The sequence below is a fragment of the Chryseobacterium sp. ON_d1 genome, assembly GCF_006829085.1.
Lineage (GTDB): Bacteria > Bacteroidota > Bacteroidia > Flavobacteriales > Weeksellaceae > Chryseobacterium.
Genome location: NZ_BJTC01000013.1, coordinates 115,343 through 173,013 on the forward strand (window position 1 = coordinate 115,343; position 57,671 = coordinate 173,013).

A 57,671-nucleotide genomic window follows, 5' to 3' on the forward strand; every position below is an offset into this window, starting at 1 on the left:
AGTTCAATCGCTGTATTCGGAAAAGGAATTCCAAAGCATGATGTGGGGCAGGATGTAGTGTTGAATCCGACAACTGTTTACGGGATTTCTAAGATGGCGGGGGAGAAATGGTGCGAATACTATTTCGATAAATATGGAGTAGATGTAAGAAGTATCAGGTATCCGGGATTGATTTCATGGAAGACTCCTGCAGGAGGTGGAACTACCGACTATGCCGTTGAGATTTTCTACAAAGCAATCGAAGAGGGAAAATATACAAGTTTTATTTCTGAGAATACAGGAATGCCGATGTTATATATGGATGATGCCATCAATGCCACCTTGAAATTGATGGAAGCACCAAAAGAAAGTTTAACGGTTCGTTCTTCTTACAATCTGGGTGGAATGTCATTTACCCCAAAAGAACTGGCTGAAGAAATCAAGAAAGAAATTACGGATTTTACGATCGATTATAACCCGGATTTCAGACAGGCTATTGCAGATTCCTGGCCGGCTTCTATTGATGATTCAGTAGCTAAAAAAGACTGGGGGCTGACGTATGACTTCGGGATTTCTGAAATGACAAAAGATATGATCAAGAATCTGAAAGTAAAATTAGCTAAGAATTAATAATGTGAAGTAATACTTTAAATAAAAATGTTTTTAACATCTGATTTTTAAGGTATTAAAATATTTATATAAAATTTAATTTAAATGGTATTGTTGACGTTTAACATCACTTGTATTGAAGCTGAAGTAAAAAAAGGCTTCCGGATTGCCGATGAAGAGCGATTGAAAATCATAGAAAATAATACCAAAGCAATTCTTAGAATTTTAGATATTCATGATATCAAATCAAGTTTTTTTGTAGAGATTTCTCTTACTGAAAAACTTCAGAATTTAATAAAAGCAATTTCATCCAAAGGGCATGAAATTGCTTTTTATAATAAAGGTTCAAATCCTGAAGAAATTGAAAATGCCAAAAAGAATATTCAGGATCTGCTGGAAAAACAGATCAGGGGAATCCGCCAGAAAGATATGAAAGTTCCACAGGATATTTTGAAGCTGATGGAGTTTAATTATGTTTCTAATATTGATAATGCCAATATTCTTTTTCCATTCAAAAGACTCAAAAGAGATACGGAAATTACAGAAGAAGACGGGCTGAGTATTGTGCCAGAGAGTATCTCTCCTTACAGTCAGCTTCCCTATAATGATTTTGTGTTCCAGATCCTGCCGATGAAATATTATCAGAATATGGTGCTGGAAACTTTGCAGAATGAAGAGTTTGTATTGATCTACCTGAATGCATGGCAGTTTACGGACTTCAAGCAATACCGTTTTGATATTCCTTTTTACCGGAGCTTATTTTCGGGCAAAAAAATGGAGGACAAATTAGATGCCCTCCTTACTTTTCTCAATGAAAGGGAAATGGCTACTTCCCGTATGAAAGATTATATATTTTAGGTGATAGGTTGCAAATATCAGGTGCCAGGTTGTAGGGATTAGGTAAAGGGTTTAAGGTTTGATGTTTGATGTTTGATGTTTGATGTTGTGTGTAGCACGTAACCCGGAATAAACTAACTCGCAACCAAACAACCAGCAACCAATAACCTGTATCCGAGCCCTGCATCTCTAGCTCAATTCAAAAAGCGTAATCTCAGGCAATACACCCACTCTTCCCGGATATCCCAATACTCCGAATCCTCTGTTGACATACAGGAGTTTTCCTTCGCTTTCATATAGGTCGGCCCATTTTGGGTATTTGTATTGGACTGGCGACCATTTCACGTTTTTAAGATCCAGACCAAACTGCATTCCATGGGTATGCCCTGAAAGGGTTAAATGAATGTTTGCAGGGTGTTTTTTTACCACATAATCAAAGTGAGTGGGGTCATGGCTCATCAGGATCTTCGTGGCAGATTCCGGTACATCCTTTAAAGCGTCATCGATTTTTCCGAATTGTGGAAATGGTTTCAATCCCCAGTTCTCAACACCTAGAATATAGAGTTTTTCACCGTTTTTTTCAATAACTCTGTGCTCGTTTCTCAGCATGTCAAATCCAGCCTGTTTTTCATAGCCAATCAGTGTGTCGAGGTTTTCCTTTTTGGCAGCAGGTGATTCCCAGGTTACATAATCCCCATAATCGTGATTGCCTAAGACCGCAAACTTGCCATCTTTAGCCTTGATTTTAGAAAACAGAGGAATAAACGGTTTGAATTCATCGGCAACATTATTCACCATATCTCCGGTAAACAGGACCAGATCAGGTTTCTGTTCATTGATCAGCTCAATAGCATGCTCTAATTTGCCGGGATCAGAGAAACTTCCGCTATGAACATCGGAAATCTGGATGATTTTATAGCCTTTGAAGCTTTTCGGAAGATTGGCAAAGTTTACTCTTACCCTTCTGACTTTATGTCTGTACTTTCCAAACGTGATTCCGTCTATGAAAAGAGCAGAAAGAACCCCGCTCATTCCTAATCCGACAAGACTCAGGAATTTTCGTCTTTCCGGGAAGAAGTTTTCTGAAGGTTGGGAAAAACCTATCAGATAGCCTCCGATTCTGATGATGTCATCAATCAATAAAAACAGGACCACGAAAATTTTCGGAAGGATAAAAATCAAAAATAATGAAATCATGATCTGGGCCCTTACCATGCTTCTGTCTGATCTTTGGTAATGGGTGACTTCATAAGCAAAGATTCCATACACGGCTAATGATATAATCCAATATCCGATTTTGATCCACGGGTTGTCAGTAAGTGTTCTGACGGCCTGATAAATATATACTTCCAAAAACAGGAAGATTCCGGCGATAATTAAAAAATTCTTTTGCATGTCTGATCAAAAAAAGCACAAAGAATAACTTCCCTGTGCTTTATATTTTTGTTTATTAAATATTATTAAGGAAATCTGTAAACGATAGCATTGATATTCATTCCGGCACCTACCGAAGTCATCACAATGTTACCTTTTTCTTTAAACGATTGACCCTCCATTTTTCCTTTAATTATTAAGTCATACATGGTAGGAATCGTTGCTACAGAAGTGTTTCCGAAATCCTGGATCGTCATAGGAGAGATGGCATGATCGTATTCTTTCACATCATAAAGCTTGTGAAGTCTTTCAATCATTGCATAATCCATTTTAGCATTTGCCTGGTGAATTAAGATTTTGTCTATATCTTCAATAGAAAGACCGGCATCGGTAATGGTATCCTTGATGGCAACCGGTACATTTTTCAGAGCGTATTCATAGATTTTTCTTCCTAACATTCTTACATACAGACGTCTCTGGTCAACTTCTTTATTGATGGAAGGAGCGTTTTCAAGATAGTTCAGTTCCGGACCATTGTCACAGATGGTATTGTGAGCGATAATTCCCACATTTTCTTCATCTGTTGCTTTTACGACTACAGCTCCTGCGCCGTCAGCAAAGATCATTCTGTTTCTGTCATGCGGATCTGTTACACGGCTTAAGGTTTCACCTCCTATGACCAGAATCGTTTTGGCTACCTTGGCTTTGATCAGGTTATCTGCCAGAATCATGGCTTCTACCCATCCAGGGCATCCGAAAAGCATATCGTAGGTTACGCACTTTCTGTTTTTGATTCCCAGTTTGTTCTTCACTCTCGCTGCCATGGTAGGCATAAAATCAGCATATCCGTGTTCAGTAACCTCCCCGAAATTGCTTGCGTAAATAATATAATCCAGATCCTCACCGTCTACTTTTGCATCTTCAAGAGCAATTTTTGCAGCTTCATAACCGATTTGTGAGTTGGAAAGATGATCCTCAATGAATCTCCTGTTTTCGATTTCTGTAATCTCTACAAATTTCGCAATGGTTTCTTCCACAGGCTTTTCAATCTTTACTCCGTCTTCAGTGTAGAACTCAGAATTCATGAAGTAATCTCTACCAATAACTCTGTTCGGAATATAACATCCAGAGCCAATAATGATCGTATTCGGCATTCGTTTATATGATTTTTTTAAAGTTGCAAAGTTAATAATTAATATTAATAACGGAGAATTAAAAATATTATTAAATTTGCAAAAATTGTACTTTACAATCTATGAAAAACAACTCATCCTTAAAAGGCTTACTTATTGCAGCTGTGGCGTTTATCGTTGCCTTTGGGATCTACTTCCTTTTTTTAGCCAAGAAGAATTATTATGTTGTAGATAATCCTACCCCGAACACTTATTATTTCAAGATCAATAACGGATCTGAAGGAATTATATCTGCGGGGCAGTATGTGCATGTGGATCTGAATAAAGGGAAAAACTCTATTCAGGTTTTTGATCAGAATAAAAAAATGCTTTATGATTCAGCATTTGAAGTGAATAAACTTCGTGGTCTGATCAATATTACACACCAGGATTACTATATCAATGATCAGTATTACGGGTACAACCTTAAAAAAGATTCATTACTGGCAGCCCTTGATAAAACGGTTATTGACGGAAAAGATTATTACGGAGGAGCGAAACGCTTCAATAAGCTTTATACAGAAGATTTTTATTACAATGTAGATGAGGACTATGATCAATTGATCAAAAATATCCAGAAAGTGGAATCAAGATCCAAAATCTTCAGAAAGCAGGATTACCTAAATTATTACAAAGAATATTACAAGTTTTAAGTTTTGACAAAAGATATCACCAAAGTTACTCCCTACAATTCAGAGGCTACAAAAAAAAGCCAGGTAGAGGATATGTTCGACAACATCGCACCGAAGTATGACCTTCTGAACCATGTTCTATCCATGAAAATTGACGTTTTATGGAGAAATAAACTGGTAAAATGGATGAAAAATGATAATCCGCAGGAAGTACTGGATGTGGCTACAGGAACGGGAGATCTTGCAATTACCATTGAAAAAGGAACCGGTTCCAAAGTAGTTGGATTAGATTTATCACAACAAATGCTGAATGTTGGCGTTATTAAAATAAAAAAACTTAAATTAGACGGCAAAATTTCCATGCAAAAAGGAGATGCTGAAAATTTACCCTTCGAGGACAATAGATTTGATGCTGTTTCCGTTGCATTTGGAGTTAGGAATTTTGAAAACCTTACCAAAGGTTTGGCAGAGTTAAGAAGAGTAGTTAAAGATAACAAGAGTGTTTATATACTGGAGTTTTCAAAGGTTGAGGGTTTCATGGGACCATTTTATATGTTTTATTTCAAAAATATATTACCTGCAATAGGCAGACTGGTTTCCAAGGATAATAGGGCATATACATACCTTCCGGATTCTGTAAATGCTTTTCCTTTCGGGGAGAAGATGAAGCAAATTCTTTTAGATACGGGATTTAAGAAAGTTGAATATAAAAAATTAAGTTTAGGTATAGCCACAATTTATAAAGCAACAAAGTAACCTATGAATAAATTTCTATTAAAAGCACTGGTTTTAACCTCAGTAAATGTTGCCGTTTTTGCAAACGCGCAATTCAGAACCCGAAACAGAATGGATAAGTTGGAGGATTTCGACGAACAGAAATTCAGTTGGGGGTTTTATTTGAACGGGAACAGACTGGATTACCGCATTGTTTTGCATCCGAAATACGGGATGAATGATAATGAAAACCTTGTTACCTCTAAGGAAAGTTATAGTTTCGGTGCCGGGCTTATTGCAAAATGGAGACTGAATGACTATCTTGACGTAAGAATAGAGCCAGGTTTACAGTTTGCACAAAGACAGTTGACTTTTAATACTCAATCCAATGATATTTATGCAGGCGGATCTTTGACCAACGATCCCTTTATGCCATTCCCTTTACAGGAAAAGGATAAAGTAAGAGAAATTAAATCTACTTTGATTGATATTCCGGTACTTTTGGAACTTCACGGACAAAGATGGTACAACTCAAGACCCTATGTTGCAGCAGGGGTGAACTATGTAGTAAACCTTCAGTCTAATGCAACTTCTACAGATGATAACATGCAGGGGATTTTCAGATCTACCACCCACAATTTTGCATGGTCTGCAGAAATGGGAATTCAGTTTTATTTCAACAAATTCAAACTGACTCCCGCTATCAGAGGAACATTCTTCATGAACAACGAAAAAGTGGCTGATAATGCCACTACACCTCCTTACTGGTCTTCTGCTATTTCTACATTGCAGACAAGAGCCGTAATGTTTGTTCTGAAATTTGAATAAAAAAAATTATTAAAAATACATAGGAGGTGCATCAGTACCTCCTTTTTTGTTAGTATATCAAAATATAGAGCGTTTTATTTTTGTTAGTGTTATTATTTTTTTATTTTTGCTTTTAGTTAGAATATACAAACCTGAAATGCTTCAAGATTTAGAAAACAATTTTTCAGAACTAGAGAGAAAGATTTCGACTCTGCAGAAGAACTATAAAAATCTTACGGAAAATTTAAAAGAATTAAGTATTGAGCATGAAGAACTGAAGAAGAAATATGATGAGGAAAGAAGAAAAAATCAGGTATTAGCAGAAGAACAAAAAAATATAAAACTTTATTCAGCAATATCAGGAAATCCTGAACACAATAGGTTAATGAAAAACCATATCAACAGATTGGTGAAAGAGATTGATTTCTGTATTGCTCAGCTTCAAAACAGTGGATTATAATGGAGATAAGGAGAATTACCGTCAACATTGCAGGAAGAGTGTATCCGCTGAACGTACCGGCAGCAGAGGAAGAAACTTTGCGTAAAGTAGGGAAGCAGATCGAGAATATGATTAAAGATTTTGAACAGAACTTCGATGTAAGAGATAAACAGGATGCTTTAGCAATGTGTGCCCTTAAACTTGGGACCAATGCAGAAGTGGTTTCTCTTAACTACGAGAAAAATATTAATTCTACCAACGAAAGATTAACGCAGATTAATCAGTCGTTGAATGAAATCGGGAAATAGATTTTTTTTCCTGAAAAATTACTGCCTACAATAATTCTAACACATTAAAGGTAAACTCAACGCTAAACAATTACCGAACAAATGTCCATTGAATGGCGTGCCAGACTTCCGGATTACAGACAGTGGAAATCAGTTCAAATCGTGTTGATTAGGAGTTTACTCTCAATCTCTGGATTATTGTAGGCTTTTTTTATTTAGATATGAATACAATTAAAACTCAATATATATTATGATAGAAGTTATAGTCGGTGTTGTTTGTTTGGTAATCGGGGCTGCCGTGGGAATGTTCTTTTCCAGAAGTTCTCTGAATACTAAAGCAAAATTCATCATAGATGATGCTAAGAAAAATGCCGAAAACCTTATAGAAAAAGCTAATGTACAGGCTGAATCCATAAAGAAAGAAAAAAACCTTCAGGCAAAGGAAAAATTCCTGGAGCTGAAATCACAGCATGATGCAGATATTCAGTCCCGTGAAAAGAAAATGCAGGAGGTTGAGAAAAGAATCAAAGACAAGGAACACAAACTGAATGACGAGCTTAGCAAGACTGGAAAACTTGAAAAAGATTTAGACAAGCAGATTGCAGACTACGCTAAGAAGAATGAAATTCTGGAAAGAAAACAGCAGGAATTGGATATTGCAACAACTAAGAAAGTAGAAATACTTGAGAAAATCTCCAACTATACGGCTGAAGAAGCTAAAGCAGAATTGGTAGAAACCATGAGAGCTGAGGCGAAAACAAGAGCACAGGCACATGTTCAGAGCATCATGGAAGAAGCTCAGATGAATGCCAAAAATGAAGCGAGAAAAATCGTTATTCAGACGATTCAGAGAATCGGAACCGAGCAGGCTATTGAAAATTCAGTATCCGTGTTCAACATCGAGTCTGATGAGGTAAAAGGTAGAATTATCGGTAGAGAGGGTAGAAATATCCGTGCTTTGGAAGCGGTAACAGGAGTAGAGATCATCGTTGATGATACACCGGAAGCGATCCTTCTTTCTTGTTTCGACCCGGTAAGAAGAGAAATTGCAAGACTGTCCCTTCACAGATTGGTAACTGATGGTAGAATTCACCCGGCAAGAATCGAAGAGGTTGTTGAAAAAACAAGAAAGCAGATCGAGGAGGAAATCATTGAAGTAGGTAAAAGAACAATCATTGATCTAGGAATCCACGGATTACACCCTGAGCTGATCAAAATCGTAGGTAGAATGAAATACCGTTCTTCTTACGGACAAAATTTACTGCAGCACTCAAGAGAAGTAGCCAACATCGCTGCGACTATGGCTGCTGAATTAGGATTAAATGTAAAATTAGCAAAAAGAGCAGGTCTTTTACATGATATCGGTAAAGTTCCTGAGCAGGAATCAGAATTACCACACGCATTGTTAGGAATGCAGTGGGCTGAGAAATATGGTGAAAATCCGGAAGTTGTTAACGCAATCGGAGCGCACCACGACGAAATTGAAATGAAATCATTATTATCACCAATCATCCAGGTTGCCGATGCCATTTCAGGAGCAAGACCGGGAGCCAGAAGACAGGTATTGGAGTCTTACATCCAGAGATTGAAAGATCTTGAATCTGCAGCATTAAGCTTCGATGGAGTATCCAGTGCCTATGCGATCCAGGCGGGTAGAGAACTGAGAGTAATGGTAGAGAGCGGAAAAGTAAATGATGAAGTAGCTTCTCAGCTTTCTTATGATATTTCTGAGAAGATTCAGAATGAACTGACGTATCCTGGCCAGGTAAAAGTAACCGTAATCAGGGAAACGAGAGCTGTAAATATTGCCAGATAATAATCAGAAAAAGATATTTAATAAAAACCTTTCAAGAAATTGAAAGGTTTTTTATTTTTATCAAAACTTAAAAATGCAAGAATTGTCCTTGTCTTCAAAACTGAAGTACATTTTTTCTATTCCCGTTATCATTTCTGCCCTTGGCTATTTTGTAGATATTTATGACCTCCTTTTATTTGGAATTGTCAGAATACCCAGTTTAAAAGCATTGGGCCTCAATCCGGATGCGGACGGAACCTTTATTCTGAACTGCCAGATGGTAGGGCTTCTTCTCGGAGGTGTTTTCTGGGGAATCTTCGGAGACAAAAAAGGAAGACTTTCCGTACTTTTCGGGTCTATTCTGGTATACTCTTTAGCCAATATTGCCTGTGGTTTTCTGCCTTATTTCCCAAAAGAGCATTTAGTGTACCAATATGCCGTTTTGAGGTTCATTGCTGGTATTGGGCTTGCCGGGGAGCTTGGAGCAGGAATTACGCTGGTTTCTGAAAGTCTGCCGAAGAATTTGAGAGCGATAGGAACCTCAGTTGTTGCCGGGTTTGGATTAATGGGAGCTGTAGTAGCTCAGCTTACAGTAGAACTTGCTGGTGGATGGAACATTTCTTATATTATCGGTGGAGTAATGGGCATCCTGTTATTACTGTTGAGAATCAGCGTATCTGAGTCCGGAATTTACAAGAATATTGAACATAAAAACGTCTCCAAAGGGAATTTTCTTTCTTTTTTCACGAATAAAGATCGCTTGATACGATACTTAAAATGTATTGCGGTAGGATTACCCACGTGGTATTGTATAGGGATTCTGGCGGTTTTAGCCAATCAGTTTGCCCCAGAAATGGGAATAAAGGATATCAACCCCGGAAAAGCAATTATGTGGGCTTATATAGGTATTTCTGCAGGGGATCTGCTGAGCGGTTTTATCTCTCATGCTCTAAAATCCCGTAAAATGGCGATCGTTTACATGCTGATCTTTACACTGATCGGAGTAGTCATCATGCTGTTTGGAAATACTGATACAGAAATGAAATATTATCTGTTTTGTGTATGGCTTGGCTTTGGAACAGGATATTGGGCTATGTTTGTGACACTGGCAGCAGAACAGTTTGGAACCAATATCAGAAATACAGCAACCACAACTGTTCCGAATATGGTAAGAGGGCTTGTACCGGTCATGATTCTGGCTTTTGATTCCCTGAAAGGTCATTTTCCGGTGGTGGAAAGTGCTGCAATAGTAGGAGCAGTGGTTTTTGGGCTGGCGTTTTATTCCTCGCTTACCATTTCTGAAACCCATAACAGAGACCTTGAATTTACAGAGTAATTCAAACTGTTTAAAAAATGAAAATAAAGGATTACTTATTTTGAATATAATAATTACGTTAGAATCAATAAATTATTAATTTTTATACTAATTTTTGTTGCGTGTAATTAATATTTGTTTAACTTTGGAAAGTAACTAAAAACTATATTGTTTAATCAAACTAAATCTCATGAACATTATGAAAAATGCTAAAAAACTAAGAAAGCAGGACCTTAAAAATATCGCAGGAGGAGTAAGCGGAAATCCTGATCTGTCTCTTTGCGGATGCAGCTGCTCAGGAGCCGTAACAGGTCCATGGTATTGCGTACAGTACATCGGTTGTCCACAGGTTTATACTTGTGGTGAGTCAGCCATATAAAGAAAATTATTTCAGTATGAAATAAACATTTCCACATTTAATATGCAGGACCCTTTTGATTTCAAAAGGGTCCTGCTCTTTTAACGGATGATATAAAGAAGGCTTCCGATACTTATGATAACCCAAAGAAGCACTGCCGCTGACAAAGGTTTTAATCCTATTGATTTCAGAGTCCGAAGGGAAAGGGTTGAACCAATAAAAAACAGAGTAAGATTCAATCCGGATTTAGCTAAAACAGTTATTGAAGTACTGAAACGGTCAAAAAAGGGGAAATATGTATTCAAAATAATAGCTGCAATAAAATAACCGATGAACCATGGAATCTTTATTTTTGAACCTTTACTTTTAAAAATGAACATGGTTATCAATGAAACAGGGATGATCCATAAGGCACGGGCCAATTTCACTGTGGTGGCTATTTTCAGAGCCTCATCCCCATATTTACTGGCGGCACCCACTACAGAGCTTGTATCATGAATTCCCACTGCGCACCAAAGCCCGAACTGCTGCTGTGTAAGATTCAACAGATGTCCTATGGCAGGATATACAAATAACGCAACAGAATTTAAGGTAAATATGATAGCCAGTGCAAGGGAAATCTGTTTCGTATTGGGTTTGATGATAGGGGAGATTGCGGCAATTGCACTCCCGCCACAGATAGCAGTTCCTGCGGATAGCAGGTAAGATAAAGGTCTTTCCAGTTTGAATATTTTTCCCAGAAAATATCCCAAGACCATTACAGTAACAATACTTACAACAGTCAGTATCAAACCTGTTTTTCCAGCTTGAAGCGCTTCATCGAGCTTCAGTCCGAATCCAAGACCTACAATCGAAATCTGCAGCAGCACATGAATATATTGGTGAAGATGTTTCTCAAATGGGTTTCCGATGAGAACAGCCAGGATAAATCCCAAAGCCAGTGCTATTGGTGAAGATATAAATGGTGTCAGGCATACAACAGCCAAAACGATAAAAAATATTTTCCGGGTCATTTCATGCTGAATGAAATTTTTCATAATGCGAATTTTTAAAATCTGCACCAAAATTCCGGAATAAAGTATAACAGTATAAATCGTATTTTGTTATATTGGATAACTAAAAGTTATAGTAAAATGTAAAATGTAAAATGTGAAATGTGAAATGTGAAATGTGAAATGTGAAATGTGAAATGTATTTCTGATAATCAACCGCAGCAGTCAATCATTAATACTTTTTACATTAATACTTTGTACATCAAATATCTTACTCTGCAAATCTCAGGAAAAGTTTGATCAGTTCAGACTGTTCTCCTTTAGGAAGAATAAAATGAAAATCCCTCTCAATACTAAAGTTCTTAATGTCAATAACAGTAAGGATATTATTTTTCAATTCATTCAGTATAGTACTGATGGAAAGAAATGCCATACATTCCGAATGAAGAAGATAATTTTTAATACTCTCACTGCTTCCAAGCTGTATAATGGTATTCAATTCATTGAGATTGATTTCTTTCTCTTTAAGCCGGTTTTGTATGAACTCAAGGGTTCCGGATCCCTGTTCTCTGAAGATCAGATCCAGATTATAGAGATCTTTTAAATGTAAGGTTTTATGGGCAAGGGGATGATCAGATTTGGCTGCCAAAACAATTTCATCCGGCTTGAAAGTCGTATATTCAAAATAAGAAGACTGTGATTCTCCTTCGATAATACCGAGATCAATTTTCTCTTCTTTTAAAAGGGTTGAAATAGCTTCCGTATTACCTGTAAGAAGCTCAATCTTAATATCTTTATAATAAGTATTGAATTTGGCTAAAATTTCAGGTAAAATATACTGCGCAACCGTTGTGCTCGCCCCGATAATCAGTTTTCCTTTATGTTGCTGATTAATCTGGCTGATCTCGAATTCCATGTCACGGTAGATATTTCTTATCTTTTCAGCATGCTCATACAAAATCTTTCCGCTTTGGGTCAGCTGAATAGAAGTTCCTTTACGGTCAAATAACTTGGCACCTACCTGGGTTTCAATTTCTTTAATATGCTTGGTAACAGCAGGCTGTGAAATGTGAAGCTCTTCTGAAGCCTTAGTGAAACTTAACCGGGAAGCTACCGTATGGAAAACTTTTAATCTGTAATCGAACATGGGGTAAAATTACGGATTATAGTTGGAAATGGGAAGAGGAGTGAGTTTGAGGATGGAAGAGCCTGAGAGTAGATGGATTTAATGGGGTAAGGTTTCAGGATTCGAGAGTAGGGATTAGTGGTTATTCGCTTCAAAATTTAAAGGCTATAAGCAGACGATAAAGAACCAGCATCAAAAAACAACCAGCATCCCGCAATAACTGATATCTCGCACCTCATTGCTAGCAACCCGCACCTCGAAACCCGAAACCCTTTATAAAAAATCCGAAATTGACCGATCCTGCTGGCTTTCGTATCTTCTGTTTTTTGCCTCTCCGATTTTCTGCTTTGTATAGATACTGTTGTGACCGGAAAGAAGGTAAGATACAATACAGGCAATAGCTACATATACACCACATTCTGCTCCGAACAATTCAATTCCCATCAGCATACAGGCTAAAGGAGTATTGGTAGCTCCTGCAAATACGGCGACAAATCCCATTCCCGCCAATAGTCCGAAAGGTAAAGGAATGAACAGTGACAAAGCACTTCCTAATGTAGCTCCGATAAAGAACAAGGGAGTAACTTCTCCACCTTTGAATCCAGCTGAAAGCGTAACAATAGTAAAGATCATTTTTAAAGCAAAATCATGTAGCGGAAGCTGCTTTTCAAAAGATTCTACAATTACAGGAACCCCTAAACCGATATATCTGGAGGTGCCCATTGCCAAAACTGCTATCGCGATAATAATTCCTCCCACCACCGGACGAAGCGGAGGATATTTAATTTTTGACTTGAAAACAGAACCCATCCAATGAATGATTTTACTGAAAGCTGCAGCACAGATTCCAAAAACTATTCCTGCAAGAATGCTGTATAGAATTGGCAGAAACTCAGGTTTTGGGATGAAATCAATGTGGTAATGAGTATGTTTTACATTCCAGAGAACGGTCACCAGGTCAGCGAGAATGGCCGAAGCAAATGCAGGAAAAATAGCATTGTAACGGATCCTTCCGATCAGAAAAACTTCAAGACCGAAAACAGCACCTGCAAGAGGAGTCCCGAAGACAGAGCCAAATCCTGCAGCAATCGCAGCAATAATCAGTGTCTTTCTTTCATTTCTGTCGAGCTTAAAAGGTTTAGTAAGCTGATCGGCTATAGCACCCGCCATTTGGAGAGCTGTTCCTTCACGGCCTGCAGAACCTCCAAAAAAATGAGTGACAATTGTTCCAAGATACACAAAAGGAGCCATTTTAAAAGGAATTATTTCCTTGGGCTCATGAATGGTATCAATCAACAGGTTATTTCCTGCTTCCACATCTTTCCCGAAGTAATGATAAAGAAGTCCTATCAGGAATCCAGCCACCGGAAGCAATGCAATCAGCCAGAGATGATTTTCCCTGAAATTGGTTGCCCACTCCAAAGATTGAAGAAAACCAGCAGAAGCTGTCCCCACTAAACCTCCAATAATGATACTGATACACAGCCATTTTAAAATATAGGGAATAGCCGGAAATTTTCTGAAGAAAAAATAGGTATGAAAAACTGCTTTTTTGCCTAGTGTTCTTTGACTTTTTGACATAATAATCCTGATTAGTTATTTGTTAATAATCTTTTAATCAGGCGTCATCAGCTTTTGTAAAGCGGTTGGGGAAGGAAGAACACCATTTCCTTTTGATGTTACAAATATATAAAATAAAAGATAAAAGATAAAAGATAAAAGATGTTCCTTTAAATACCTGAATTCAATAGAGGTGGGCTTTAGCCCGCCTAAATAAATTGAACACTTTCCACCAGCTTTAGCCCAAACTTAAAAATAACCATAGTTTTAATATACCGGATAATGCATTGCCTTATCGATTTCAACCGGGTTATTATATTTTCTGATGACCTCCTGCATGCTTTTGATCTGGGTATTCAGTTCATCCACATTATGGATTTCTTTCCCATTGATGTTAATTTTAAGATCATTATTGGATTTACTGAAGTTATTTCTTTCAAAAGCAAAAGGGTCATTGTAAAACTCCATGATCAGCTTATACTTCTGCTTTTCATTGATGGGAATAGCTTTATTCCCAAAATTAGATTCTACAAAGTTATCGGTAGGGTGTACTTCCGGGAGCTTCTGACTTTTAATAAGATGATAAATGAAGTTATTTTTTGTATCAGAAAGTTCAAAAATTAAACCAGGCAAACCACGGAATTTAAAAGGTCCTTCATTAAAAGGTATATCCTTGCAGAACCAGGCTGTCCATGCTCTTCCTCCGAATCGGGTAGTGGCTTTCTGTAAAGTATAGTTTTCTGCTTTTCTGGTTTCATTGGAAATCGTCCAGTTGATTTTATCTGTGGTTTTAAAAGAGTAATATCCGTTTTTGATATTGATAAAGTTTTCATTATCAAAAGAATTGATTTTTCTTTTCACTATCTGACCCGACATATCAGTATAATCTGAATTCATCCCGAATTTTTTATTCAAAGAATCTGTTGTAATCAGGTTTCTCCCGTAAAATTTAACCTCTTTGGGTGTAATGTCAAGAATCATGTTCAGATTTTCATAAGTGATTTCAGTAGAATCCATTTTATATTGCAGTTTATAAATAAACCGATGGGTCTGAGCATGACATAAAGCCGTCATAAGCAATGCCATTAAGGTAAAGGTGCTTTTCATATATGTGATTGGTCGTTTTTTGTTACTGGTTTCTCAAAACTTTAAACCTTAAACTTTAAATCTCATAATCCCGCCTCTCGAAATCCGTATCTACAAAAAAGGTTTCATCTCATCCTCAATCTGCGTTCTCAGTTCCATCAGACGTTTGGCATACATTTCAAGCTGTTTTTCTTCCTCTGTTTCCGGTGTCCATTTAGGTACAGGAAGCTTTTTACCATTTTCATCTACTGCAACAAAAACGATGATACAGTGGGTTTTCTTCTCAAAATTGGGTTGTTTCAGGTTTCTTGAAAAGACATTGATGGCGATATGCATGCTTGAAGTCCCGGTATAGATCACCTGAGCATCTACTTTTACGACTTCTCCGATTTTGATAGGATCATAAAAACGGATTCCGCCTACATATACGGTAACGGAATAATTACCACTCCACGTGGTAGCACATGCATAACCGGCCTGGTCAATCCATTTCATCACACTTCCTCCATGTACATTTCCTCCGTAATTAACATCTGAAGGTTCCGAAATAAACTGAAAAGTAATAGGCTTGTTCTGCATCTTTATAAAATTTGAATAAAGTTATTTAATAATTTCCAAAGTTTTAGATTAAATCCTACTTTTGAAAGACGAAACTTTCAATGAAAGGGAAATTTTAACCAATAACAGATTTAGAAAACGTAATGAAGAAAGTATTTTATCTCAACACCTGTGATACCTGCAGAAAAATTTTAGCCCAATTTGATCTTACAGGGTGGGAACTCCGCGAAATTAAGAAAGAGCCGGTCACAAAAGAAGAATTGGCGGAAATGCATAAAAAAACAAAATCATACGAAGCATTATTCAGTAAAAAATCTACACAGATCAAACTGAGAGGTCTGGATGTAAAATCTCTGAAGGAAAAAGATTTTAAAGAATTGCTGCTGGATCATTATACCTTCTTAAAAAGACCAGTTTTTATGACAGACAAGGAGATTTTTGTAGGAAATGACAAGAAAAATGTAGAAGAACTGCAGAAATTCTTTGGGGTAAACGAATAAATAACTTTAAAGAGAACCTGTCCGGCTTAATGATTTTTTATTATTGTGCCGGATTTTTTATACCCGCCAGGTTTTATAATTTTTATTTAAGTATCTGATTGTTAGTTGTTTTTTGAATGGTTATATTTGGGATTACCAAAAATGTACAATATGAAAACAAACTTTTCAAAAACAAAAAAGCTTAACAGATCAGAACTGAAAGAAGTTAACGGAGGGATTGCTTCTTTACCTGTCTGCAGTATTTTATGTGGACCTGCCGGAGGGGTAATTTCCAATACACCGGGAGTAGGAGATGTCTGTACCTCTGACAGAAAGACCTGCTGCATCTGCTATTGAACCAAAAAAAGAGGCTGTGAAGAAATCACAGCCTCTTTTTATATTGTGAACAGGTTATACAAAAGGAGCTTTTACCACTTTTGCAGGAATGTTCTTGTTTCTTACCTGAATAAAAATCTCAGATCCTAATTTGAAATGAGGTTTGTCTACATAAGCAAGGCCTAAACCAATTTTTTTCATTGGAGACTGTGTTCCTGAAGTTACTTTTCCGATCACGTTTCCTTCAGCATCCACTACAGGATAATCATGTCTTGGAACTCCTTTGTCTGTCAATTCGAAACCAACTAATTTTCTGGTAACTCCTTCCTCTTTCTGTTTTGCGAAAACATCCTTAGAAACGAAGTCTTTATCAAACTTAGTGATCCACCCTAAACCAGCTTCAATCGGAGAAGTCGTATCATCGATGTCATTTCCGTACAGGCAGAATCCTTTTTCTAATCTTAACGTATCTCTGGCAGCCAATCCGCAAGGAATAATTCCCTCTTCTTTACCAGCTTCCATCACAGCATCCCAAAGTTTTTCCGCACTTTCATTTTTGAAATAAATCTCAAAACCTCCGCTTCCTGTATATCCCGTGTTTGAGATAATTACATCATTTACTCCTGCTACACTTCCTACTGTGAAATGATAGTAAGGGATTTCCGAAAGATTTACTTCAGTAAGCTTTTGAAGAATCTCAGTAGCTTTAGGACCCTGAACTGCCAATAAAGACATTTCATCAGAAGCATTGGTCATTTTAGCCCCGAAAGTATTGTATTTTGAAATATGATTCCAGTCTTTGTCAATGTTGGAAGCGTTTACAACTACGAAATATTTGTCATCTTCCATTTTATAAACGATAAGGTCATCCACAATTCCTCCGTTTTCGTTGGGAAGGCAAGAATACTGAGCTTTTCCATTTTCAAGTGCATCTACATTATTGGTCGTTACCAATTGTAAAAGATCTTTTGAACCCGGTCCTTCGATGAAAAACTGTCCCATGTGGGAAACATCAAATAATCCTGCTTTTTCTCTTACGGCAAAGTGCTCTTCTGTAACCCCTGAATATTGAACAGGCATTTCAAAACCTGCAAACGGAACTATTTTAGCCCCTAAAGAAACGTGTTTGTCATATAAAGCCGTTTTGTTCATAATTTACTTTTTTAAATTTAATTGTTATTCTAAAAATATTTTTCCTTTAACCTCTGCATATTTGTCTGAAATGGTATAAAGTAATAGCTTTTCTGTATTGTTTTTGATAGTGAAAGCGATATTGGAATCTATCTTCTTTTCTTCCACTAATCCTCCTGATAAACTATAGAACGTGATAGTGAAACTTTCCTTTTTAGGAGAAATGACTTTAAAGGTATGATCGGATTTTGAAAAATAAAGCTGAACAGATTTTTTCTTTTTTTGCTGTTCCTGAGTTTCCAAAAAAAAGTGTACACAAGATTTTCCATTCACATCTTCAAAGCAATCGAGCATGTTTCCTATTTCCCAGTTGTAGGCTATTATAGGACTTTCGAGAAGACCTGTATTAGAGCCGATGCCTTCATATATTACATTATCCTGTCCAAAAGATGGGTTGAATCTTTTTACATTCGTTTGCCCAAAAACATTTCCATAATCAATACTATTGATGGTCGCTGTTGGCACTCCATTGTTGATGTCAAAATGAGAAATGTCAATAACATCATTTACTTGTACGGAAAAATCATATAAAAGATATTCGGTACCGGTTCCGAGTTGGTTTTTGTACACCTTCTTCTGTGCCGTGTCTTCTCTTAAAAGAGCAACTAAATACCCTTTGCTGGTTAAAGGATACGTATACAGGTTATCATTACATGATCTTTTAGGGTAGACCAAGGCTTTACAGTAGATTTTTTTATAACTGGCGCCATTCACAAGGCTGTCACCATTTATTTGATAGATAAAAGAGTTGTGAGGAGAGGGGTTGCCACAAGGTCCGTTTGATGAATGGAAACTTGTATACCATTTATTGCCGTCTTGTAATAATGGTTTATAAGTCTGGGAAAATAAAAGATTAAAGCTGACTAAAAAAAATACAAGTAAAGATGCTTTCATGGTATGATGAGTTTTTATAAATGCTCTTTATATTCTTTTAATATGATTTTAAACCACTCCGTGAAGCTCTCAGGAGTGTCTTTTATTTCCTGGTCCAAATTTTCCATGGTGACAAAACGAACTTCTGAAACTTCATCAGGATTCAAGTGAAATTCATCATTATAATCACCGGTAAAAACATAATCCAGCTCATGTTCCCAAAGACCGCCGCCAACATCTGCTTTATAAATAAAATTGAATTTTTCTGAAAGTTCTGCCTCAATTCCCAGTTCTTCCCTCAGTCTGCGTACAGCTCCTGCATGATAAGTTTCCCCTTTTCGTGGGTGTGAACATACCGCATTGGTCCATTGATTAGGAGAATGATACTTTCCTGAAGCTCTTTTCTGAAGAAGCATTTCCCCTTTACTGTTGAATAGAAATACAGAAAATGCACGATGTAACAGGCCGTTGATGTGAGCCTGCTGTTTTTCCATCAGTCCTAAAACTTCATCCTGGGGATTTACTAAAACGACAAATTCTTCCATTCCTACAAATGTAAGGGTAATAAATGTATTTTGGAAATTTTTAGATAAACATCATGTTTTTTGTAATAACGGTAATGAAGTAAAGATGATAGAGGAAATTTACAGGTAAATCTGTCAATTCACTGATTGGTTTTCTTTATATCTTCGGTTTTCTTTGCTTAAAAAGAAAATTCAAAACGAAAAATATTAACCATTTGCTATAAAATGATGAATAAAATATTGATATTATTCTTTAAATAATAATTTTTGTAGTAAAATTTTAACTTAAACTAAGATTAATGTGCCTTATAGTTGTAAAAACGCTAACTTTGCTACTTAATATTTAGTAATGGAATTAGAATACATTGAACACATTAGTCCTATTCTAAAGGATGGAATAAAAAATTACTTAATAGATATTGACGGAACCATTACTGATGACGTTCCCAATGAAGAACCGGAAAGAATGGTGACCTGCGAACCATATCCTGATGCACTGGAAACGATCAACAGATGGTATGACGAAGGACATCAGATCTGCTTTTTTACGTCAAGAACCGAAAATCTGAAACAAATTACCATAGACTGGCTGGATAAGCATGGCTTCAAATACCACAGCGTGCTTTGCGGAAAACCAAGAGGAGGAAATTATCACTGGATAGATAACCACCTGGTAAGAGCTACAAGGTACAAGGGAAGATTTACGGATCTGGTAGAAAAGCAAGTGACCATTGAAGTATTCAAAGAAGACGGCGAATAAAAATATAATTCAAAGATTTAAAAATTAAATGCGAAGCAGTTCCATTAATTTTTAAATCTTTCATTTTTTAATATACTTGATATTTTATGAAAGTTTTAGCAAACGACGGCCTGGATCAATCAGGAATTGATGCATTGACAGAAAAAGGCTTTGAGGTTATTACTACAAAAGTTCCACAGGAGTTTTTGGTAGATTATATTAATGAGCACAAAATCCGAACCCTGCTGGTGAGGAGTGCTACACAGGTAAGAAAAGATATTATTGACGGATGCCCGTCCATCGACATTATTGGAAGAGGAGGAGTAGGGATGGATAATATCGATGTAGACTATGCAAGGGAAAAAGGAATCCATGTGATCAACACTCCTTCTGCTTCTTCAGAATCAGTGGCAGAACTTGTTTTTGCCCATTTATTTTCAGGAGCAAGATTTCTTCAGGACTCTAACAGAAAAATGCCTGTAGTAGGAGATACTGAGTTTGCTTCTCTTAAAAAAGCATATGCCCCGGGAATCGAACTGAGAGGAAAAACTATCGGTATTGTCGGGATGGGAAGAATTGGTCAGGAAGTGGCAAGAATTGCTTTAGGACTTGGGATGAGAGTGGTTGCTGCTGATAACAATGTAGGGAGAGCAAGCATTAAAGTGAAGTTTTATAACAACCAGTTTATCAACGTTGATATAGAAACAGAACCGTTACAGGACGTTTTGAAACATTCAGATTTTATAACCCTGCATGTTCCGGCTCAGAAAGACGGATATATGATTGGGCAGAATGAATTTGAAATCATGAAAGACGGAGTGGCAATTGTAAACTGTTCCAGAGGTGGAGTTATCGATGAAACGGCTTTGATTCAGGCATTAGATTCAGGTAAAGTAAGATTTGCCGGGTTAGATGTTTTCATTAATGAGCCAACACCTTCCAAAGAAATCCTTACTCACTCTAAGATTTCTCTTACTCCTCATACCGGAGCTTCTACTCTTGAAGCACAGGATAGAATCGGACTTTCCCTGGCTGAGCAGATTTCAAGTATCTTACAGATTCAATAATTTGAAATAGATTATAAATAAAAAGCACCTCGGTTTACTAACCGAGGTGCTTTTTTATGTTAAAACTGTTGTTATAGACTAGATATTTCTGCTCTTCAATAAATCTCTGATTTCTGTCAGTAATTTTTGATCTTCTGTAGGGCCTGCGGGAGCCGGAGCTTCTTTTTTGTTCACTTTATTCGCCAATTTGATGATCCAGAAAAGAACCATCGCAATACAAAGGAAACTGATTACTGCTGAAAGGAAATTTCCGTAAGCAACTCCATTCCAGGTAAGCTTTGCAATGTTTTCTGCGCCAGCTGCTTTCAGTGCCGGGTTTAATATCAGAGGCGTGATTACATCTTCTACCAAAGACGAAACAATTTTACCAAATGCTGCCCCAATGATCACACCGACAGCAAGATCGAGAACATTACCTTTAAAGGCAAACTCTTTAAATTCTTTTACAAATCCCATAATTTATATTTTTTTAATTAGTATATACACAAAAATATGATTAAAAAATGTAAAAAACACTACATTTTATAGTTTTTATTCCCAAAATATTGAATTTTATGATGATTTCATGTCATTCGTTTTAATGAATATTTTAACATTCTACAGATACTTTAATTCATTAATGATGACTCCTTATTTTTATTAATAACCGTAATATCATAATGAAAAATCTTTTGTAATTTGCTTAAAAGTTTGATTGGTCTATGAAAATTTTTACCGCAGAACAGATACGCAGCTGGGATCAGTTTACCATTTCTCATGAGCCGGTTTCTTCTATCCAGCTGATGGAAAGAGCTTCAATGGCTGTGGCCCACTGGATTTCAGAACATTGTAAAAACCATAAAAAGCTGGCTGTATTTTGTGGCAGTGGGAATAATGGAGGAGATGGGTTGGCTGTGGCCAGGATACTTTATCTGAAAGGTTTTGATATAGATGTATTTATAAGCGATTCCAAAAGGAAGCTTTCAGAAGATGCTTCTGTTAATCTTAAAAGGCTTCGTGATTTGTCAGGAATTTCGGTCAGAAAATTTGATCCTGATGAACACTATAGTTTTGATGATAAAACCATCATTGTAGATGCGCTTTTTGGGACGGGATTATCCAGGCCGCTGGAAGGAGAATATAAAAAGCTTGTAGAGCAGTTGAATAGTAAAAAAAATACTAAAATATCCATTGATATTCCTTCCGGGTTGTCTGCAGATGAAATGTTTGATAATAATCCTGTCATTATGAAAGCTGATTATACCCTGACTTTTCAATGCTGGAAACGGACTTTTCTTCATCCTGAAACAGGAAAATATACCGGAAAGGTGGAAGTACTGAATATTGATTTAAATAAAGCGTACGCTGATACAACTGATACTGCATATTCTGTAATTGATGATCAGCTGATAGAACCGATATTTATTCCGAGGCAGGAATTTTCCCACAAAGGAAGCTATGGTAAGGCGATCATTGCAGGGGGAAGTTATGGGAAAATAGGAGCTGCGGTGCTGGCTGTAAAATCAGCCTTGAAAACCGGAGCTGGATTAACCTTTGCTCTGGCACCGGAATGCGGTTATGAGATTTTACAGACTTCATGTCCTGAGGCAATGTTTATAAAAGGAGGTGAGAAGTTCATATTTAATTTTGAGATTGAAGATGATTTAATCTGTGGCATAGGTCCCGGGTTGGGTACTCATCAGGAAACAGAAAAAAACTTTCTGAGCTTTTTGAAAAGCCATACATGGCCATTAATCCTGGATGCAGATGCTTTGAACATTATTTCAAAAGGTCCGGAAAATCTGAAATTAATTCCCAAAAGGTCAATCATTACACCTCATCCAAAAGAATTTGAAAGACTTTTCGGAAGTACTGCTGATTCTTTCAAAAGGCTTGAACGGGCAAGGGCAGAAGCAAAAAAACTGGATATATATATTGTATTAAAAGACCATCATACCCAGATTATTACACCAGAAGGAAATGTATTTTACAATATAACCGGAAATGCTGGGCTCGCCAAAGGAGGAAGCGGAGATATTCTTACCGGAATTCTGACTTCACTTTTAGCCCAGAAATATTCTGAGGAACATACCTGCATTCTTGGGGTATGGCTGCATGGCAGAGCTGCGGAAATCGCTTCAGAAAAGCATTCAAAAGAATCTATGTTGCCCACTGATGTTATTGATGCGTTTGGAAGTGTTTTTGAAGAGCTGAACAAGAAAATCACAAAGAATCTGTAAGAGCCACCGAAGAAAAAGTAAAGCTGTAAAATAATTTTTAAAGATATTAAAAAGGCAAATCTGTATTTCTACAAATTTGCCTTTTTTCTATTTAGTTTTACTTATCAGCTTATTCCGGCTTTGCATTTTCTTCCGGTGTGATTTTAAATTTCTTGGAAACAATCATAATCACAACTCCTGCGATCATAAAAGGAATTGAAAGAACCTGACCTGTATTCAGGCCGCCAATCTGGATGAACTCATCTCCCTGCGGCTCTTTAAGGAATTCCACAAAGAACCTGATGGCCCAAAGAATGATAAAAAACAAACCGAATAACCAGCCTTGCTGGTATTTTTTATCTGTTTTTCTGTAAAGAATCCATAATAAAATGAAAAGAAGCACATATCCTACAGCTTCAAATAACTGGCTTGGATAGCGCGGAACGGTAAGCCCATATTCACTGCTTTGTTGTGGAAAAAGCAAAGCAAACGGAGAATTGGGATCAGCCGGTTTACCAACGATTTCAGAGTTGAAAAAGTTTCCCATTCTTACAAAAGCACCTCCTAAAGCTACTACGATACCTAATCTGTCATATACCCAGAAAGGATTTTTTTTGATGATTTTAAATGAGTAATATAATGTAGTAAAAATCAAAGCAATAGTAGCACCGTGGCTTGCCAAACCTGAGAATCCTGTAAATTTTAAACCGTTTTTTGTACTGATTGGTAAAAATACACTCCAGAAATCCTCCTTAAATAATTCCGGCTGATAAAAGATAACATGTCCTAATCTTGCTCCCAGAATGGTACCAATCAATGTCCACGTGAACAGAGGTTCCAGGTATTTTTGGTTAACGTTGTCAATCTTAAAGATTCTTGTCATTAAGACATATCCGAATCCAAATGCAAAAACAAACATCAAACTATAAAAGTGAAGGGTGAAAGATCCGATATGAATTCCTTTTGAAGGATCCCATATTTTGAACGGGGTTTTAAGTTCTACTTTATCAGAATCAGTAATAGGCTTTACAGATTTTACTGCATATTTGAATTTTGAAATATTATCCCTGGTAACAGAAGTATCAATAAGCTTAAAGTCTTTATCGAAAAACTGATATTTTGAATCTTTATACTTGGCTAAAGTTGAAGCACCATAATTGTAATATTGAGGTTCAAAATTAGATTCATTTAGGATGACAACAAAAGATTGGTTTTTATCCGATTCCCTGTCAGGAAAAGCAGTAAGGTCTCCCATCTCCGTGGTAGAATAGATTTTTACAGGAATATTGTTTCCGCTGATATCTAAAGTTCCGTCAGATAAACCTCCAGGGTATTCCTGTGCAAAGAGGCATTGTGTAACCAATGCAAACAGCACAAAGTAAATTCTGAAAAAAAAAGTATTCATTTTTCTATTGATTTAATAGTTTGATTATTGACATTTATGTTTTGGGGGAACAGGATCATAGCCGCTCCCTCCCCATGGATGACATCGTAAAATTCTTTTAAATCCCATCCAGAAGCCTTTAAAGATACCGTGTACCTGAAGTGATTCTACCATATAATGAGAACAGGTGGGTTCGTAGCGGCAATTTTTGGGAAGTAAAGGCGAGATGAACCATTGGTAAAATTTGATCAAAATTACCAGTGGAAATGTAATGATTTTATTGAATGTAAGTTTCAAAACAATGCAAAAATAGGGTAAAAAAATGAAAATTAGTTTAATTTTGTTATAAGTTTCGGAGATTAAAAACCCGGAACATTGATCTTAAAAAAATAGAATTACTTTGAATCAAAATATCCCATTAGCTGAAAAATTAAGACCTAAAACCCTGAACGATGTATTGGGGCAGGAGCACCTTACCGGCGATAAAGGAACCATCCGAAAAATGATTGAAAACAATACTCTGAATTCTCTGATATTCTGGGGGCCTCCGGGAACCGGGAAAACTACGCTGGCTGAAATTATTTCAGAACAGTCAGGGAGGAAGTTCTATAAGCTTTCTGCGGTTTCTTCCGGGGTGAAAGATGTCCGTGATGTGATTGAAGATGCCAAGAAGCAGAATCTGTTCTCCGGAAAATCCCCTATTTTATTTATTGATGAGATTCACAGGTTTAATAAGTCACAGCAGGACTCATTACTGCATGCGGTAGAAAAAGGCTGGATTGTTTTAATAGGAGCCACTACAGAGAATCCAAGTTTTGAAGTCGTTTCTGCATTGCTTTCAAGAAGTCAGGTATATGTTTTAAAAGCATTAAGCTATGAAAAACTGGAAGAACTGATCGATATTGCTTCGGAAAGATACAATAAAGATGAGGGGACTGACTTTAAAATCCTGGAAAAAGAAGCTTTCATTCAGTATTCGGGAGGTGATGCGAGAAAGCTGATCAATTCTGTGGAATTGGTCTTGAACCAATACAAAAATTCAAAGACAACAGAAATTCTTAATTCAGACGTTCTTGAAGTTCTTCAGGAGACCATGGCGCTGTATGATAAAAACGGGGAACAGCATTATGATATTATTTCGGCCTTTATCAAATCTATGCGGGGAGGAGATCCTAATGGAGCGGTTTACTGGCTGGCCAGGATGATTGCCGGGGGAGAAGATATCAAGTTTATTGCCCGGAGAATGCTTATTCTTGCGGCTGAAGATGTGGGATTGGCTAACCCGAATGCACTGGTGGTTGCGAACAATTGTTTTCAGGCGATTAATGTGATTGGGAATCCTGAAGCCAGGATTATTTTAAGTGAAACTGCGGTATACCTTGCTGTTTCCCCTAAAAGTAATTCTGCTTATATGGCGATTAACGAAGCATTGGCCCTGGTGAAACAGACCGGAAATCTGCCTGTACCGCTGCATTTGAGGAATGCCCCTACAAAGCTGATGAAAGATCTTGATTATGGAAAAGACTATAAATATGCCCATTCTTATGAGGGTAACTTTGTAGAACAGGATTTTCTTCCCGAGGAAATCAGGAATGTAAAACTGTATGAGCCGGGGAATAATTCTACGGAGAAGAAAATCTACGAAGAACTCAGGAAAAAATGGAACAATAAGTATTAAAATAAAAAGGATGCTGTTTTAGAGCATCCTTTTTTTATAGTATTGAATTATTCAGTTGTGTAGATGAACAATGTTTTTTTACCATTATAATCTTTTACTTCTGTTTTTTTCTTGATCTGCGGATAGATTAATGTGCTGGTATCTGTAAATTCATATCCTTCAATAAATACAGGATTATCGGCCGGGATATTATATTGTACATTGATTTCAGATAATGCCATTCTGTCAAAAACATTTTCGCCGTTTTTGAACTTATATTCAGTCACGCCTTTTGTAAAAACAGAACTGTATTTTTTTAAGCTTTGAGGAAGGCTTGATGGAGTATTGTAAACTTTTGAAACCTGCAATAGATTCTTTCTTGTATTGAACAATTCTACCGTCCCAATAACGTTGTCAGCCACTGCAAACTTCACCGCCGGATTTTTTTGCTGCGCAAATAAAGTGGCTGAAGATAATATTAAAAAAGAATAGAGTATTTTTTTCATAATCAGAATATGTAACTGTTAAAAACGTGATAAATATAGTTATTTTTTACAAAATGTGAACGTAATCTTAAATTGTTTTACATTTTATTTATAAATAAAAAGATTTATCCTGATGGATGGTCTGCAGCTTCTTCATTTTTGTCTTTTTTGTCCATCATATCTCTGATCAGGTTTTTCAGCCGCTGAAAAGCAAAAGAACTTAATAATAAAATGATTCCAAGTACGATGAAAGCACTGATTCTTGAAATATTGTCCATTTGCCATACGTCATAACCGTAAAGTTTTAATACCATCAAACCGACAAGCGTAAAACCAATCTTGTGGTATTCCCGGATATTCTTTTTGAGGCCTGTATAAATAAAAATGCTGGCAAGTATTGTCCATATGATAGGAAGATAAAGAATATTGAAATGCTTATCAGCTTCATAAGATTGGGGAATATTATTCGGGATCATCAGTACATAGGTGTGATGCAATTCGCAGCTTGTAAAAATGATAAGTGTTAAAGAAAGAAGCCAGTAAGAGATTTCGCGCTTGTGAAATTCTGAAGACGGAATAATTTTGAAGCATACATAGGTAAAAGGAATCCACTGAAGAAGATGAAGCAGATAAAAACCTGGAGCCAGTTTTTTTGATAAAATTGCTGTCACTACTGATGGAGTAGGAACGGCTATGGTAACAATGATGAGAATGAAAAGAAGGTAAATCAATATATTCTGGATATCATTTCTGATGTTCAGTGGCTTTCTGAGAAGCAATAAGATGAAAATATAAAAGATACTGAATAACAATCCTACGCTGGTGATTGCTGCCCAGTGCATTTCCGAAATATGATAGGTAATCTCAAGAAGAAAAGTAATATAAATAACGCCATAACTTATCACAGTGCTAAGGTCTTCAAAAAAATTGAGGTCTTTATTTTGTGATTCTTTCTCGGTATTCCTTAATAAATATAAATTGATTATTATGGAAACAATGGTAAATGAGCTGGTGATAAACGGAGAATTGAATATAATGGCTAAATCTTTTGTACCAAAATAGGCTGTCCATGTTACAAGTTGGGCAGTTATCACCAATGGAAAAAGGATATAAAAGAAGATTCTGAAAATCTTATGACCGGTTTTTTTCCAGATGAAAAGAAGAAGGGTTGTTTCTATCGCCCAGATACTGGTGATAAGGTGTGTTTTGAACTGAATTGCAACAGCTGCTGTTATAAGGCTGGTAACCAACCCTGCAAATACAGAATAAGCGATTCCAAAGTCCTTTTTTCCATATTCTCTAAAAAACAGAACAGCATTTACTGCTGCAAAGACAAGTGGGAAAATAATTGGTGGTTCATATTTTAGTGTGTTAAAAGTATAGATCAGTCCCAAAATACTCGAAAAATTAGTAAGAACGAGTATAGCAATATCAGAGGAGGAAAGTGCTTTTTTCCTGATATAATCATGTAATGCAAAAATGTAGAAAACAGCATAACTGATCATATAAAAAGTAATATTTAAGAGTTCCGGACTTTTATGGGTCCAATAGAAAAGATAACAGGTTGTAAAAATATAAGCTGTCCATCCGACACTTTTCCAATGCTGAAGGAATGATGCTGCCAGCATTCCGATATTTAAAAGGGTAAGATAAATAAAAAGGAAAAGGTAATTGCTGTGGCCGGTACTGATCATCAAAGGCGCAGTGAATCCTCCTATTAATGAAAATATGATTAATACCTGACTTTTATAGTAATAAGATAGAACAATAGATACTGCCGTTATTAAAACAGTTGTGGCAAATGCTGTATTCTGTGTAAACAGGTGGTATTCACGGAAGGCAATGGTAGCTGTGAAGTAAAGAACAGCGATTCCACCTCCTGTTATAATGGATGAGAAAGTTGTGTAATTTTTTCTGATAAAATACCCTATGATGATGATTCCGGCTCCCGTACAAAAGCCAATTCCTGCTCTTGCAGCTTCTCCGATCCAGTTTTTATCAATGGCATATTTTACAAAATATCCGATTCCCAGAACGAGAGTGAAAATACCAATAATGGTGAGGACATTTTGTTTTAAAAAGTCAAAAACGGGAGTCAGCCGGTCCTTGTCGGCTGGTGTTGGAATTTCTTGATTGTTCTGTATATTTTTATTGGTCTGCTGAGGCTCTGCCTGCTGCTGTATAAAAGTTTTTTCTGTCGGGGTTTTCTTTTGAACTGTCTCAGACTCATCACCAGCCCTGCTGATCTTATCATTAAGATCTGAGATCTCCTTTTCAAGCCTTCTGATTTTAGTATTCAGATTGTTGAAAATGATGAAGATGACAATGAATATTATGACAGCAATGAGTTCATTCATTTCATAGTTTTTATCAAATATAAAGAAATGTTTGATAAGCTATCTAAAAATTAACCCATCACTGTATAGATGATGGGCTAAATGGTATAGATAACTAACAATATGTTTTTCTAGTTGGATACTTTGTAAATGTAGAATGATGTAGTACTTGTTGATAATAATGTTAAGCTAATACCGGGATCAATAAATCCAAAGTTTACTCTATCACCTGCCTGGAAGGAGTATAGCCCATTAATATAACTGTCCGAGATCGTTAAACTAGCCACTAAAAGATTGACACCACTGAAGAGACGGGAGTCTATTAATGCGGTGACACCAGCTCCGGCTCCTCTTGTTCTGGTGATTCCAATACCAGTACCACTACTTAATAAAGAAGCTTGAAGCCCTGTTCCAAAACGGAATGAATATGCTATTGCATATACTCCGTCTGAAGGTATTGTATAAGCTGAAGTAGTATCATTGAATAAAGCTGCACTCCCTATGGTTCTTTCAGCTGCTAGAAAATTAACAGGTTTGAAATCTCCCAATACACCTACGGAAAGGAGACTGATGCCAGTACTTTTTTTTGCAGAATATACGGTAGGATTAGTTCCTGATGCGGCTATTAATAGTGCAGGATCAATTGAAGATACTTCTGAGCTGCCGGTATTGATACCAAGCACCTGGTAGCCACTTAATGCAGGGGCTGCAGGGGTAGTACGGATCTTTGTATTTCCGTTAACATCTAAAGTTGCAGAAGGGGTTGGTGTATTAATACCAACTTGTGAGAATAAAGGTAGGGTTGCACATGCCAACAATAAGCTGTAAAGTTTAGTTTTCATGATCAAGATTTTTAATTAGTTGCTAAGCAAATATACAACAAAAATTATACCCTGCATTGTGAAATCTATAATTTTTACATTAATATGATGTAATATATTTAAACATATGTTTATATTTTGTGTGATTTTATCACATAATTAATTTACGACTTATTATAATTATTTTTTAATTAATTACCTGTTTATAAGGGTTTTAAGAAAATATAATTCTCCCTTAGTAGTGGGTTATTTTAACGGCTGATCAAAGAGGGTAACAAGTAAATATTTTAACAGTCACAATTTTATTTTTTTGGCTTTTGCAAGGTCATAAAAAAGAAAAACACTGCCATGGAGGCAGTGTTTTAAAGGATTTATTGCATTTTTTTCTTAGCTTTCCAGAAGGAATTCCTGATAATTTCCAAGAAAATCAACATTTGCTTTGATTGATTCAAGCTCTTTAAGAGCATTTTCATGTAAGACTTCCTCCCAGGGACCTGCCACATTAATAAAGAAAAAGTAATTTCCCAAGCCGGTCTTTAATGTTCTGGATTCAATTTTGCTGAGGTTCATTTTTCTCCATGCAAAAACAGATAATACCTGATGCAGCCCGCCCGGGTGATCTTCTGGAAGAGTAATCAGCATTCCTGATTTTTCTCCTAAAGATTCAAGACGATCATTCTTATAGGTATTCTGGTGCTTGGAAATAATAATGAACCGGGTATGGTTCTGTTCAAAATCCTGAATATTACGGTTAATAATTTTCAGACCATATAAATTAGCTGCAAATTGGTTGGCTACCGCAGCGATGGAAGTGTCCGGGTTTTCTGAAACAAATTTAGCCGCAGCGGCAGTAGAAGAAAAGTCCTGTTTTGGAATTTCTTTATAATGACTGTCCAGAAAATGAAAGCTCTGTGCAAGAGCCTGCGGATGTGAATAGATTCTTTCAATATTTTCAACCGAATTTTTCGGATGAATCATCAGGTGATGGGCGATGGGCATTACTGCTTCTGCCTCAATTTTAATAGAAGGGGTCTTGTATAAATAATCCAGCGTCATCGAAACTGTTCCCTCAATAGAGTTTTCCAGTGGTACAACTGCTTTTACCGCCTCTCCGTTTTCAACAGCATTAAAACAATCCAGAATACTGGCTTGTGGTAATAACTCTTCATCAGGGAAAAGCTGAGCGGCAGCAAGCTGGGTAAAACTGGCATGAGGCCCCAAAAATGCAATCTTCATAATACTATAATATAAAGGATGAATAAAATAAAGGTACAAAGGTGCGAATTAATTCATAAACAGAGTGTGTGTTGTGACTTTGTTTTGTTGCTGGTTATTTTTGTTTCTTGTTTCCCGACTTTAAATTTAGAACCATAAACCTTAAACTCTCGAATCCTCAAACTCTCAAACTCAGAACCCCTGCTGTCTATTCCTTCCAGTTCTTCTCAATCATTTGCATCAGGAAATCCGGACACTTGATTACTTTGTTGGTTTTTGCATCCAGAAAGAATAGAGTAGTGGATGCTTCTGTTATTTTAATATGCTCCTCATTGTAAATTTCATATTCAAACTCAATCCTTACTCCCGGAATTTTTTTGACACAGGTGTGAATTTCTAATTTTTGATCATACAAAGCCGGCCGGATATATTTAATTTTATACTCTGAAACAGGAAGCCAAATTCCTTGGTTTTCAATTTCATCGTATGAAATTCCTATGCTTCTGAAGAGCTCCACTCTGCCTACTTCGAAGTACTCAGCATAGTTGCCGTAGTATACGTATTTCATGGGGTCTGTTTCTGCGTAACGTACTCGTATTGAGTGTGTTGTGTGTATCATTTTTGGCGTTAAATTATACATACAAATATATTTTTAAATAATCAATAGCTGCAATATTTTTTTTTAAAAAGAAAAAATTGGACCTTTGTCTTCCTTCTAAAAACAGTACAAACAAAGAATAATCAGGGCATAAAAAATGGATGACAATTTAATGATGATATGGCAGAAATGCCTTCAGTTTATGCGTGATAACCTGAACGCAGCTGAAGACAATTCTGACCTTAAAAAACTTGAAAAATCTTTCGATATGTTATTCGATAAGGTTCAGCCGCTTTCATTAGTAGCGAATAACCTTACGCTGATCGTACCGAGCGATTTTTACAAGGAATATATAGAGGACAATTACCTGTCCTTACTTTCTGCTGCCCTGAAGAAAAATATTGGAAAAGGAGTGAAATTATGGTATTCTGTAATGGAAAACAGACCGAAAGGGGAAGAAAAGCCAGTTACCATGAACATCAAGGGACAAAGCGTTCCCACTCCGAAAACACAGGAAACAATGCCACAAGGATTCTCTGCTAATATTGTAAATCCTTTTGTAGTTCCTGGAATAAGAAAAGTAAATATAGATTCTAACCTGAAGCCTGACTATTCATTCGATAGTTATGTAGAGGGGGAAAGCAATAAATTTGCAGCGACTGTAGCCAGATCCATAGCAAAAAGACCCGGAGCAACAGCTTTCAACCCGTTATTTTTATATGGAGGGTATGGAGTTGGAAAAACCCACTTAGGACAGGCTGTAGGGCTTGAAGTAAAAAATCAGTTTCCGGATAAAGTAGTTCTTTATTTATCATCTGAAAAATTTATCCAGCAGTTCATCTCTGCAGCCAAAGCACACAAGCAGACTGAATTTGCCAATTTCTACCAGATGGTAGATGTATTAATCATTGATGATATCCAGTTCTTATCAGGAAAATCAGCGACTCAGGACAGCTTCTTCCATATTTTTGATCACCTGCATCAGAACGGAAAGCAGATTATCCTGACGTCAGATAAAGCGCCTGCAGATATTATGGATATCCAGGACAGAATTGTTTCCCGTTTCAAATGGGGACTTTCTGCAGAAATTAAATCTCCGGACCTGTCTACAAGAAGACAGATCATTGAAGATAAACTAAGCAGAGATGGAATTGTTCTTCCGGGAGATATGCTGGACTTCCTTGCTGCTGAAGCGAAAACGAACGTAAGAGAACTGATCGGGGTGATCAACTCGGTGATCGCTTACTCTACAGTATATAAGAGAGATCTTAGCCTGGAATTACTGAAAGAAACCATCAACAGAATTGCTGCCAACCAGAAAAAAGTTATCAATATTCCTTATATCCAGGAAGTAGTTTGTGACTATTTTGGAATCAAAAAAGAACAGCTGCTTTCAAAAACAAGAAAAAGAGAGATCGCATTACCAAGACAGCTGGCAATGTACTTCTCCAAAGAATTTACCAATTCTACATTTACTAAAATCGGTGAAGAAATGGGAGGAAAAGATCACTCGACGGTAATGTATGCTTGTGATACCATCAAAGACGTATCAAAAATTGATAAAGAAATCAAGAAATACGTCAAAGACCTTACTGAAAGAATCAAACAATAAATAGTGTTAAGCTGAAAAATAAATTGAAATGAAGGATAGTTTTATTCTTCATTTTTTATTTAGTTTTGTCGTGACAAAAGATCCTTTTTAAATAGTGAGCATATGAAAATACTAATGGTTTGTCTGGGAAATATATGCAGAAGTCCTCTGGCAGAAGGAATTATGAAAACAAAAATACCGGATCATTATAGGGTAGATTCAGCAGGCATCATTTCAATGCATGAAGGAGAGCATCCTGATAAAAGAGCCATTAAAACTGCTGCCAATCATCATATTGATATATCTCAACAAAGATCAAGGCCTATTACAAGGAGAGATTTTGAAATCTTTGATAAGATTTACTGCATGGATATTGACGTATTTGAAGATGTCGTTTCTAGAACTAAAAATGAAGGAGAGCGTCAGAAAGTATCTTTGTTTTTAGAAGCATTGGGAGATCATCAAAATGCTGAGGTCCCGGATCCATATTGGGGAGACATGAAAGATTTTGAAAACGTCTTTCAGCTTTTGGACAAAGGGTGCAATGCTATTAAGAACCAAATTCTAAAATACGAATCATGAAAAAACTGCTGTTATTGCTTTTATTAAGCTTTAATTTTTCTTTCTCCCAAACTAAAGATGAAACAGAGATCCGTAAAGTAATGGATGACTTTATGGGATGCATTAAATCCAGAGACGAAGCCAGGTATCTTTCTTTATTCCAGGAGCCTGTACTGTGGACCGGAATTTACAAAGACAGAACGCAGGCTAAGCGTCTGGAGAAAAATCCTAAAGCAGATTACTACTTTGCAGACGACTATAAAGCTTTCATCAGAAGCTTTAAAGATGATAAATCTGAAGAAAAATTTGATAACATTAAGATCATAGAAGACGGATCAATTGCTTCTGCTAATTTTGATTACAGCTTTTGGTATGATGGCAAAATGGAAAACTGGGGAAAGGAGATCTGGACACTGATGAAGATCAACGGAACCTGGAAAATCACCTCGGTTACCTTCTCTATGGATCTGACCAAATATTTCCCACAACCTTCACTTAACGAAAGAACTAAAAAATAATACAATGCTTTTTTTACTCCCTGCTTACTTATCAGAAAATACTTCTATCAACCACTTTTCACCTGTCCTGAAGGACTATATCATGCAGACTGACTACTTCTTTGTAGAAAATGAAAAAACAGCGAGAAAGGTTGTTAAATTTTTTGCTCCTGAAAAAAAGCAGGCTGATCTGAAGTTATTTCTGCTGGATAAATACACAGAAAATGCAGATATTAAAGAAGCTCAGGAACTGATGCTGAAAGGGCAGGACTTCGGACTGCTGTCAGAAGCCGGGCTGCCTTGTATTGCAGATCCCGGAAACCTGATCGTAAAATGGTGTCACGAGAAAAATATCAGAGTGATCCCGATATCTGGGCCATCATCTATTATCCTGGCTTTGATTTCCAGTGGTTTCAACGGGCAGGAATTTACTTTCCATGGCTATCTTCCTATAGATAAAGGAGAGAAAAAGAAACAGATTATGAATCTTGAAAGCCTTGTTCAGAAAACAGGATATTCACAGATTTTCATGGAAACGCCTTACCGGAATAATCAGCTTTTTGAAGATTTGTGCAAATTTTTGTCACCAAATACCAGGCTTTGTATTGCAGCCAATATCAACGATCCGGAACATGAGTTTATCAGGACGAAAACAATTAAAGACTGGCAGAAACAGAAACCGGAACTTCATAAAATTCCTGCAGTATTTGTACTGGGGAAATAGGAGGTATAGGAAAAACATAAATTATTCCTTGTCCTTTCGTTATTCACAATTGGATCTTTTTATATTAAAAAAATATTTAACAGCTCTTAACGCAGCTGTTGCATTATTCTTGATTTTCAATACAGAACTGGAAACAGTATAAATTGTTGATAATGCAGTAAAAATCCGGGCATCGAAGGTGCCCGGATTTTTAATAAATTAATTTTGAACTTTTTTCTTTGATTTCCATTTTCTCCAAAGGAAAACGATCATAGGAATGATCAAAAAGAATGGCCATAGTGAAACGATTCCCAGCAGGAAGCTCACAAAACTGTTCCATCCTTCCGTCAGAGAATCCATAAACCGGCTTCCGAAGCCAATTTTAGAGGTGGCCGAACTTCTCACTTTCTCTTTATATAGGCTTAAATTCAGAGTGCTGTAATTCACCCTGTCATCAATGAAGCGAAGCCTGCCTTCAGCAATGTCTATCTCATCTTCCAGCTCACGGATATTTTCCTGAATTTCCAGCATATCTTTTGTGGTAGCAGCACTTTTGAGCATATTACGGTACTTTTCAAGATAGATTTTTTTGTTGGCCAGCTTTATGGCTACATCAGTATATTCCTCTGTGACATCATCGGAGGAAATATTTTTAGACAAAACAGATCCTACACCATCCGAAAAAGAATTGATCAGTGCATCAAAATTTTTATGAGGTACACGAATGATCAAAGTAAGGTTATCATCCATATCCGTATTTTGAAATTCTTCTTTCTGGATATAAGCATTATTTTTTCTGATGATCTCATTGACCTGATTTTGTGCTTTCTTAATATCACCTACCTGAATCTTCATATCACCGTTTTTGATGATTTTTTTAGAAATCGTATCCGTTTTCTTAGATGTATAGACTTCTTTATTGGAATCATTTCCATCGGAGGCTGTTTTCTCAGAAATAAGAGGTGCCGGGGAAGGTAATGCTGTAATTTTGTCTTCAGGAACAACTTCCATCAGATCAGCTTTTGCTTCATATTTATTATTGCCGGATTTACTGCAGTTGATAAGCAGAATGCAGGATAAAAGGAGAATAATATTTTTCATAGACTTAGTTTCTGATGATATCATCAAAAATTGTGCTTAAAAATTGATCATACTGTAAATGGGTCAGAATTCAGAACAAAAGCTTTTAAAACCGATTGGAAAAATTGCTGAAACTGTAAATTATTTCTATTTTTAATTCATGAAAAAAAGTCTTTTAGCATTCGTATTTTTTCCATTTCTGATGTACGCGCAGGAAGTTCCAAAACTTACAGATGAGATGGCAATGAAGTTATCTGATAAGCCTCTTCACTGTATCAACCAGGAATATCCTAATAAAACTGCACATATTATCAATAATGCAGGTGAAGTTCCTTTAACGCCTAAAGATCTTCACCCCAGCTTTTATGGCTGTTTTGATTGGCATAGCTCTGTTCATGGGCATTGGATGCTGACAAGACTTTTGAAAACAAAACCTAATCTGTCTAGTGCCAAAGAAATTGAAAAAATTCTGGATGAATCATTTCAAAAAGAAAAGCTGCAGACAGAAGCAGATTACTTTACAAAATATCATTTAACCGGAAGCTTTGAAAGAACCTATGGCTGGGCTTGGATTTTAAAGTTGGATGAAGAATTGACCAACTGGGACCACCCGAAAGCCAAAATATGGCATCAGAACCTGAAACCACTTACGGATCAGATCCTGAAGTCCTGGAAAACATATCTTCCAAAGCAAACTTATCCCAACAGAACCGGAGTTCATCCGAATACCGCTTTTGCCATGGCTTTCGCTATAGATTGGGCAAGAGCCAATAAAGATAAAGAGTTTGAAAATCAGCTGATGGAAAAAGCAAAGTACTTTTTCTTAAAAGATCAGAAAACACCTGCCTATCTGGAGCCGGATGGCTCGGATTTCTTTTCCCCGAGTCTGGAAATTGCAGATCTGATGCGAAGAGTGCTTCCTCAAAAAGAATTTGTACAGTGGCTGAACGCTTTCTATGAAAAAAGGAGTCTGGAAAATATTGAAAAAATCCCGGTGGTAAGTGACTTGAGTGATTACCAAACGGTTCATCTGGTAGGATTATCATTTTCCAAAGCATGGTGTATGAAAGGAATTTCAAATGCTCTGCCTGCTAATCATCCATTAAAAAAGACTTTCAGGAAAACGGCAGATGTATTTCTTGCTAACGGATTACCGCTGCTTTTCCAGGGGAATTATGGAGGAGACCATTGGCTGGCAAGTTTTGCAGTATATGCCCTGGAAGATTAGTATCTGACTCCTGTTTTTTTAAGAATAAACCCTAAAAGCCATATTGGTCCTATCAGAAGGAACTGGATATCTTTGAGGAAAGAAGGTTTTTTCCCTTCAATTTTGTGACCTATAAACTGGAAAATCCAGGTAACAACAAATACAGAAAGATAAATGATCCATGACTGTTTCCCTGAACTGATATTGGCAAGGTAAATAAAATGTTCCATGACAAGCATTACAATTAGCATTATCATTGCGATCAAAAAAGAAAGTCTTATATAGAAGAATGTAATCAGAATCATCACAATAAGGCTTATGATACTGATACATCCGAAATAGGAAGTACAAAAATGAGGAGCCGGAACCAGAGACACAAAGCCCAGGATGGTCCAGAAAATCAGAGGGACACAAATCCAGTGAATGAACTTGTTGGTGGCATTTCTATGGCTTTTACTGTATTCGGCAAATAATAGATCAACCTTTCTCATATTGACAGGAAATTGGATTGGCACTAAAATAATAAAATTTTGTAATCACTGGTAAGATTGCTTACATTTGTCTTATGTCTGCCTTAGAAAAGTTCGGAGTTGATATTTTTACGGAACACAACATTTTCGAGCGAATAGCTGTTGGTAAGCCTTTTCGTCCTGATAATCCTGCTTTTATTTTTATTAAATCCGGAACCATAAAACTGCGTCAGCATTTCAGTGATCTGGAAGTTTCTGCCAATATGTTTATGGTAACTGACCCACAGACTATCTATGAAGTGGTGGGAGTGACTGATGATTTTCAGTCGAGAATGATTTCTTATAAAAGGGAATTTATTTCGGCGCTGTCATTGAAATTTAACCGCTTGATTACGTATCGGTATTTCCGGCAGCAGATGAATAAAGGAGTCCCTTTTCCTGAGGATGAAATGGAAGTGGTCTGGAAAAGTGTCAATTTTCTGAAGTATATTCTGGATTCTGAGACCGATATGCTTTATAAGAAAGAGATGGTGGAACACCTTTTCTCTGTTTTCTGCTATCAGATGGCGGGAATCATCTCAAAAGAAGACAACAGTTCCATGAGTCAGATATCCAGACAGGAGGAAATTGTATTTGTATTTCTTACGGACCTTGCCGAGCATCACCTTACAGAAAGAACCGTTGAGTTTTATGCCGAACGGCAGTCAATTACAACCAGACATCTTTCTTCCGTGGTAAAGGCCATCACGGGTAAATCTGCAAGTCAGATCATTGCTTTAATTGTGATCAATGAGGCTAAAGTTCTCTTAAACTCTTCCAATAAACCGGTTTCGGAGGTTTCATCTATCCTCGGATTCAGTGATCAATACTCATTTTCTCACTTTTTTAAGAAGCATCTGGAAGTAAGTCCTACGCAGTACAGACATCAGTTTGAAAACTGAAATCTTACATTTGAACATCTTTTTCCAAAAATCAAACATTTGATTGATTTTGTTGTTGACCTAACTTTGCATCTGTAAAACAAGGTAAAATGACAAAGAAAATAAAAACAGCACTATCTTTTCTGATAGCAGCTTTTCCTGCGCTGTTTTTTTCACAGCAGATCAAACAGATGACCGCAGGTGAGGTGGCGGACCTTGCTGTTCATAATCATCAGCAGCTCAAAGTTTCTGCCCAGAACATTGATATTGCAAAGCAAAATACAAGTGTTGTTAAGCTTCAGAAACTTCCCACAATCACCGCTTCTACAAGCCAGTTCTATTTAGGAGATGCAGTAGCAATTGATAAAGATTTTTCAAATTCCACTAAAATTCCGATGCCGCATTACGGGAGTTCATATGCGGTTCAGGCAACACAGCTGATTTTTAAAGGGGGATTAGTGAATAAGTCTATTGAAATGGCGGGACTTCGGGAGCAGCTTTCCGAGCTTGATCTGGAGAAAAATAAGCAGGACGTTAAATTTTTGGTGATTTCCAATTATCTGGATGTTTATAAAATTATCAACCAGGAAGAGGTATTTCAGAATAACAAAAAACTGGCTCAGGAACGTCTTAAAAATATCCAGAAGTTCTATCAGCAGGGCATGGTAACCAGGAATGAGGTGATTCGCGGGGAATTGGCCATCAAAAATCTTGACCAGGGAATTTTAACCCTTTCAAACAATAAAAAAATCCTTAATTATAATTTAAGTATTGCTCTGGGTTTATCCTCAGACACCGAAATTATTCCAACAGAAAGTTTAGAGAACAAAGAATCGGGAATAGGTATAGATTATTATATGAATCTTGCCCATGAGAGCAATCCGGTACTGAAATCGGCTCAAAAAAATATTGCGGTGGCAGATAAGAATATCGAGATCATCAAAACGGATAATGCCCCTACCGTTGCGGGGTTCGGTGGATATACGCTGCAAAGACCGATCACAACAAGAAATCCTGTTTTGGATATGTATTCAGGAGGCTGGCAGACCGGAGTTTCTTTAAGCTATAATATAGATGCCCTTTATAAAACAAAAGAAAAAGTGAAATTAGGAGTGCTGCAAAAGAATCAGGCGAATGATGCGATGACTCTGGTACAGCAGAATGTGGATATGGGAGTGAATGCAGCTTATACAAAATATCAGGAAGCCATTCAGCAGGCAGACATTCTGAATGACTCCAAAAGACTGGCGGAAGAAAACTATAAGATTACAGAAGCCAAATACCTGAACCAATTGGCTGTACAGGCAGAAATGATTGATGCACAGAACCAGAAACTACAGTCGGAGCTTGATTATGCCAATGCTGAAATCAATGTTTTGTATCAGTATTACAACCTTTTGAAATCTACAGGAACACTTTAATTTAAAACTGAAAATCAACACAATGGAAAACAAGGAACAAACCACTCAAAATACAACACCAAATCCGGCAACATCTGCTGCAGAAAATAAGAAAAAGAAAAATAAAACCAATAAGATCAGAGCGATTATTTCCAATATCGTCGTTTTTCTGGTGATCGGTTTCGGATTATTCTGGTTAATTCGTGAATATTTCCATATCGGAAACAAAACTTATACGGAAGCGGCGCAGGTAGAGGAATTTATCAATCCTATCAATACAAGGGTTTCGGCCTACATCAAAGAAATTAAGTTTATTGAACATCAGCATGTAAAAAAGGGAGATACGCTGGTCATACTGGATGATCGTGAAATTCTTACCCAGCTGGGACAGGCAGAAGCTGCTTATCAGAATGCGATGGCTCAAAAAACAGCTACAAGTTCTTCTGTGAATACAGTTTCCAACAATATCAACGTCATGCAGTCTAATATTGCAGGGGCAAAAGCAAGATTGTGGAATGCAGAGCAGAATTTAAACCGATACAAAAATCTTTTGGCTGCCGAAGCTGTAACCAGACAACAGTATGATCAGGTAAAAACAGAATATGATGCACAAAAGGCTGCTTATGAAACCTTAGTAAATCAAAAGCAGTCTGCGAACCTTTCTACGACCGAGGTGAAAAGCAGACTGGGAATTAATGATGCTGAAATTAAAAGAACGAAATCAGCTCTGGATATGGCGAAAATTAATCTTTCATATACAGTAATTACCGCACCTTACGATGGAGTAATGGGTAGAAGAACTATTTCTGAAGGACAATTGATCCAGCCTGGACAACAGGTTGCCACCATCGTACTGAATGGCCAGAAATGGGTAACAGCCAACTTCCTGGAAAGCCAGATGCCGAATATCAAAGTAGGAGAAAAAATTTCCATGACAGCAGATGCTTTAGGCGGGAAGAAATTCGAAGGCGTAGTAACAGCTGTTTCTGCTGCTACCGGTTCACGATATTCAAGTGTGCCTACAGATAATTCTACCGGAAACTTTATTAAAGTACAGCAGAGAATACCTGTAAGAATAGAGTTTACAGCTTCCAACAAAAAAGAAGATCTGGATAAACTGAGCGCCGGAATGAATATGAATGTGAATATTAATAAAGACTAAAAGAAGGAAGATATCGGATTCCAGACAATATGTGTAAGGAAAGCTTAGGTTGAATGTTGGAAGTCTGCCATCTGATATCTGAAATCTATTACCTAAAAAATCATGTACAACAAAGGATTATATAGTGACTGGGTGCCGAAACCCGTACAGCTGCTGCTGATTGTATTACTGCTTGCTGTGGTAATGCCTATTGGTGGGGTATATACTGGGAATATCAGTTCTCTGGTAAGCGGTACCGGTGCCATGACAGAATATTTTATGTGGGCAAACTACGCTACAACCATTGGGATGGGAGCCTGTATGCCTGTTGTTCTCAGAATCAAAATGAGATTCAAAGTAAGAGACAAGATGGTTTTGCTTCTGGTGCTTTTAGGACTGCTCAGTTATGTGAACGGGACTACCTTACAACCAATGATCTTCATATTTACTTCTTTAATGATAGGCTTTATGAAGATGATGGTCACCATAGAGCTGTTTCTGCCATTAATGGTGATGATTGGAAACCGCGGTGTATTTTATGGCGCTTTCTATACGTTTGTTCTTGTCATGAATCAAGTGGCTACGTATTATGCTGCAGAGTTCGCTCTTCTTTATAACTGGCAGCAGTTTTACCTGTTCACGGCAGTTTTATGTTTTATTTTAGCTTTGATACACTGGATTTTTATGCATAACAAATATTTTGCGTTAAAAGTTCCCCTTCATTATATCGATTGGTTAAGTATTTTGCTTTTCATTTCAACTTTTATGTTTTCGGCTTATGTTTATTCATTTGGAAGACAGCAGGATTGGTTCAACTCAAAGAATATCATGAATGCAAGTATTGCAGCTTTTGTCAGTTTTGCACTGCTTTCCATCCGTCAGTTAACCTTAAAACGGCCATACCTTTCATTCAAAATTTTTACAAAGAATAATGTGCAGCACGGATTATTTATGCTTTTCTGGCTGGGAATGTTTTTAGGAACTGCTTCTATTCAGAATACTTTTGCGGTAGGCGTATTGGGGTATGACCAATTAACCAATACCAGGTTGAGTTTATTGATGATTCCCGGAATTATCCTGGCTGGAGTTCTGGCAATTTTCTGGTTCAAAAAAGAAAAACCATTGAAAATGTATATTTTTTCCGGTTTTGCGGCCATGGTTGGATATGCTATTATCATGTATTTTTCTATGGTACTGGAGTTCAGTTATGACAACTGGTACCTGCCGATGTTCTTAAAAGGCTACGGAATGTGTTCACTGTTTATTTCCGTATGGTTTTATACGCTGGATAAGCTTGAAATGGATGAAATGCTGGCAGCTATCGGACTTGTTCTGGTTTGGAGAACTTTCCTCGCTGTAGGAATCTTTTCAACCCTGTACTCTTGGTTTCAGTACCGTTTTCAGGTAACAGCAATTGGAGATCTTGCTGTTTATATGGACGGAATGACGGTTACTCCTCAGAATGTAGCCGCCAATATGAAAGCCATTCAGCTTAATGCTATTATCATAGCCACCAAAAAGATATTCGGGTATATTATTTTGATAGGGTTGGGAGTATTGATGTATGTTGCTACCCATCATTTTGGCGCAAAACGTTTCCAGTATTTCAGATTTGTGAGAGTTCTTGGCGGTAAATCTGTTATTGCAAGAAGGAGACTTCGTGAAAGAAAAAAATTATTGGAAGAAATAAAAGATGCAGCTGGCCCTGCAGTATAAAAGATAACCTTGTTTTTCACCGTAAAATCCTGGTCCTTGGTTGGGCTGGGATTTTACAATTGCAGCAGGGAGCCGGAGGCTGGAAGTGGCAAGTGATGAAAGGCGCTTTATCGCCTTTGTGTATCTTTATCTCAAAAGAAGTTATATGAATTACAGATCATCATTAACTTCCAGCTCCCTTTTTCCAGTCTCCAGCTTTTTATAAAAGGTGAAAAATTTCATAGTTTCTTATTTTTATTCTTTCTAAATAAGAATTATCTTTGCGGCATTATAAAACGTTGAATAGAAATAATGAAAAAGCAGTATGCGTTCATAGGTCTTTTAGCTTCCGGATTCTTATTTTCCCAGACCGTTAAAGATTCTATAGCCTCTAAAGGTATTGATGATGTGGTAATCGTAGCTTCCAGAAAACCTACAAAAATCTCTGAAGTTCCTGGAACAGTTTGGGTGGTGCAGAAAGAAAAGATTCAGGAACAGGCCAAAAGCGGAGTTCCTATCAAAGAAATGCTGTCAATACTGATTCCCTCGATGGATATTGGCCCGCAGGGAAGAACCAATTATGGACAGAATATGAGAGGGCGTTCAGCTCTTGTGATGATTGACGGAGTTTCTCTGAACAGTATCCGCGCTATAAGCCGCCAGCTGGATGCCATTGATCCTTTTAATATCGAAAGAATTGAAGTGCTTTCAGGAGCGAGTTCAATTTATGGAGGTAACGCTACCGGTGGGATTATCAATATTATTACAAAGACCCCTTCCAAAAAAGGAATCAGTGGTGAAACAGAATTGGGGGTACGTACAGGATTTATGGGAAAAGATGACCATGATTTCCGTGCTGCCCAATCTATCGCGGCAAAAGGAGATAAGTTCTTCGGAAGACTGGGAGTAGCCTATCAGCAGAATGGAGGGGTATACGGAGCAGATCAGAAGCAGCTTTTTACAGATATTACACAAACAGACCTTCAGTATAACCAGTCTATAGACATCCTTGCCACAGGAGGATATCAGTTTAACAATAAACATAAAATAACAGCCTCCGTTCAGTATTACAATTCTAAATTTAACGGTGACAGGAGTTTATTTCTTGGCCAAAACCTGAGTGCTTTCACTGCAAAAAATGCTTCATTGCTCGAAATGAGAGATGGTTTCTCATCCGATAAAAATGTAGGAACAGAGCGTTATATGGCAACGGTAGCTTATAACGGGAACGGAATTTTAGGCGGACAGGATTTATATGTACAATTGGCAACCCGAGGTGAAAAATTAGGATTCTATCCATTTCCGGGGAATGTTACTTTACAGACAGGAAAAATCCCTTACATGTCCTCTTCACAGCAGGATACTTACTATTCCGGAATTAAAGCTTTATTGTCCAAATCATGGCGTGGACTGAATGTAACCTATGGAGCAGACTTTGATTTTGAAAAATTTGAAGGAGCGCAGTCCGTTTATGATATTACGAAGACCATGTCCAGCGGTGGCTTGATTAATGAAACAAAATACAGTCTGGGAAGATATCCTACCAATCATTCACAGAGTTATGCAGGATATGTTCAGGCTAAATACAACATTCTTCCAAAACTACAGTTGAATGCAGGAATCCGTTACCAGCATATCAACGTAAAAATGGATGATTTTGTAGGTTCAGAACAGCAAACACAGGTTGCCATGGGCTATGGAAGTTCAGCATCTGCAATTCCGGGTGGTGAAAGTTCTTATAATGTAACATTGGCCAATGCCGGATTGTTATACAAATTCAATGAGCAGCACCAGGTTTGGGGAACCTTTTCCCAGGGAGCAAGTTTGGCAGATCCAGCTAAATTTTATGGAATCGGTCAGTATAAGCTTGTAGGAACAAACTGGGATGTCATATCCAGTATCAATGTGAAAGAACAGCCTTTACAGGCAATCAAAACGAATCAGTTTGAGGTAGGATATCGTGTCAATAGAGGTGGTCTAAGAGCTCAGATTGCTGGTTTCCTGAGCAATTCTGATAAAACTGTTGCTGTAGATAAAAAGACCTTCCAGATCCTTGTGAATGATTTAAAATTAAGAAACATGGGAATTGAAGCCGAGGTTTCTTATGCCTTAACCAATGGAGTTTATTTCGGGGCCAGCGGACTTTTGATCAAATCTGAGGTAGATAATAAAGGAGAGTGGCAGAAACAGGAGATTTATAATGCTTCTCCTTCAAAATTGGTCACCTATATCGGCTATAATATTAAAAACTGGTCATTCAGATTCCAGTCTCTGCAGAATTTCAAGCAGAAGGACGAGCTTAATAATGTGGTGGAAGGTTACAATACTTCAGACCTGATGATGGGATACCGTTTCAACTGGGGAAAATTCAACTTAGGAATTCAGAACCTTTTTAATACCGATTATCAGACGATATGGAGCAAACGTTCCCAGGTACTGTATTCTACTTACGGACTCCCGGAATTGTTTAATTATAAAGGAAGAGGAAGAACATTCAATCTTTCTTACACTTTTGAATTTTAAAAAATAAGATGAAGGTAAAAATGCCTTGATCTGAAAACATATTGTATTTCAAATCCGGTTTCTGAATCAATCGGAAACCGGATTTTAACTTTAAAAAAATCAGTTATGGCTAAAATTTCAACAGGGCAGATTGTTGCCGAAGTCACCAGAAAAGAATACATTACTGACCATTTTATCAGAGTGTATTTGTACTCACCGGAAGTTCATTTGTTCAAAAATACGATTGTGGGAGATAATAATAAGATCGCAGTTCCTCCGGCTGGTTTGAATGAAATTCATTTCCCTACGCTGGATGAAAATCATCAATGGGTGTATCCGCCTAAAGAAGTCGCTCCATCCATCAGAACTTATACCCACAGAGGAATTGACCTGGAAAAAAATGAACTGATCATCGATTTTGTAGACCATGGAGATGGCGGTCCTGCTTCCAGATGGGTAAGAGAAGCTGAAGCAGGTTCAAAGCTTGGTGTGATGATGCGTCTGGAAGGAAAGGAATTGTATCCGGCGGCTGATTGGTATTTGCTGGCCGGTGATGCTACTGCCATTCCGGTGATCAGCGCTATTCTGGAAACACTTCCTGAAACAGCAAAAGGAATCTGTATTATTGAAGTTCATGGAAAAGAAGACGAACAGCTGCTTGAAACCAAAGCACAGATTGATTTTAAGTGGCTGCACAATGCGCAACCTCAGGTCAGCAGTGAAATTGCCCATGCGGTAAAAAGCATTGAGATCCCTGAAACTTCAAAATTCGGTTACGTTGCCTGTGAGTTTTCAAGTGTAAAAGAAATCCGTACCTATCTGAGAAAAGAGAAAAACTGGACTTCCCAGGAACTATATGCTTATTCTTACTGGAAAGCAGGTGTAGCAGAGAACGAATCTCAGGCGGACAGACATAAGGAGAAGGAATCTATGGAGTAGAAAGCAGGGGTTTTGAGTTTGAGAGTTTGAGAGTTTGAGAGTTTGAGGGTTTGAGATTGGGAGGGTTTGAGAGTTCAAGGTTCAAGGTTCAAGGTTTAAAGTTGTAAGTACACCACACCTCTTACCCCGAAACCCGCACCTCGCAAACCCGTAACATTCAACCAAAAACTTTGAACTTTGAACACTGAACTATTATCTTTGCACTATGAAAGATTTAATGGGCAGAGCGATCTGGGATTATTATAAAAATGACAATCCTGAAGATCTGCAGACTGAAACGTCAATTTCTGAGCTGGATGAACTTCCGGTGGATTATTTATTCAGAGATTTTGAAGAAATGAATGATATTGAGCAGAAAGCACTGCAGTTATCCAACGGAAAAGTTCTGGATATCGGAGCGGGAGCAGGTTCTCACTCTTTATACCTTCAAAATGAAAGAAATCTTGAGGTGACGGCTTTGGATATTTCACCCAAATCAATTGAGGTCTGCAAGCTGAGAGGGATTAAAAAAGCGGTTTGTGAAAATATGCTTGATTTTTCAGGAGAGACTTTTGATACCATTTTACTATTGATGAATGGTACCGGAGTTTTTGAAAGCCTGGCAAAAATAGATACCTATCTTCAGAAACTGCATACTTTATTAAACGACGAAGGACAGATCCTGATCGACAGTACAGATATCCTTTATATGTTTGACCGTGATAAAGATGGTGGAGTATACATTCCTGCAGGTGGCTATTACGGAGAACTGGATTATGTGGTTCATTATAAAGGAGAATCCGAAGAACCGATTACCTGGCTGTATCTTGACTTTAATACTTTGAAGAATGCTGCCACAAATAATGGTTTTAAAATAGAAAGAGTTTTGAAGGATGAAGATTCTTACCTTGCAAAGCTGATCAAGAAATAATTACGACAACAAGTCATTGCGAGCTGAAAGCGGAGCAATCTCAACAAATAGTACATTGTCATTCTGTGAATAGGATGGCAACTTTTGTTTTTTCGTACTTCTTCTAGCCCCGATAGAAACGGTTACCCCACAGCATGCGGTTGGCTCTTTGCCAGGGGCGAGGAGTAAAAGTGGATAGCGGGAATAAGCTCCTTATTATTGTCTGAATAGATAAATAACCCTTGCCAGTGGATAATAAGAAAACCATTCCTGGGAATAAAAATACATCACAACCGCAGTTCCGGCACATAAGAGCACAGGGAAAATATAAGATTCCGCACGGTAAGGGAGTTTTTTGGGAGTGGCTAAAACGCTGATGACAAGTAAACCTAAAGCTCCTATGGCAACGACTCCAATTTCGGGACTGTATCTGGAAGTGGTGCCAAAGTCAAAATGGGAAAGCAGAACATATCTTTGAAACATAAAAACAAGAAAACCAAAAGCCAATGTAAAAATGGCAGGAAAGAATTTTTTGAGTTTGATTAAATTAAGCGTGAGCAGAATAGCCCCGGGAATCGTACTGAAGAGAACACTGCTGACAAAAATAGTCATTCGTGAATAAAGCCTGACGGCCTCCGGATCTTCTGTAATATGGTCTTTCCAGGTTTCTATCTCTTCTGAACGTTTTGCTTCCTCTTCTTCTTCTTTATGCTGAATCAATTGCTGAACGGCTGTTTTTTCCATTTCACTGAAAATACGGCCTCTTTCTTCCAGAATTTCAAAAGCGGTCTGAACTGCTTCCGGAACAAAGCGGTTGCCTTCCTTTAGATAAGCCTCCAATTCTTTGTTGGAGAATTTTCTTAAAACATTTTTATTAACCATAAGCTGTATATAAAAGAAAGGCTGCTTCTAGTGAAACAGCCTGTTATCTTTATAAGGATTTTAATTATCCGATCTCAATACCGTTCTCAACATTGCTGTCATCCGGTGTTACGAAAGATAATTTTCCGTCTGGTTTTGTTGTCAATAATAACATTCCCTGAGACTCAATTCCTCTGATTTTTCTTGGGGCAAGGTTCAGAAGGATCATTACCTGCTTACCGATCACCTCTTCAGGTGTGAAACTTTCCGCAATCCCGGAAACAACAGTTCTTACATCTACTCCTGTGTCTACAGTAAGTTTTAGTAATTTATCTGCTTTTTCTACTTTCTCAGCTTCTAAAATGGTAGCTGTTCTAAGATCTATTTTAGTAAAGTCATCAAATGTGATCTCCTCTTTCATTGGGTTTGCGTTAGGGTTTGTTTTTTTATTGTTTTGTTTTGTGTTTTCCAGCTTTTGGATCTGAGCTTCTATGACATCATCTTCAATTTTTGAGAAAAGAAGGGAAGATTCATTGATTTGATGACCTGTCTCAATTAATACAGATTGGTTTTCAATAGTTTTCCAGTCTTTCTTCTCAACATTGAACATGTTCAATAGTTTTTCAGAGCTGAAAGGCATGAAAGGTTCGCATAACTGAGCTAAAGCAACAGCAATTTGTGCTCCAACAAATAAAGATTGAGCTGCTTTTTCCGGGTTATCTTTAATGGTTTTCCAAGGTTCTTCTGTCTGAAGATACTGGTTTCCAAAACGGGCAAGATTCATTAAGGCTGTCAAAGAATTTCTGAACTCATAATTTTCAAGGAATTCGGAAATTTCTTTTGCCGATTTACTTATTTCCTGCAGTTCAGGGCTGTTTGCATCACCTTGTGGAACAACGCCGTTATAATATTTATGAATAAGAACGGCAACTCTATTAATAAAGTTTCCGAAGATCCCTACCAATTCAGAATTATTCTTAGTCTGGAAATCTTTCCATGTAAAGTTATTATCCTTTGTTTCTGGAGCAGATGAAAGAAGTGCATATCTTAAAACATCCTGCTGCCCAGGGAAATCTTCCACATATTCATGAGCCCATACTGCCCAGTTTCTTGATGTTGAGATCTTATCATTCTCAAGGTTCAGGAATTCAAAAGCAGGAACATTAGCCGGCATGATGTAATCACCGTGCGCCTTCATCATTGAAGGGAAAATAATACAGTGGAATACAATATTATCCTTTCCGATAAAGTGTACCAGGTCACTGTCTTCACTCTGCCAGTAATCTTTCCAGTCTTTTCCGTTTTTCTCTGCCCACTCTTTGGTGAAAGAGATATACCCGATAGGAGCATCAAACCACACATATAGTACTTTTCCTTCAGCATTCGGAAGCGGAACCGGAACACCCCAGTTCAGGTCTCTGGTCATGGCACGAGGCTTAAGACCGTCATTCAGCCATGATTTAACCTGTCCGTATACGTTAGGTTTCCAGTCATCTTTATGGCCTTCAATGATCCATTCGTTTAAGAAATCTTCATATTCATTTAATGGCAGATACCAGTTTTTCGTTTCTTTTAGGATAGGAACATTTCCGCTAAGCATTGATTTCGGATTGATCAGCTCAGAAGGGGAAAGGGTAGTACCGCATTTCTCACACTGGTCTCCGTAAGCATTTTCATTACCACAGTTAGGGCATGTTCCTACAATATAGCGGTCAGCAAGGAATTCTCCTGCCTGTTCATCAAAATACTGCTCAGAAACTTCCTCTGTGAATTTTCCTTTTTCATATAAAACCTTAAAGAAATCCTGGCTGGTTTCATAATGTTTTTTAGACGTGGTTCTTGAATATTCATCAAATGAAATTCCAAGGTCAGAAAAAGACTTTTTGATGATTTCGTGATATTTGTCAACGATATCCTGAGGAGTTACTCCTTCTTTTTTAGCTCTTATGGTAATAGGAATGCCGTGCTCATCCGAACCACAGATAAACGCTACATCTTTTCCTAATCTTCTCTGAAATCTTGCGTAAACATCCGCAGGAATATAAACACCTGCCAAATGTCCTATATGAACCGGTCCGTTTGCATAAGGCAAAGCTGCCGTAATCATCTTTCTGTTTGACATTTATAGTAAAGTTTTAACTGCAAAGATAAGGAATATCTGTTGAATACCGCTATTGGAGGTATTATTATGATGCAGAATACGGTTTTCAGAGGCTGAACATGAAATAAAGTTAAACAATTGTTTAACATTTTGTTAATTTAAAATAAATATTATGCAAAGCATAAGACGTTGTAAAATATTGGGCTTTAAAAAACTAACTAAAATGGGTTTCGTAATATACATAATTTTAACTAAAATTATATTAAATTTATAATAATTCTAATTTTTTTTTAAATTGCGAGTCTGGCTCTAGGCTAAAATAAGACTGAAAAACGAAACTATAAAAAAATAAGATTGTGAAGAATTTTACAACAGTATTAAAAATCGCGCCCGCTTTTTTACTGGCCAGTACAGTAATACATGCGCAGAAAAAGGACTCTCTTCCTCAGGAGAAAAAGATTGATGAGGTTGTACTGATCGGGTATGGAAAGCAGAAAAAATCTGATCTTACCGGTTCTATAACTTCTGTCACGGCTAAAGACTTCAACGGAGGAGCAACTTCTGCAGGGCAACTGATCCAGGGTAAAACGCCAGGGGTACAGATTACCAATAACAGTGGAGCCCCGGGATCCGGAACAAAAATAAGAATCAGAGGTACCTCTTCTTTAAGTGGAGAAAATTCTCCTTTGATTGTAATTGACGGAGTTCCTCAGGATTTTGTTGGAATGAATGGAGTTTCTGACCCGTTATCATTAATCAACCCAAATGATATTGAAACGTTTGATATCCTGAAAGATGCTTCTGCTACTGCTATCTATGGTAACAGGGCTTCTAATGGTGTTATTCTTATTACAACCAAGAAAGGAACAGCAGGAAAGTTCAAAGTGAACTTCTCAACCGTTACCTCGGTATCTACTAAAATGGGAAAGGTAGACGTATTGAATGCTCAGGAATTTAGAGATTTTGTTAATACATACGCACCTGCTGGTTATAAAACGAAACTTGGGAATGCCAATACTGACTGGCAGGATCAAATTTACCAAGCGGCATGGGGAACCGATAATAATGTAGCTCTTTCCGGAGGTATTAAAGGATTACCATACCGTTTATCATTAGGATATAATGAACAGAACGGTATTGTAAAATCAAATTCTTTCAGAAGAACTTCTGTGGGGTTGAACTTAAATCCTAAATTCTTTGACAATCATTTATCAGTGAATGTAAATGCAAAAGGGACATTTACAGATAATAGGTTTGTAGATCCCGGAGTTATCAAAGCAGCCACATATTTTGATCCCACTCAGCCTGTGTATGATAATGTGAATGTTGTGCCAGGTAATGGAGGATATTATGAATGGTTTGTATCAGAAAGTCAGAATGGTCAGATGGTGAATAAGCTTAATGGTAATGCGAATGCAAATCCTTTATCGATGATTAATGCTGTTCGCGATGTTTCTTCAGTTACCAGAGGTCTTGGAAATATTCAATTAGATTATAAATTTCATTTCCTTCCGGATTTACACTTTAATGTCAATGCCGGGTATGACTATACAAAGAGTGAAGGACATAAATTTAAAGATGGCAGATATAAATCAGGTTTTGATGATAAGGGAAGTTCGAATTTCTATTCTATGGAAAAGAAGAATAAGCTTTTGGAAACCTATTTTAATTATGTGAAAAATATCAATGCAATCAATACAGGAGTAGATATTACAGCGGGATATTCTTATCAGGATTTTAATATTTCAATTCCGGGAGCTCTTACATATAGAGGAACCGGAATTAACTCGCAGGATCTTGATTTTAAAACCCAGAATACCTTGATTTCCTTCTATGGAAGAGCTATTTTTACAATAGCTAATAAATATATTATTTCAGGATCAGTTCGTAAGGATGGTTCATCAAGATTCTTTAACGGAACAAGAGATAATGTATGGGGTGTTTTCCCGGGAGTTTCTTTGGCCTGGAAACTTAATGAAGAAGGTTTTATCAAAAATATCTCTTCAATCAGTACTCTAAAGTTGAGAGCAGGATGGGGAAAAACTGGGCAGCAGGAATTACCAGCTCTGGGAATTAATGGGAATAAGCCCAATAATTACCCGGCATTTGCAGCCTATAATCCAAGTTATCCGGGAGCGGGTTATCAGTTCGGGAATGAATTTTATTTTATGTTCAGACCTGCCAATTACAATCCGAATCTTACCTGGGAAACTACAACAACTAAAAACTTAGGATTGGATTTTGGCTTTAATAAAAACCGGATTACCGGTTCAGTAGATATATTCAGAAAAGATACCAAGGACCTTCTTGTATATGCTGATGAGCCAGCAGGTGGTTTGAGCAATGCGAGTTGGCAGAATGTGGGAGATATGAAAAATGAAGGGATTGAAGGGAGTATTACAGTGATTCCGGTAAAAAATCAGAATACAACATGGGAAGTAAGCTTTAATGCTACCCATTACAAACCGGTAATTACCAAACTTAAAGACAGAGCTGATGAGTTTTTCAATATGGAAGTCGGCGGCATAGAAGGTGCTGCTGGAAATAGAATTCAGGCTCACGCTGTAGGACATGCTCCTAATTCCTTCTGGGTGTACCAACAGGTATATGATGCTAATGGAAAACCGGTTGACGGGGCTTATGTAGATAGAAACGGAGATGGAGTAATCAATACAAGAGATATGTATTATTATAAGTCTACTACTCCTGATGCTATTTTAGGTTTCTCTACCAAGGTGTCACATAAGAACTGGGATTTTGCCTTAAGTGCAAGAGCCGTACTGGGAAATTATGTGTATAATAATGCTGCTTCAAACAGTTCTTTACAGTCTGCATCTACCAACGAATATCTTCAGAATGTATTTGCCACTGCGCCGAAATATCAGTTTTCTGTTCCTCAGTATAAATCGGATATTTATGTAGAGAATGCTTCATTCCTGAGATTAGACAATATCAATATCGGGTATAATTTCGGCGAAGTTTTTTCTAAAGGAAGTAATCTGAAAATATACGGTATGGCACAGAATGTTTTTGTGATTACAAAATATTCAGGAGTAGATCCTGAAGTTTTTGGAGGAATAGACAATGGTTATTATCAGATGCCTAGAATTTATTCTTTAGGTTTTAACTTTCAATTTTAAATAAGAATCCAATGAAACTAAATAGAATTAAACTTAAAAATATAGTATTGCCTCTTTCAGCAGTATTTTTACTGACTGCCACATCTTGTATTAAAGATCTTGAAAGAGAACCTCTCACAGATGTTACTTCGGCAAGTATTTATAAAGATTTTGGCAACTATAAAAATGTTCTGGCAAAACTTTACGGAGGCCTTGCCATGGGAGGACAGATCAGTGGGGACGGAGATCAGCCCGACAGTGATATCAACGGAATCAATGGTGGCTTTTCTCAGTATACAAGACTGATGTACAATTTAAATGTTGTGACAACTGATGAAGCGGTCATTGGATGGAATGATGGAAACCTTCACACGTTACACAAAATGACATGGGATGCTTCCAACGAATTTATTGCTGCCATGTACTACAGAGTGTATACGGAAATAGCTTTTTGTAATGAATTCTTAAGAAATGTGACAGATGAAAAGTTAGCAGCCAATAATATCACTGGTGATAATCTTGTTCAGGCAAAACTAATGAGAGCAGAGGCTCGTTTCCTGCGTGCACAATCCTACTATCATGCAATTGATATGTTTGGGAATGTCCCTTTTGTGGATGAATCATACTTACCGGGTTCTATCAATCCGCCACAAAGGATAGAAAGAAAAGCATTATTTAATTATATAGAGTCAGAATTACTTGCCGTAGCAGGAGAATTAAAAGATCCTAAAACCAACGAATACGGCAGAGCAGATAAAGCGGCTGCATGGTCATTATTGGCAAAATTATATTTAAATGCAGAAGTGTATACGGGAACACAGAGAAATACAGACTGTATTACATACTGTAACAAAGTAATTGCGGCAGGGTATTCTTTAAAACCAACGTATGGAGATTTGTTTCTTGCGGATAACAATATCAATAACCCAGAGCAGATTTTAAGTGTAAACTTTGACGGTATCAATACACAAACCAACGGAGGGACCACTTTTTTGGTGCATGCTGCAGTGGGGGGAACAATGGCTTCTTCTGATTTTGGAATTAATGTCGGATGGGGAGGTATTAGGACTACGAAAGCCTTTGTAGGATTGTTTCCTGCCAATGGAAGTGATAAAAGAGGAAGATTCTATACATCTGGTCAGAATCTTGAAATTAATGATTTAGGATCATTCACAGATGGTTATGCTTTTATCAAATTTAAAAATGTTAAAAGTAATGGATCTGCTGGTGCTCATACCAACTGGGTTGAGGCTGATATCCCGTTATACCGTTTAGCTGATATCTATCTGATGTATGCGGAAGCCGTATTGAGAGGGGGTGCTGGAGGTAATCAGGCGACGGCAATCGGTTACATCAATCAGCTGAGACAACGTGCCTATGGAGATACAAGTGGAAATATTTCTTCTATCAATCTGAATTTCATTTTAGATGAAAGAGCCAGAGAATTGTCTTGGGAGATGACCAGACGAAGTGATCTTATCCGTTTCAATAAATTCACTACAGGAGATTATCTATGGCCATGGAAAGGTAATGTGAAAGATGGTAAAGCTGTGGAAAGTTACAGAAACCTTTTCCCGATTCCAGCGAAGGATATCGTAGCCAACCCTAACCTGGTTCAGAATCCTGGATATTAATTTAAAATCCTGTTAAAAATGAAAAAATTATTCAAAATATTAGCCTTGGTTTTTACCGGACTTTTAGTTTTTTCTTGTGAAAAAGATGAAGATCAAGCGGTTATCAATGAGACGTCTGCCGGCAAAATATCTGCTGATAAAAGTTCGGTGGTCCTTAATGAGCTTAATGCCAATGATGCCGTGATCACTTTTACATGGACAAAACCAACCTTTAATATTGCAGTCGTTCCTACGCAAAAAGTAGAATTCGGCATTAAAGGAGATGGTTTCAAAAAAAGCGCTGCTATTGACTTTTCCAATGATATGACTTCAGGTGTTGTTACGCATGCAGCAATGAATGCAGCAATGTTTTCTATTGGAGCAGTACCGGATGTTGTGAATGATATTGAGGTAAGATTGAAAACTTCTGTAGGATCAGCAGCTTTTTATTCTAATGTTGTAGCTATTAAAGTAACACCTTATACTCCAAATCCAGATTTGGTTTATCCTAAGATCAATGTTCCCGGCAGCTATGCTGGAGCAGCTGGCTATGCCAACTGGACTCCGGCCAACTCGCCGAATTTGTTCTCTCCTGGAAAGAATGATGAATACAGAGGGTTTATCTGGATCAATACTGTTGCTGGGGTTGAAGATGGAAAATATAAATTTGCGATCAACCAGGACTGGCCAGGAAATAAAGGTGATGATGGAACCAAAACAGGAAAATTAAAAGCTGATGGAGATAATATAAAAGCGCCAGCTGCAGGAACGTATTATATTAAGGTGAATTGGGCTGCAAACACTTACTCATCAGTTATTGCAAACTTCGGCGTTATCGGGGATGCAACACCTACAGGTTGGGGATCAGATACGGATTTTGTATATAATCCTGCAACCAAAACGTTTGTGATCAGTTCAATTGCATTATCCAGTACCGGAGTATTTAAATTCAGAGCCAATGATGATTGGGCCATGAAGTTCCAGCCAAAAGATGCAGATCAGACTTTGGTTTCAGGGACAGGTGTTCAATCTTATTTAAGTTCAGAAGGAACTGTTACAGGAGATCCTGCATACAAAGTTTCACAGGCAGGTAATTATAAAATTGAACTGGATCTGCACAATTCAGCATATTACAAATTAACCGTTACTAAATTGTAAAATAAAATTAAAAATAAGGCAAAGTGCTGCTTTACTGCAGCACTTTATTTTTTAAGTTAATAAATAGTCATTATGAAGAAAATTACAGTTGGAGCGCTTTTGCTCTCAATGATGTTTACAGGGGTGAAAGCACAATCTTTAAAATCTCCTGACGGGAAATTCGAAATGAATTTTCAGTTGAAAGAAGGAGTACCTTACTACAACCTGAAATACAATGGTGCGGTAGTGGTTGAAGATTCTAAATTGGGATTGAGATTATTTAAAGACACAGCTATAAAGTTCGCTTCCGAGATCGCTAAACCGGAAGATGCAAAATACGATCTGAATAACGGTTTTGCAAAGACAGATGAAAAAAGAGACTCCAAAAATGAAACCTGGCAGCCGGTTTTAGGAGAAAAGAAAAATTATATCAATCATTACAACGAACTGGCGGTTACCCTGAATCAGGCTTCTACAGACAGAAGTATTGTGGTAAAGTTCAGATTGTTTAATGATGGGCTTGGATTCCGTTATGAATTCCCACAGCAAAAGAACCTTAATTATTTTGTGATCAGAGAAGAAGATTCTGAAATCGATTTCCCTACCGATATGAAGGCATGGTGGATCGTGGCAGATTATGACTCTCAGGAATATCAGTATCAGGAAACCAAAGTATCTGAAATTCCTTCAAAATGGGATAAAGCATACGATGCAAATGCCTCTCAGTCATTGGTGAAAAATGCTGTTCAGTCTCCGTTGATGCTTAAAAAAGAAGGAAAAGAGCCTTTGTATATCAATGTGGCAGAAGCTGCGGTATTGGATTATCCGGCCTCACATCTTGAGGTAGATGCCCAGAATTATAAATTCAAAACACATTTGACTGCTGACAGACAGGGAGCGAAAGGATATATTCAGACTCCTTCGGTGACTCCGTGGAGAACCATTATTGTAGCGCCGAAAGCAGAACAGGTGATGGATTCCAAAATGATCTTTAACCTGAATGAGCCTACAAAATATACAGATACTTCTTACATTCACCCTACAAAATATATGGGAGTATGGTGGGAGATGATCATCGGAAAATCTCAATGGGCATATTCTACAGCAGAAAATGTACATTTAGGTAAAACAGATTTTACGAAGCTGACGCCCAACGGAAAACATGCAGCCAATAATACAAAAGTAAAAGAATACATTGATTTTGCTGCAGAAAACGGATTCCAGGGATTATTGATTGAAGGTTGGAACATCGGTTGGGAAGACTGGTTCGGGCACTCCAAAGAATTTGTTTTCGATTTCATTACCCCTTATCCGGATTTTGATATCAAAATGCTGAATGAATATGCACATTCAAAGGGAATTAAGCTGATCATGCACCATGAAACTTCTGGTTCTGCAACAAACTATGAGAGATGGGCAGACAAAGCTTTCCAGACAATGAAAAAATATGGATATGATGCCGTAAAAACCGGATATGTAGGAGATATTATTCCGAGAGGAGAACATCATTATTCTCAATGGACAATTAACCATTACTATAGAATTGCAGAAAAAGCAAATGACTACAAAATCATGGTTAATTCCCACGAATCTGTGCGCCCTACAGGAGAAAGCCGTACTTATCCTAACTATATTTCCGCAGAAGCAGCCCGTGGAACGGAATATGAAGCATTTGGAGGTAATAAACCTGACCACCAGACAG

54 protein-coding genes and 1 riboswitch (2 of these 55 running past the window's edge) are annotated in these 57,671 nt (G+C 37.3%); of the genes, 32 read left to right on the forward strand and 22 right to left on the reverse strand.

The window, feature by feature from the left end; translation table 11 throughout:
- Together CRS_RS19505 and CRS_RS19510 are read left to right on the forward strand one after the other, a co-directional pair.
- A protein-coding gene (locus CRS_RS19505) for an NAD-dependent epimerase/dehydratase family protein (RefSeq protein WP_142725629.1) crosses the window boundary here: on the forward strand, positions 1-609 show its 3' portion. The gene continues 357 nt to the left of window position 1, outside the view; the window shows 609 of its 966 coding nt (coding positions 358-966); its start codon lies off the left edge, out of view; its stop codon occupies positions 607-609.
- 84 nt (positions 610-693) lie between these two features.
- Positions 694-1,446 (forward strand): polysaccharide deacetylase, encoded by a 753-nt coding sequence (locus CRS_RS19510; protein ID WP_142725630.1) that lies wholly within the window; start codon positions 694-696, stop codon positions 1,444-1,446.
- Positions 1,447-1,614: 168 nt separating this feature from the next.
- Here the strand turns inward: CRS_RS19510 and CRS_RS19515 are convergent, their stop codons facing one another.
- Together CRS_RS19515 and CRS_RS19520 are read right to left on the reverse strand one after the other, a co-directional pair.
- A complete protein-coding gene (locus CRS_RS19515) occupies positions 1,615-2,820 on the reverse strand; it encodes a metallophosphoesterase (protein WP_142725631.1) in 1,206 nt (401 codons plus the stop codon).
- 65 nt (positions 2,821-2,885) lie between these two features.
- Positions 2,886-3,953, reverse strand: a complete 1,068-nt coding sequence (locus CRS_RS19520) for a 3-oxoacyl-ACP synthase III family protein (protein WP_002980530.1) — start codon at positions 3,951-3,953, stop codon at positions 2,886-2,888.
- Positions 3,954-4,054: 101 nt separating this feature from the next.
- Here CRS_RS19520 and CRS_RS19525 point away from each other — a divergent pair, with 101 nt between their 5' ends.
- The 8 genes from CRS_RS19525 (at position 4,055) to CRS_RS19560 (ending at position 10,339) form a co-directional block, all read left to right on the forward strand.
- Positions 4,055-4,624: a hypothetical protein gene (locus CRS_RS19525; RefSeq protein ID WP_142725632.1), complete on the forward strand. Its 570-nt coding sequence runs from the start codon at positions 4,055-4,057 to the stop codon at positions 4,622-4,624.
- A gap of 3 nt (positions 4,625-4,627) precedes the next feature.
- The gene (gene ubiE, locus CRS_RS19530; RefSeq protein ID WP_002980528.1) at positions 4,628-5,359 is read left to right on the forward strand and encodes a bifunctional demethylmenaquinone methyltransferase/2-methoxy-6-polyprenyl-1,4-benzoquinol methylase UbiE; all 732 of its coding nucleotides are present in this window, start codon (positions 4,628-4,630) and stop codon (positions 5,357-5,359) included.
- A gap of 3 nt (positions 5,360-5,362) precedes the next feature.
- On the forward strand, positions 5,363-6,145 hold the full coding sequence (locus CRS_RS19535; RefSeq protein ID WP_142725633.1) for a porin family protein: 783 nt from the start codon (positions 5,363-5,365) through the stop codon (positions 6,143-6,145).
- Positions 6,146-6,191: 46 nt separating this feature from the next.
- Entirely contained in the window at positions 6,192-6,584 is a 393-nt protein-coding gene (locus CRS_RS19540) for a hypothetical protein (protein ID WP_228451302.1), read from the forward strand.
- Positions 6,584-6,871 (forward strand): cell division protein ZapA, encoded by a 288-nt coding sequence (locus CRS_RS19545; protein ID WP_077415090.1) that lies wholly within the window; start codon positions 6,584-6,586, stop codon positions 6,869-6,871. Before CRS_RS19540 ends, CRS_RS19545 begins: the two co-directional genes overlap by 1 nt.
- 229 nt (positions 6,872-7,100) lie before the next feature.
- The gene (rny, locus tag CRS_RS19550) at positions 7,101-8,666 is read left to right on the forward strand and encodes a ribonuclease Y (RefSeq protein WP_172617113.1); all 1,566 of its coding nucleotides are present in this window, start codon (positions 7,101-7,103) and stop codon (positions 8,664-8,666) included.
- 73 nt (positions 8,667-8,739) lie between these two features.
- Positions 8,740-9,981 carry an MFS transporter gene (locus tag CRS_RS19555; protein WP_142725635.1) on the forward strand — a complete coding sequence of 414 codons (1,242 nt, stop codon included), beginning with the start codon at positions 8,740-8,742 and terminating at the stop codon, positions 9,979-9,981.
- Between the two features lie 169 nt (positions 9,982-10,150).
- On the forward strand, positions 10,151-10,339 hold the full coding sequence (locus tag CRS_RS19560; RefSeq protein ID WP_142725636.1) for a hypothetical protein: 189 nt from the start codon (positions 10,151-10,153) through the stop codon (positions 10,337-10,339).
- A gap of 80 nt (positions 10,340-10,419) precedes the next feature.
- Here the strand turns inward: CRS_RS19560 and CRS_RS19565 are convergent, their stop codons facing one another.
- From CRS_RS19565 to CRS_RS19585, 5 genes are all read right to left on the reverse strand, one after another.
- On the reverse strand, positions 10,420-11,355 hold the full coding sequence (locus CRS_RS19565; protein WP_142725637.1) for a YeiH family protein: 936 nt from the start codon (positions 11,353-11,355) through the stop codon (positions 10,420-10,422).
- A 226-nt stretch (positions 11,356-11,581) separates the two neighbouring features.
- On the reverse strand, positions 11,582-12,457 hold the full coding sequence (locus CRS_RS19570) for a LysR family transcriptional regulator (protein WP_142725638.1): 876 nt from the start codon (positions 12,455-12,457) through the stop codon (positions 11,582-11,584).
- Positions 12,458-12,709: 252 nt separating this feature from the next.
- On the reverse strand, positions 12,710-14,017 hold the full coding sequence (locus CRS_RS19575) for a voltage-gated chloride channel family protein (protein WP_172617114.1): 1,308 nt from the start codon (positions 14,015-14,017) through the stop codon (positions 12,710-12,712).
- Positions 14,018-14,048: 31 nt separating this feature from the next.
- A riboswitch (Fluoride riboswitch) is annotated at positions 14,049-14,116 on the reverse strand.
- Between the two features lie 147 nt (positions 14,117-14,263).
- Positions 14,264-15,103 carry a GLPGLI family protein gene (locus tag CRS_RS19580; RefSeq protein WP_142725639.1) on the reverse strand — a complete coding sequence of 280 codons (840 nt, stop codon included), beginning with the start codon at positions 15,101-15,103 and terminating at the stop codon, positions 14,264-14,266.
- A 90-nt stretch (positions 15,104-15,193) separates the two neighbouring features.
- Positions 15,194-15,661 carry an acyl-CoA thioesterase gene (locus CRS_RS19585; protein WP_002980508.1) on the reverse strand — a complete coding sequence of 156 codons (468 nt, stop codon included), beginning with the start codon at positions 15,659-15,661 and terminating at the stop codon, positions 15,194-15,196.
- A gap of 122 nt (positions 15,662-15,783) precedes the next feature.
- Between CRS_RS19585 and CRS_RS19590 the strand changes: the two genes are divergently transcribed.
- Positions 15,784-16,140, forward strand: a complete 357-nt coding sequence (locus CRS_RS19590) for an arsenate reductase family protein (protein WP_142725640.1) — start codon at positions 15,784-15,786, stop codon at positions 16,138-16,140.
- Between the two features lie 150 nt (positions 16,141-16,290).
- Entirely contained in the window at positions 16,291-16,476 is a 186-nt protein-coding gene (locus CRS_RS19595; protein WP_142725641.1) for a hypothetical protein, read from the forward strand.
- A gap of 54 nt (positions 16,477-16,530) precedes the next feature.
- Here the strand turns inward: CRS_RS19595 and gcvT are convergent, their stop codons facing one another.
- From gcvT to idi, 3 genes are read right to left on the reverse strand one after another with little or no spacing between them, the layout of a single operon-like run.
- Positions 16,531-17,607, reverse strand: coding sequence for a glycine cleavage system aminomethyltransferase GcvT (gene gcvT, locus CRS_RS19600; protein ID WP_142725642.1), 1,077 nt, complete (start codon positions 17,605-17,607; stop codon positions 16,531-16,533).
- Between the two features lie 24 nt (positions 17,608-17,631).
- A complete protein-coding gene (locus tag CRS_RS19605) occupies positions 17,632-18,540 on the reverse strand; it encodes a hypothetical protein (RefSeq protein WP_142725643.1) in 909 nt (302 codons plus the stop codon).
- Positions 18,541-18,554: 14 nt separating this feature from the next.
- The gene (idi, locus tag CRS_RS19610; RefSeq protein WP_142725644.1) at positions 18,555-19,064 is read right to left on the reverse strand and encodes an isopentenyl-diphosphate Delta-isomerase; all 510 of its coding nucleotides are present in this window, start codon (positions 19,062-19,064) and stop codon (positions 18,555-18,557) included.
- 328 nt (positions 19,065-19,392) lie between these two features.
- Here idi and CRS_RS19615 point away from each other — a divergent pair, with 328 nt between their 5' ends.
- Positions 19,393-19,803, forward strand: a complete 411-nt coding sequence (locus CRS_RS19615) for a phosphoheptose isomerase (RefSeq protein WP_002980498.1) — start codon at positions 19,393-19,395, stop codon at positions 19,801-19,803.
- An 86-nt stretch (positions 19,804-19,889) separates the two neighbouring features.
- Positions 19,890-20,849 (forward strand): D-2-hydroxyacid dehydrogenase, encoded by a 960-nt coding sequence (locus tag CRS_RS19620; protein ID WP_142725645.1) that lies wholly within the window; start codon positions 19,890-19,892, stop codon positions 20,847-20,849.
- Between the two features lie 78 nt (positions 20,850-20,927).
- On the opposite strand, the gene mscL is transcribed toward CRS_RS19620, so the two are convergent.
- Entirely contained in the window at positions 20,928-21,305 is a 378-nt protein-coding gene (gene mscL, locus CRS_RS19625; RefSeq protein WP_142725646.1) for a large conductance mechanosensitive channel protein MscL, read from the reverse strand.
- Between the two features lie 245 nt (positions 21,306-21,550).
- Between mscL and CRS_RS19630 the strand changes: the two genes are divergently transcribed.
- Positions 21,551-23,068 carry an NAD(P)H-hydrate dehydratase gene (locus CRS_RS19630; RefSeq protein WP_142725647.1) on the forward strand — a complete coding sequence of 506 codons (1,518 nt, stop codon included), beginning with the start codon at positions 21,551-21,553 and terminating at the stop codon, positions 23,066-23,068.
- 109 nt (positions 23,069-23,177) lie between these two features.
- Here CRS_RS19630 and lgt read toward each other — a convergent pair whose 3' ends face one another.
- Positions 23,178-24,026, reverse strand: coding sequence for a prolipoprotein diacylglyceryl transferase (gene lgt / locus CRS_RS19635; protein WP_142725690.1), 849 nt, complete (start codon positions 24,024-24,026; stop codon positions 23,178-23,180).
- A 450-nt stretch (positions 24,027-24,476) separates the two neighbouring features.
- Positions 24,477-24,728 carry a membrane protein insertion efficiency factor YidD gene (gene yidD / locus CRS_RS19640; RefSeq protein WP_172617116.1) on the reverse strand — a complete coding sequence of 84 codons (252 nt, stop codon included), beginning with the start codon at positions 24,726-24,728 and terminating at the stop codon, positions 24,477-24,479.
- A gap of 103 nt (positions 24,729-24,831) precedes the next feature.
- Between yidD and CRS_RS19645 the strand changes: the two genes are divergently transcribed.
- A complete protein-coding gene (locus CRS_RS19645) occupies positions 24,832-26,109 on the forward strand; it encodes a replication-associated recombination protein A (protein WP_142725648.1) in 1,278 nt (425 codons plus the stop codon).
- 47 nt (positions 26,110-26,156) lie between these two features.
- Here CRS_RS19645 and CRS_RS19650 read toward each other — a convergent pair whose 3' ends face one another.
- The 5 genes from CRS_RS19650 to CRS_RS19670 all read right to left on the reverse strand — a co-directional run bounded on the left by CRS_RS19650 (position 26,157) and on the right by CRS_RS19670 (position 31,564).
- On the reverse strand, positions 26,157-26,594 hold the full coding sequence (locus tag CRS_RS19650) for a hypothetical protein (protein WP_142725649.1): 438 nt from the start codon (positions 26,592-26,594) through the stop codon (positions 26,157-26,159).
- 104 nt (positions 26,595-26,698) lie between these two features.
- Positions 26,699-28,930, reverse strand: a complete 2,232-nt coding sequence (locus CRS_RS19655; protein WP_142725650.1) for a DUF2339 domain-containing protein — start codon at positions 28,928-28,930, stop codon at positions 26,699-26,701.
- 110 nt (positions 28,931-29,040) lie between these two features.
- Entirely contained in the window at positions 29,041-29,751 is a 711-nt protein-coding gene (locus tag CRS_RS19660; RefSeq protein ID WP_142725651.1) for a hypothetical protein, read from the reverse strand.
- A 366-nt stretch (positions 29,752-30,117) separates the two neighbouring features.
- The gene (gene pheA / locus CRS_RS19665; protein ID WP_142725652.1) at positions 30,118-30,966 is read right to left on the reverse strand and encodes a prephenate dehydratase; all 849 of its coding nucleotides are present in this window, start codon (positions 30,964-30,966) and stop codon (positions 30,118-30,120) included.
- Between the two features lie 187 nt (positions 30,967-31,153).
- Positions 31,154-31,564, reverse strand: coding sequence for a thioesterase family protein (locus CRS_RS19670; protein WP_142725653.1), 411 nt, complete (start codon positions 31,562-31,564; stop codon positions 31,154-31,156).
- Between the two features lie 136 nt (positions 31,565-31,700).
- Between CRS_RS19670 and dnaA the strand changes: the two genes are divergently transcribed.
- The 4 genes from dnaA (at position 31,701) to CRS_RS19690 (ending at position 34,916) form a co-directional block, all read left to right on the forward strand.
- Positions 31,701-33,155 carry a chromosomal replication initiator protein DnaA gene (gene dnaA / locus CRS_RS19675; protein ID WP_002980474.1) on the forward strand — a complete coding sequence of 485 codons (1,455 nt, stop codon included), beginning with the start codon at positions 31,701-31,703 and terminating at the stop codon, positions 33,153-33,155.
- Between the two features lie 102 nt (positions 33,156-33,257).
- Complete coding sequence (locus CRS_RS19680; protein WP_142725654.1) at positions 33,258-33,716, forward strand: low molecular weight protein-tyrosine-phosphatase; 459 nt, start codon at positions 33,258-33,260, stop codon at positions 33,714-33,716.
- Positions 33,713-34,213, forward strand: a complete 501-nt coding sequence (locus CRS_RS19685; RefSeq protein ID WP_142725655.1) for a nuclear transport factor 2 family protein — start codon at positions 33,713-33,715, stop codon at positions 34,211-34,213. Before CRS_RS19680 ends, CRS_RS19685 begins: the two co-directional genes overlap by 4 nt.
- 4 nt (positions 34,214-34,217) lie before the next feature.
- Positions 34,218-34,916 carry an SAM-dependent methyltransferase gene (locus tag CRS_RS19690; protein WP_142725656.1) on the forward strand — a complete coding sequence of 233 codons (699 nt, stop codon included), beginning with the start codon at positions 34,218-34,220 and terminating at the stop codon, positions 34,914-34,916.
- Positions 34,917-35,114: 198 nt separating this feature from the next.
- On the opposite strand, the gene CRS_RS19695 is transcribed toward CRS_RS19690, so the two are convergent.
- On the reverse strand, positions 35,115-35,996 hold the full coding sequence (locus CRS_RS19695) for a DUF4349 domain-containing protein (RefSeq protein WP_228451303.1): 882 nt from the start codon (positions 35,994-35,996) through the stop codon (positions 35,115-35,117).
- A 139-nt stretch (positions 35,997-36,135) separates the two neighbouring features.
- On the opposite strand from CRS_RS19695, the gene CRS_RS19700 reads away from it, so the two are divergent.
- Positions 36,136-37,203, forward strand: coding sequence for a DUF2891 domain-containing protein (locus CRS_RS19700; RefSeq protein WP_142725658.1), 1,068 nt, complete (start codon positions 36,136-36,138; stop codon positions 37,201-37,203).
- Here the strand turns inward: CRS_RS19700 and CRS_RS19705 are convergent.
- Positions 37,200-37,673, reverse strand: coding sequence for a DUF962 domain-containing protein (locus CRS_RS19705; protein ID WP_142725659.1), 474 nt, complete (start codon positions 37,671-37,673; stop codon positions 37,200-37,202). The two genes, CRS_RS19700 and CRS_RS19705, sit on opposite strands and share 4 nt — an antisense overlap.
- A gap of 74 nt (positions 37,674-37,747) precedes the next feature.
- On the opposite strand from CRS_RS19705, the gene CRS_RS19710 reads away from it, so the two are divergent.
- From CRS_RS19710 to CRS_RS19740, 7 genes are all read left to right on the forward strand, one after another.
- Positions 37,748-38,593, forward strand: coding sequence for an AraC family transcriptional regulator (locus CRS_RS19710; protein WP_142725660.1), 846 nt, complete (start codon positions 37,748-37,750; stop codon positions 38,591-38,593).
- An 89-nt stretch (positions 38,594-38,682) separates the two neighbouring features.
- Positions 38,683-39,993 carry a TolC family protein gene (locus CRS_RS19715; RefSeq protein ID WP_142725661.1) on the forward strand — a complete coding sequence of 437 codons (1,311 nt, stop codon included), beginning with the start codon at positions 38,683-38,685 and terminating at the stop codon, positions 39,991-39,993.
- A 22-nt stretch (positions 39,994-40,015) separates the two neighbouring features.
- Positions 40,016-41,134, forward strand: a complete 1,119-nt coding sequence (locus tag CRS_RS19720; RefSeq protein ID WP_142725662.1) for an HlyD family secretion protein — start codon at positions 40,016-40,018, stop codon at positions 41,132-41,134.
- A 102-nt stretch (positions 41,135-41,236) separates the two neighbouring features.
- A complete protein-coding gene (locus CRS_RS19725) occupies positions 41,237-42,829 on the forward strand; it encodes an MFS transporter (RefSeq protein ID WP_142725663.1) in 1,593 nt (530 codons plus the stop codon).
- 291 nt (positions 42,830-43,120) lie between these two features.
- Positions 43,121-45,331 carry a TonB-dependent receptor gene (locus CRS_RS19730; protein ID WP_142725664.1) on the forward strand — a complete coding sequence of 737 codons (2,211 nt, stop codon included), beginning with the start codon at positions 43,121-43,123 and terminating at the stop codon, positions 45,329-45,331.
- A 105-nt stretch (positions 45,332-45,436) separates the two neighbouring features.
- Entirely contained in the window at positions 45,437-46,249 is an 813-nt protein-coding gene (locus CRS_RS19735) for a siderophore-interacting protein (protein WP_142725665.1), read from the forward strand.
- A gap of 205 nt (positions 46,250-46,454) precedes the next feature.
- The gene (locus CRS_RS19740; RefSeq protein ID WP_142725666.1) at positions 46,455-47,159 is read left to right on the forward strand and encodes a bifunctional 2-polyprenyl-6-hydroxyphenol methylase/3-demethylubiquinol 3-O-methyltransferase UbiG; all 705 of its coding nucleotides are present in this window, start codon (positions 46,455-46,457) and stop codon (positions 47,157-47,159) included.
- Positions 47,160-47,354: 195 nt separating this feature from the next.
- On the opposite strand, the gene CRS_RS19745 is transcribed toward CRS_RS19740, so the two are convergent.
- Positions 47,355-48,020 (reverse strand): hypothetical protein, encoded by a 666-nt coding sequence (locus tag CRS_RS19745; RefSeq protein ID WP_142725667.1) that lies wholly within the window; start codon positions 48,018-48,020, stop codon positions 47,355-47,357.
- Positions 48,021-48,084: 64 nt separating this feature from the next.
- Positions 48,085-50,121, reverse strand: coding sequence for a methionine--tRNA ligase (gene metG, locus CRS_RS19750; RefSeq protein WP_142725668.1), 2,037 nt, complete (start codon positions 50,119-50,121; stop codon positions 48,085-48,087).
- 335 nt (positions 50,122-50,456) lie between these two features.
- Between metG and CRS_RS19755 the strand changes: the two genes are divergently transcribed.
- From CRS_RS19755 to CRS_RS19770, 4 genes are all read left to right on the forward strand, one after another.
- Positions 50,457-53,240, forward strand: coding sequence for a SusC/RagA family TonB-linked outer membrane protein (locus CRS_RS19755; protein WP_142725669.1), 2,784 nt, complete (start codon positions 50,457-50,459; stop codon positions 53,238-53,240).
- A gap of 11 nt (positions 53,241-53,251) precedes the next feature.
- Positions 53,252-54,853 (forward strand): RagB/SusD family nutrient uptake outer membrane protein, encoded by a 1,602-nt coding sequence (locus CRS_RS19760; protein WP_142725670.1) that lies wholly within the window; start codon positions 53,252-53,254, stop codon positions 54,851-54,853.
- A gap of 18 nt (positions 54,854-54,871) precedes the next feature.
- Positions 54,872-55,990, forward strand: a complete 1,119-nt coding sequence (locus tag CRS_RS19765) for a SusE domain-containing protein (RefSeq protein ID WP_142725671.1) — start codon at positions 54,872-54,874, stop codon at positions 55,988-55,990.
- Between the two features lie 72 nt (positions 55,991-56,062).
- A protein-coding gene (locus tag CRS_RS19770; protein ID WP_142725672.1) for a glycoside hydrolase family 97 protein crosses the window boundary here: on the forward strand, positions 56,063-57,671 show its 5' portion. Its footprint extends 548 nt past the window's final position; the window shows 1,609 of its 2,157 coding nt (coding positions 1-1,609); the start codon lies at positions 56,063-56,065; its stop codon lies off the right edge, out of view.

Coding starts and splice junctions, on each gene's coding strand:
- CRS_RS19685 (WP_142725655.1), top strand. CDS start 33,713: ATGAAAAAACTGCTGTTATTGCTTTTATTAAGCTTTAATTTTTCTTTC.
- CRS_RS19585 (WP_002980508.1), bottom strand. CDS start 15,661: ATGCAGAACAAGCCTATTACTTTTCAGTTTATTTCGGAACCTTCAGAT.
- CRS_RS19655 (WP_142725650.1), bottom strand. CDS start 28,930: ATGAATGAACTCATTGCTGTCATAATATTCATTGTCATCTTCATCATT.
- CRS_RS19730 (WP_142725664.1), top strand. CDS start 43,121: ATGAAAAAGCAGTATGCGTTCATAGGTCTTTTAGCTTCCGGATTCTTA.
- CRS_RS19765 (WP_142725671.1), top strand. CDS start 54,872: ATGAAAAAATTATTCAAAATATTAGCCTTGGTTTTTACCGGACTTTTA.
- CRS_RS19510 (WP_142725630.1), top strand. CDS start 694: ATGGTATTGTTGACGTTTAACATCACTTGTATTGAAGCTGAAGTAAAA.
- mscL (WP_142725646.1), bottom strand. CDS start 21,305: ATGGGATTTGTAAAAGAATTTAAAGAGTTTGCCTTTAAAGGTAATGTT.
- CRS_RS19545 (WP_077415090.1), top strand. CDS start 6,584: ATGGAGATAAGGAGAATTACCGTCAACATTGCAGGAAGAGTGTATCCG.
- CRS_RS19515 (WP_142725631.1), bottom strand. CDS start 2,820: ATGCAAAAGAATTTTTTAATTATCGCCGGAATCTTCCTGTTTTTGGAA.
- CRS_RS19760 (WP_142725670.1), top strand. CDS start 53,252: ATGAAACTAAATAGAATTAAACTTAAAAATATAGTATTGCCTCTTTCA.
- pheA (WP_142725652.1), bottom strand. CDS start 30,966: ATGAAGATTGCATTTTTGGGGCCTCATGCCAGTTTTACCCAGCTTGCT.
- CRS_RS19700 (WP_142725658.1), top strand. CDS start 36,136: ATGAAAAAAAGTCTTTTAGCATTCGTATTTTTTCCATTTCTGATGTAC.
- CRS_RS19560 (WP_142725636.1), top strand. CDS start 10,151: ATGAACATTATGAAAAATGCTAAAAAACTAAGAAAGCAGGACCTTAAA.
- CRS_RS19620 (WP_142725645.1), top strand. CDS start 19,890: ATGAAAGTTTTAGCAAACGACGGCCTGGATCAATCAGGAATTGATGCA.
- CRS_RS19740 (WP_142725666.1), top strand. CDS start 46,455: ATGAAAGATTTAATGGGCAGAGCGATCTGGGATTATTATAAAAATGAC.
- CRS_RS19745 (WP_142725667.1), bottom strand. CDS start 48,020: ATGGTTAATAAAAATGTTTTAAGAAAATTCTCCAACAAAGAATTGGAG.
- CRS_RS19695 (WP_228451303.1), bottom strand. CDS start 35,996: ATGAAAAATATTATTCTCCTTTTATCCTGCATTCTGCTTATCAACTGC.
- CRS_RS19580 (WP_142725639.1), bottom strand. CDS start 15,103: ATGAAAAGCACCTTTACCTTAATGGCATTGCTTATGACGGCTTTATGT.
- CRS_RS19535 (WP_142725633.1), top strand. CDS start 5,363: ATGAATAAATTTCTATTAAAAGCACTGGTTTTAACCTCAGTAAATGTT.
- CRS_RS19525 (WP_142725632.1), top strand. CDS start 4,055: ATGAAAAACAACTCATCCTTAAAAGGCTTACTTATTGCAGCTGTGGCG.
- CRS_RS19520 (WP_002980530.1), bottom strand. CDS start 3,953: ATGCCGAATACGATCATTATTGGCTCTGGATGTTATATTCCGAACAGA.
- CRS_RS19565 (WP_142725637.1), bottom strand. CDS start 11,355: ATGAAAAATTTCATTCAGCATGAAATGACCCGGAAAATATTTTTTATC.
- dnaA (WP_002980474.1), top strand. CDS start 31,701: ATGGATGACAATTTAATGATGATATGGCAGAAATGCCTTCAGTTTATG.
- CRS_RS19735 (WP_142725665.1), top strand. CDS start 45,437: ATGGCTAAAATTTCAACAGGGCAGATTGTTGCCGAAGTCACCAGAAAA.
- CRS_RS19605 (WP_142725643.1), bottom strand. CDS start 18,540: ATGAAAGCATCTTTACTTGTATTTTTTTTAGTCAGCTTTAATCTTTTA.
- CRS_RS19630 (WP_142725647.1), top strand. CDS start 21,551: ATGAAAATTTTTACCGCAGAACAGATACGCAGCTGGGATCAGTTTACC.
- idi (WP_142725644.1), bottom strand. CDS start 19,064: ATGGAAGAATTTGTCGTTTTAGTAAATCCCCAGGATGAAGTTTTAGGA.
- CRS_RS19570 (WP_142725638.1), bottom strand. CDS start 12,457: ATGTTCGATTACAGATTAAAAGTTTTCCATACGGTAGCTTCCCGGTTA.
- CRS_RS19670 (WP_142725653.1), bottom strand. CDS start 31,564: ATGATACACACAACACACTCAATACGAGTACGTTACGCAGAAACAGAC.
- CRS_RS19590 (WP_142725640.1), top strand. CDS start 15,784: ATGAAGAAAGTATTTTATCTCAACACCTGTGATACCTGCAGAAAAATT.
- CRS_RS19715 (WP_142725661.1), top strand. CDS start 38,683: ATGACAAAGAAAATAAAAACAGCACTATCTTTTCTGATAGCAGCTTTT.
- gcvT (WP_142725642.1), bottom strand. CDS start 17,607: ATGAACAAAACGGCTTTATATGACAAACACGTTTCTTTAGGGGCTAAA.
- CRS_RS19680 (WP_142725654.1), top strand. CDS start 33,258: ATGAAAATACTAATGGTTTGTCTGGGAAATATATGCAGAAGTCCTCTG.
- CRS_RS19725 (WP_142725663.1), top strand. CDS start 41,237: ATGTACAACAAAGGATTATATAGTGACTGGGTGCCGAAACCCGTACAG.
- CRS_RS19595 (WP_142725641.1), top strand. CDS start 16,291: ATGAAAACAAACTTTTCAAAAACAAAAAAGCTTAACAGATCAGAACTG.
- CRS_RS19660 (WP_142725651.1), bottom strand. CDS start 29,751: ATGAAAACTAAACTTTACAGCTTATTGTTGGCATGTGCAACCCTACCT.
- CRS_RS19710 (WP_142725660.1), top strand. CDS start 37,748: ATGTCTGCCTTAGAAAAGTTCGGAGTTGATATTTTTACGGAACACAAC.
- rny (WP_172617113.1), top strand. CDS start 7,101: ATGATAGAAGTTATAGTCGGTGTTGTTTGTTTGGTAATCGGGGCTGCC.
- CRS_RS19615 (WP_002980498.1), top strand. CDS start 19,393: ATGGAATTAGAATACATTGAACACATTAGTCCTATTCTAAAGGATGGA.
- CRS_RS19575 (WP_172617114.1), bottom strand. CDS start 14,017: ATGTCAAAAAGTCAAAGAACACTAGGCAAAAAAGCAGTTTTTCATACC.
- CRS_RS19720 (WP_142725662.1), top strand. CDS start 40,016: ATGGAAAACAAGGAACAAACCACTCAAAATACAACACCAAATCCGGCA.
- CRS_RS19650 (WP_142725649.1), bottom strand. CDS start 26,594: ATGAAAAAAATACTCTATTCTTTTTTAATATTATCTTCAGCCACTTTA.
- CRS_RS19555 (WP_142725635.1), top strand. CDS start 8,740: ATGCAAGAATTGTCCTTGTCTTCAAAACTGAAGTACATTTTTTCTATT.
- CRS_RS19690 (WP_142725656.1), top strand. CDS start 34,218: ATGCTTTTTTTACTCCCTGCTTACTTATCAGAAAATACTTCTATCAAC.
- metG (WP_142725668.1), bottom strand. CDS start 50,121: ATGTCAAACAGAAAGATGATTACGGCAGCTTTGCCTTATGCAAACGGA.
- CRS_RS19705 (WP_142725659.1), bottom strand. CDS start 37,673: ATGAGAAAGGTTGATCTATTATTTGCCGAATACAGTAAAAGCCATAGA.